We start from the raw sequence: 57,671 nt of genomic DNA, 5'->3' as shown, positions 1-57,671 counted from the left end.
TATTGAAAGATTCTATTCCCTTATTATTTGACACTTATCATACGCAGGGACTTACAAAAATAGGCGATTATTTTTTTTTGACGGGGGTGGATGTTCATCGTTGGCCAAAAGCCTATAAAAAGTTAATGGGTAAATTTGATCGTGATGTTGGCGTTGGAAATGGATATATTATGAAGTTTAACCTGAAAGGGGAATTGATTTCTAAAGTCAGTCTTGGTCATGGGAGCATGTATCATCCAGGGGGGATAGATTTTGACGGTGAAAATATCTGGGTTCCGGTATGTGAGTATCGTCCTTTTGGTCGGTCTTTGATCTATAGACTAAACCCGATTACGATGGCTGCACAAGAAGTATTCATAGTCGATGATGCTATTGGTGCGATCATCTATAATCGTGACGAAAATGAACTCATTGGTATGAATTGGGATGCTGTTCAGTTTTATAAGTGGAAAAAGGTATATGGAGAAGATAAATGGGATTTAACGTCAGTGTCTAGAAATGATCAACATTTCATTCATTATCAGGATGGCCAGTATATTGGACAAGGTTTGATGTTATGTTCAGGTTTAAATAGCTTTCAGGCAGTACCAAATACAAAAGATAAGATCATCATCGGAGGACTTCAACTATTGGACGTCAAGACCTATTCGAGTAGATATTCAATACCCATAGAACTCTGGAGTAAAAAGGGGCGGGTAATGACTGGAAATCCTTTTTGTGCAGAAGTGATTGATGGAGAAATCAACTGCTATTTTGTGCCTGATGATAACCATTCTATACTTTACACCTATCGGATAAAGAACTTATAGCAATAAAGGAAGAAACGTGAATTTCGTTTCTTCCTTTCCTTAGGAAAGAAAAATAAAAACATGAAAAATTATATCTTATTATTAATCGTCATATTTTTAATAGGGAATGTCCATGGACAATCTAAAAAAGCGATCGAAGACCATTCTTCAGAAATATTAGTAGTGGCGCACAGAGGGGCACATAATCGATTTCCTGAAAATTCAATATCATCCATAAAAGAAGCAATTGAGCTAGGGGTTGATATGGTTGAAATTGATGTGCGGCATACTAAAGATAATATGATGATACTGATGCATGATGAGACATTAGATCGCACTACAAATGGAAAGGGATTAGTTTCCGAACATACTTGGGAAGAGATAAAAGGTTTACAGCTGAAAAATAATGATGGAACTGTTTCTGCGTATAATATCCCACTGTTGAAGGATATTTTAATGAAATTCAAAGATAGAATTCTATTTGATCTCGATATAAAAACCCCTTACTTTGTTTCAGTAATTGAGTTGGTCGAACTTACCAAATCTTCATCGGCCTGTTTTTTTTTGTTGGATGATGAAGATAAGGCTATGTTTTTAAGACGGCGAAATAATGACTTAAAAATCCTTTTTGCACCGAAAGATGAAACCTCCCTCTTGAAGGTTATGGAGCAAATAAAACCTGAAATAATCCATCTCAATGATAAGATAAATACCAAATTGGTCAATTCTATTGTAAAAAAAGCAGGGAGTAGAACATTCATTAATAGTCTTTGGAACATTGATAGGATAATACTTGAGAATTCAGAGAATTTCCACAAATTATATCAACATGGGGCGAATATGATTCAGACAGATTATCCTGAGATTCTATTAAGGCATCTTCGTATAAATAAACTTCATAAGTAATATAAATTTCCTACAGCAAAAAGCTTTGCGTCAGCATCTAACAATAAAATTAACGGTGGACAGATTTGGAGTAGTAGAGTTTGGAGCTAACAATACTAATACCAAGGACTTGCGGCTAAAACCTCTGTTGAACCAGTGAGCCATTGATCGATTTTTGAAATCTTCTTAAACTTTGGATATTTATTAGCTGGAAGAACACAGAAAGAGCTTGCAACATCCCATCATTGCTTCCAAAAGTGCGGAAACTACTCGTCTCTATTTATAAAGGGGCTCATAATGGGTTTTGGTTTACCACTTTAGAAGATACGAAAGATATAACGATATCGTAACTTTCGTTTAATAAATAGGTAAACTTAAGACCCTTACTTTAGAATTTTAAAAATAGACCATTTTGCTACTATGAAAATTGAAGACATCATATGGACTTCTGATGATTTTGATAGATTTCAGGCGGGTGACTGTGCTATTTTCAAAAAGGTCTATAATCATTATCAAGAGGCAATTTTAAGGAAAGTTCTCCGATTCTGCAATCAGTTTGAAGATGCCGAAGAGATCGTGCAGGAGACATTTATCCGATTGTACCAGCACCGTACTGCAATTGGTGAACCAGCGGCAATATTCCCTTTTCTTTTCACTGTATCCAAACGCCTTTCAGTCACCTTTTTTCGAAAACGGGTAGTAAAAGCGAAATATCTCGAAAGCCTTGGAAAGGATTGGACAGAAATATCTACCAGTTTTCAGGAACAAATGGAAAATCATGATATACAACAGCTTATTATGGATGTACTGGAAGAACTCCCCACGCAGCAAAAATTGATTTTCATCAAAAATAAAATTGAAAATCAATCCTATCAGGAAATTTCAGACCATTATGGTCTCAAAAGAAATACAGTGCGCAATCACATCGCTTTGGCCAGTAAATTTGTTCGTTTTAAGCTCCAGAAACTGCTATTTATATTTTTTTTAATAAAAATGTTATTTTGATTGGTACTATATCTCCGATCGAGCGTGTATTGAATTAGAAGCGCTTAATTATGGAAGATAAAGCTAAATTAAAACGGCTAATAGAACGGTTTAACCAAGGTCATTGCAGTAAAGAGGAATTGGAATTTCTCACTAAACTGTTAGACTCTCCTGCAGGAAAATCTGAACTGGACGCTTACTGGAATGAACCTGAAGATAGCGATCCCCATCTTTTAGCGCGCACATCAAAAAGTCGTTTTGATCAATTTATCAGGGATCAGGGCGATAAAAAAGAAGAAAAAGTACGTGTACTTTGGTCCGGGCCTGTTATTAGAACTGCAGCATCTATCGTTGTTCTCATAACCTTGGCTAGTTTATATTTTTTCATCGCACAGGACAAAAAATCTTCGAACAACAAAACAATAGCCTCAAAAACAATATCGACGCCAATTCAACCCGGTCAGGAAAAAGCTAAAATTTTCTTTGAAGATGGTCATACCATCGATCTTGAATCGCTTCAGGTTGGACAGATTGTCCATGTCGGAAAAATTAGAATCATGAAAGGAAAAGACGGTGCTATATCCTATATCAATGCAAACGCAGCGAAAACTTCCGGCGATCCAATCTACAATAAAATCGTAACACCTCGGGCGGGAGAATATCACCTCATACTGCCTGATGGGACACAGGTCTGGTTAAATGCCATGACGACACTCAGATATCCCATATCTTTTGGTACGAAAGCAAGAACAGTAGAACTTGATGGCGAGGCCTACTTCAAAGTCAGTAAGCAACAGTTGGAAGGAAAACGAATTCCGTTCATTGTCCATACCGGTAATCAGCAGCTTGAGGTACTGGGGACTGAGTTTAATGTCAATAGCTATACAAAACGTATTCAAACCACGTTAGTCGAAGGTAGCATCAGCTTAAAGAGCAAAAAGAATAGCAAGGCTCCGTTATTGCTGAAACCAAATCAGATGGCGCAAATGAATGCCGAGGGTAGTACATTGGACATCAGCGAAGTTGATCCATTTTATATCATCGCCTGGAAGCAAGGACAATTTGCATTTGATAACACACCATTACATGAGGTCATGGAATCAATTGGAAGATGGTACAACGTAGATATTACCTATCAAACGGATCTGAACGGTATTCGTTTTTCAGGAACAGTCTCCCGATTTGAACGCCTGGATAAACTGCTGAAATTTCTGGAGCTTTCGGGTGATGTACATTTCAACGTTAAGGAAAGGAGGGTGATAGTGATGAAGTAGTTTTATTCTCTATCGCTTTACATGAAATCAGGAGCGTTGGTCCCGCCCCTGATCCAATGTCTTGCGACAAACGATTGCAGTTAAACCCATTGTAAAATTTAAACAACCGATTACAAATGTATAAAAAATTTCGGCTCAATCCCCTATTTGATAAGGGATCTGCCTATGCTGTTAAATCAATTTCCATGAAATTGTCACTAGCCTTACCACTTTTATTTGTGGCTTCATTGCAAGCTAGGTCCAATTCGTTTGGACAGAGTATCACCTTAAACAGAAAGAATGTAAAAATTCAGGTGATACTAAAAGAGATCCAGAAACAGAGCGGCTATAGTATCCTCTATAATTCAGCGTTGATTCCCTCAAAAAAAATTGATATCCATATCGCCAACGAAAAAGTAGACTTAGCTCTTTACAAAATACTGGCTGATTTTAATATCGGTTTCAATGTGGTGGATAAAAATATCATTCTTGTTCCACTTAAATCCCAAACATCTACTATTTTATCCCGTAATGAAGACATCCGACAGGAAAAACTGATATCCGGAACTATTGTTGATGATAAGAATATGCCGCTCTCACGAGTATCAGTTACTGAAAAAGCTACCGGTCACCAAACGGTCTCAGATGAAAATGGACATTTTGAGATTAAAGTAAACAACAGCAAAGTAACCCTTCTATTTTCTGCTTTGGGATTTCAACGGAAAGAAATGTATATAGATGGAGAAAAACCTATAAAAGTCCAGCTCATACCAGCATTAACTGCCATAGATGAAGTTGTGGTGGTTGGTTATGGCCAACAGAAAAAAGCGAATCTCACAGGTGCGGTAGATAAGATATCCTCTGATAGACTTGAACGATTTAAAGCGACCAATCTTGGGGAGTCTTTAGCGGGTCAAGTACCTAGTCTCAATATCAATTTCAGTGATGGGAAACCTGGCCGCGGTGCATCATTCAATATTAGAGGAACAACTTCCATCAACGGTGGATCTCCATTGGTATTACTGGATGGGGTTCCCATTTCATCTTTCGAGCTCAATAACATTAGCCCACAAACCATAGATAATATTTCCTTTCTGAAAGACGCCTCTTCGGCGGCCATCTATGGTGCTCGCGCGGCCTATGGCGTCATCCTTGTGACCACAAAGGAAGGTAAGGAAGGTAAAACGGAAGTAAATTACAACAATAACTTCAAGTGGGGGAAAGCCACCAAAATACCAAAAGTATATACGGGTATCGACTATCTCGAAATTCAGGAGAAAGAGTTCAACGGAAATATTGGGCAGACCTATTATACATCACCTCAAGTCCAGTATCCCTATGACGTGGCAAATGATCCTTCATTGCCAAAGTATGATCTGAAAACAATCGGTGGTAAAGCTACTTTATTGCTGGGCGGCCCTGTAATCAATTATTACGATGAGTGGTTTAAAGATTACAGCCCTAGTCAGAACCATAATCTCAGTGTTCGGGGCGGCGGCAACAAATTGAAATTTTACCTTTCCGGGGACTACAATAGACAAGAGGGAAGCTTAAAATTTAAGCCGGACCAGATCAATCGGTATAACCTACGGAACAACAATACATTTGCGGTATCGGACAAAGTGAGCATTTTCACAAAATCTTCACTGACGATTCGAAACGATAATGTGCCGAACACTTACTTGTATGGTTTTAGTTCTAACCCTTGGCGCTTTATTGACAATACAAATCCACTGATGCCTGAAACAGTGATGGTGGATGGTAAGGCTGTACCTACTGATATTGGATTTTATCGGCAATTTATCGAAAAACAGTCAGACGACCGTCTGAATACCAAAAGTTTTCTGAATTCAATAGGCACTGATGCAAACCTCCTGAACGATGAATTAAAACTGCACGCGGACTTCTCTTATCTTTATTACCAATGGTACAGAAACAGATGGTGGGACAATACAGGTCCTTATTTATCTCATTCATTTAACAATAGAAATGTCGTTCTGGCTTCATATGCCGACGCCGGCCCACCAAAAGTCTATAAAAGTAATACACAGAGTGATCTCTATAATGTCAACGCTTATGCCAATTACCGGAAAGCATTTGGGAAACATAAGATTGATCTTACTTCAGGTATGACTTTCGAATCATACCGTTATCACTATGAAACGGTTGAACATCAAAATCCCATTGTTGGTCTGGATGAACATGCGATCAACCTTGCAACAGGACTATTTCAGGGAAGTGATGATGACGACAAATATGCAAATAGAAGCTTTTTTCTACGGGCGAATTACAATTTTAATGAAAAATATCTCCTAGAGATCAACGGCATGCACAACACAACTTCTAAATTTAGAAAGGAAAACCGCGGTGCATTCTTTGGCTCAATATCCGGAGGCTGGCGTATTTCCGAAGAGGATTTCTTTGCGCCTCTGAAAAATACAATAAACAACCTGAAGTTGCGTGGGTCATTTGGTTCACTGGGCAACCAGAACATCGGCTCATTTGACTACCTCTCTATTATGAGCATGACGAGATCTCCCTATCTACTCGATGGTGAACAATATACCTATACATCAGTACCTGCGCCAAAGTCGGAGAATTTTACCTGGGAGACGAGTAAAAGTGTAGACGTAGGTTTAGATGCCAATTTCTTTAACAATAAGCTAGAGCTTGTTGCGGACTGGTATCAACGCAATACCAATAATATGCTTGCCCCTTATCATTCGCTTCCATCGGTATTCGGAGCTACGGTCCCAAAAGAAAATATTGCTTCCCTACGCAATCGGGGCTGGGAATTAAGTCTGGCCTGGAACGATAGAATCGGATCGGTAAATCCTTTCGAATATGGTATACGGTTTAACATCTCAGATTACAGGGCTTTTATCACAGACTATTATAATCCGACAAATTACTTAGGAGACCTTTATATTGGCAAGGAAATGGGAGAAATATGGGGATTGAACACACTTGGATTCTTTCAGAGCGATGAGGAAGCAAAAAACTCGGCACTGTTAAAGACAAGCAGCTACAAACAATTTGCGTCCAAAGGAACCATCAAATTTGAAGACAGTAACCAAGATGGTGAAATCAGCAAAGGTTCCTGGACGCTGAATGACTCTGGTGATTATCGAATAATCGGTAATTCAACACCCCGGTATCAATATGGAATCAACCTTAATATGCGATACCAAGGTTTTGATATGGCAGCATTTTTCAAGGGCATTGGAAAAAGAGACATTTATCCCAGTGCAGAAACAGCAAATTTCTGGAGTTCCTATAACCGTAAATACCAGGTGCTACTGGAGCATGTCGTCAAAGACCGATGGACAGAAGATAATCCCAATGCATATTTTCCAAAACCACAGGGTTACATCGCACTGGGAGAAAATGACCTGGGTGTAGCACAGACCCGCTATCTCCAAAATGCCTCTTTCTTAAGATTGAGTAATCTGATCATCGGTTATACTTTCCCCAAGAAAACCTTCAACAATAAAATAAACAATCTACGTGTCTATCTAGCCGCAACCAATCTAATGGAATGGACTAAGCTCCACAATACTTTGGATCCTGAAGGTCTGGATAAAGATCCTGATGCAAATGCAGCCAGTGTAGGGATGGGTACTGCCTATCCTATTCAGCGAACATTCTCCTTTGGTCTTGAACTCGGCTTTTAATTCGTAAATAACCATGAAAAAGATTACCCACTATTCGATATACGCAACACTACTTTTGGTCACTATGGCCTGTAGTAAACAATTTGACCTTCGTCCTGATACACAGGTTGCCGAGTCCCTTTCATTATACAAAACAGATGCTGGGCTGGCAACATTCGCCAATGGCTTTTACAATAACCTTGATCCCAATGTCATCAAAGATGATAAGTATAGCGACAACATGGAACATATCACTACTCCTCCTGCCATGCGGTCATCTAATTATACAGTGCCAACCGCACTGGGAAGTGGTGGATGGAGCTGGTCACAATTGAGAAACATCAATTATTTTATCCAGAACGTCAATACTTACACAGAGGATCAGGAACTGAAAAGAAAGTATCTAGCTATCGCACGCCTATTTAGAGCGCAGTTTTATTTTCAAAAAGTCAAAACCTTTGGCGATGTTCCCTGGTATTCGACCCCTCTAAAAACAAGCGACACAGAGGAACTATATAAAGGCAGAGATTCAAGACAAGTCGTCATGGACAGTGTCTTAAGCGACCTCAATTTTGCAATTGAATACTTGCCGAAAGAAAAAAGTAAAAATAGAATGACAAAATGGACTGCCCTTGCTTTAAAATCAAGGATAGCTCTGTTTGAAGGTACCTACCGGAAATATCACACGGATACAAAATTGCCTAACGCAAATGTTTGGCTAGAAGAATCTATTAAAGCCTCAAAAATACTAATAGAAAGTAAATTATACAGTCTATATTCGTCGGGGGCAGTAGATAAAGATTATGCAGCACTCTTTCAAGCGGCCGCAGCCAATACCACTGAAGTTATCCTAGCCCGTTCATCGACGCAGAATTTTATCTACTATACCCCTGAGTTCACCTCCACCTCGAATGGAAACTTTGGGGCGACCTTCTCACTGATAGCTGATTATGCAAAAATTGATGGCAGTTCTTATTTTCAAAGCAACAATGGGGAAATATTCAAGAAGACCTATGCTGAAGAATTTCAGGATAGGGACCTCCGGTTGCGACAAAGTATCGTGTATCCGGGTTATATCCGAATCGGTACAACAACAGTTGCTGTCAATGACTTTGCGGAAAACAGAACAGGCTATCAGGTGACAAAACGTGTAGGTGCACCAATTGAAGATCAAGGAAGTGATAGCAGAGATGTCATTCTGATCCGCTATCCGGAAATTCTTTTAAACTATGCCGAAGCACGTGCCATATTGCAACAACTAACGCAGGAGGACCTCGATGTAACGATCAATGCCTTACGCCGACGGGCAGGAATAGAAAGCAAGTTGTCACTCCCGTTAAAGACTGATCAGAACCAGCTGACACGCTATAAACGAACTCAAGATCCCAATACACTGGAAATATGTCGTGAACGACGCGTTGAATTGGCATTTGAAGGTTTTAGAAGAGACGATCTAATCCGATGGAACGAAGGTCATCTCTTTCGATCAGATTATCAAGGTATTTATATCAAAGGATACAATGAATATATCGATCTTGACAACGATGGTAAATTCGATCTTTATGTCATGCGACCGAGCGACAATCCCCCTGCAAACAGAATTACTGGTGTACAATATTTTAAATTATCAAATATAAATGGCCTAAGTGATGTTAATTCAGGGCGTATCATGCCTTATAATCTCGCGCGCAAGCCATTTGAGCAATGGGAATATTTAAATCCTATCCCATTGGAAGAATTGACCTTAAATACGAATTTAAAACAGAATGAAGGATGGAACTTAGTAAAATAATTCACGCTTTGGTGTTATGGCTCATTATAACACTACCTTATGCCGTCAAGGGCCAACAATTAACTCAGATCCCGGAGGGACACTGGGTCGCTTGTGGAGATGATAAAGTGCTTATCATTAACCCTGCAATTAGCTCCGATAGCACAGCCGTGATCTGGAAATGGCAATTCAAGGAAAGTGCCAATCAGATACCGAAGGAATATGCTAACTATTTTAAATCAATAGATGAATGCAAGCCAGTTTTTGCGAACAAGAAAATTTTAATTACCTCATCGACTGGAGCAACTTGCTTACTAAATATTGCTGATAAAAAAATTGAGTTCTATGCGAGGACACCTATGGCTCACTCAGCGGATCTACTGCCCGGGAATTTGGTGGCTGTGGCAAATTCCACCCACCCAAAGGGAAATTCGCTGGAACTCTATCGCCTGAACCGTATGGAGGAGCCCATTTACAAGGACTCCCTTTATTCAGGACATGGTGTGGTATGGAATAACAAATTGCAACAATTATTTGTGTTGGGTTATGACGACCTGCGAACGTATGAGTTAACCAGTTCCAACAATTTGGCCCCCGTCAATAAGATAAAAATCCCAGGAAAAGGTGGACATGATCTCTCATTGGTTGATGACGATCGTCTACTGATTTCCTTTACAGATGGTGTAGTTATTTTTTCTGTAAAGGATCAGAAATTTGATCCCTTCTCGCCCTTAGCAGATCTACATCATATAAAATCAGTAAATTGGAATCCGAAGACAAACCGTCTGATATATACCAAAGCAGAAGAAAGTTGGTGGACATTTAATATTTATTCAACCAATCCTGATCAGAAAGTATATATACCGACATTAAAACTCTATAAAGTCCGTGTTTGCAATTGAATATAACGGATAAGCGGGACGGTTTATATGTTAATAAAGATATAAATCGTCTCGTTTTTAATATTGTTTTAAAGTCGAAAACAAACCTGTTGTATCAAAAACAGATATATTGAGTTGATCAATATAATGTTTGGTTTGAGATTAATAGTAAAAAAAATCTTTTTTTTTTAAAAATAGTAAGCAAAATACTATCTTATATTCATAAAAAGATAATATTTTGTAAACATAGGATCATTTTTATTTTTTTATTTTGGTGATAATGAGTAATATGATTTTATATCGCCTTGTTTTTATAATCCTATTTGGTCTTAATATCATTTTTCTGTCTTGCGATAATACCGACCACACCATCAAAATGAAAGGTTCAGATACGGAGGTCAATCTCGCCGTTAATTTAGCCGAAGCATATAACCAAACGGACCCTACATTCAGTATGGCCATTTCAGGCGGAGGCTCGGGACTCGGTATTACTTCGCTATTAAATGGACAAGCAGATATCGCCAACTCATCACGTCCCCTGACAGAAGAAGAACTGGCGCTCTTCAAAAAGAACAATATGCCTTTAAAGACTGTTGTTTTTGCCGAAGATGCCACTGCATTTGTCGTTCACAGCGATAACCCAATCACGGAGCTGGACGTGAATACACTGTCAAAAATCATGAGTGGTGAAGTCGAAAACTGGGAATCAGTAAGCGGACAGCATGTTCCAATAAACATATACGGCAGGCAGAGCAGCTCCGGCACTTACTCATTTATTCGCAAAAAGCTAAAAATAGCCTATAGTCAAAAGGCGAAGGAAATGACCGGAAACGCACAAATTCTGGAAGCCATCAAAATTGACAAGTCTGGTATCGGTTATGTCGGGGCTGGTTATATTTCGAAGAAGATTCAAGACAACAATGGAATCAAGGTATTGAAAATCAAAAACAACGTGGATTCCATTGCCATATCCCCATTAGACCCAACAGCTATAAAAAACAGGTTATACTTCTTTCAACGCCCCCTCTATCAGTTTATTCCCGAAAAATCATGGAGCAAAGTGCTTTCATTTATTCAATTTGAGACAAAGGGTGAAGGGACTAAGATCATCGAAAACTCAGGTTATTACCTTATTCACTAAAATAACATGCAGTACAAACAACGAATAACTATCGATAAGATCGCCAAAATCGTATTCAAGTCCACAGGATATTTGGTACTTGCGCTTCTGGGCGGTATTTTCTTTATGTTGCTATACAATGCTATTGCTTTCTTTCTGGAGGTTTCACCGCTGGATTTTATCACAGGAAGCCAATGGGACCCCACAGCGACAGAACCCGCTTACGGTATTCTACCTTTAATTGTGAGTACGTCGATTGTCTCTTTGGGTGCCATGTTGATTGCCATTCCACTTGGTGTGGGGACCGCTGCTTTTATTTCTGAATATGCAAGTCCCAAGCTCAAGGCAATTTTAAAACCAACGATAGAAATGTTAGCAGCCATCCCTTCGGTCGTGATCGGTTTTTTGGGCATTGTACTCGTCGGTCCTGGCATAGCGGACCTAAACAATCTGCCCAACGGACTCAATGCTTTAAATGGGGCAATATTACTTGCGGTCATGGCTCTTCCAACCATCATCACCATCTCTGAAGATGCCATACACGCTGTACCGCAAACCTACCGTGAAGCAAGTTATGGCCTTGGAGCATCCCGTTGGCAGACATTACGCAAAATTACGATTCCAGCAGCAGCACCAGGAATTATTGCCGCAATCATGCTCGGACTCGGTAGAGCAATCGGCGAAACAATGACCGTATTGATGGCTACTGGCAATGCAGCAATCTTTCCAAAAGGATTTTTTGATTCGGTTAAAACTATTACCGCAACCATTGCTATTGAAATGGGAGAAGTACCTTATCAGACTACGCATTACTACGCCCTGTTTGCCATAGCGATTGTCTTGTTCTTTATGACATTGGTGGCCAATCTGATTGGTGAATATTTTATCAACCGCTTTAGAAAATACCATGCTGCATAAATTCAAAAAACTGACACCGATCATCGAATGGGGGACATTACTCCTGTCCACAGGGCTTGTCTGCTTTTTTTTATTCGTGATCCTATACGATATCTTTACGAAAGGTTCCCATGTATTATCCTGGGAATTTGTATCCAAACTGCCGATCAACGGCATGACACAAGGTGGTATTCTGACACCCATTATCGGCACGGTATTCCTGACATTGATTACAGCACTATTCTCTATTCCCTTTGGAATCTGTTGTGCCATTTACCTCAACGAATATGCCGAAAACACCTGGTTGACCCGAACCATCCGTGCATCCATCCGTAATTTATCCGGCGTGCCCTCTATCATCTACGGCCTGTTTGGGTTAGCATTATTTGTGCAGACCCTAAATTTTGGCACATCAATTTTATCTGCCGGACTCACCTTGGGCCTGCTCTCTCTGCCTTATATTATTACAACAACCGAAGAGGCTCTGCTGCGTATCCCAAGGAGTATGCGGGAGGCAGCATTGGCAGTAGGCGCCACTAAATTTGAGTCGATCAAAGATGTCGTACTTCCTGCGTCTTTGCCCGGAATACTTACAGGCATCGTTCTGACACTTTCCAGGGCTGCCGGAGAAACAGCTCCAATACTATTCACAGGTGCAGCATTTTATATCACCAATTCCTTTGGCAATCTCAATCAAGAATTTATGGCACTGCCCTATCATCTGTACATGCTGTCTACGCAGCATCAATCCATCGAAGAGGTCAGACCAATTGCCTATGGAACAGCATTGGTACTGATCATTGTGGTCTTCCTCATGAATTTAACAGCTTTCTATATTCGGTATAAGTTTAGAAATAATGAAAAGTAAATTGGTTGCTGAGCATCTCAACCTATGGTTCGGGAGCAAACAGGTGTTGAAGAATATCAATATCGAATTCGAAGAAAATAAGGTTACAGCCCTGATCGGACCATCAGGTTGTGGCAAGAGTACCCTTTTGCGGAGCTTTAACCGTATGCACGATCTCTATCCAGAGGCTAAAATCGAAGGACATATCAAGCTTGACGGTCACGAAATCTATCAAAAAGACGTTGAGGTAACTGATCTACGCAAACGCGTTGGCATGGTCTTCCAAAAAGCCAATCCTTTCCCAAAAAGTATCTACGATAATATCAGTTATGGTCTCAAAATCAACAACCTGATTGCTGACAAAGCAACTGTACAAAAAGCGTTGGAAGAAGCCTATATCTGGGAGGAGGTAAAAGATGATCTGAAGAAACCCGCCACACGGCTTTCTGGAGGGCAGCAACAACGGCTCTGCATCGCCAGAGCGGTAGCCTTACGTCCCGAAATTATTTTGATGGACGAACCTTGCTCGGCATTGGATCCCGTGAGTACCCTGAAGATAGAGGAACTTATTCACCATCTGAAAAAAAAATATACCATTGTTATCGTCACACACAATATGCAGCAAGCACAACGTGTCGCCGACAAAACGGTCTTTATGTATCTCGGAGAGATTATTGAACAAGGAGATACGCATCAGATTTTCAACAATCCGCAACACGAAACCACTCGTAATTATATCAGCGGGCATTTTGGTTAGTTTAATCCGGCGATCTAAACTTATTATTAGAGATTTTGAAACCATTGGCCATCCCGATTGGAAAATCGATGACCATTCAATTCGGATAATTTTGACTAATTGAATATTACGCTGAGAAGTCAAAAATTCAATTTTCTTAGTTTTTATGCTTTCATTCAAAATGGTCAATTCCCCCAGGAATCACATAGTCTCAATGATCGTAATCTCCAGATAAGATTTTGAATCTAGATCAGATTGAAAAAAATGCGCATGAGAAAAGGTATATAATAGGATATGCTAATGATAGACTCAAAAAAATCATTGAATATTCACATTTATCATTATCTCAATCAATCATAAATGTCTTTTGACCAAAATTGACGTTTTACTAACTGTTTTTGATAAATCTTCGATTAAAAAATAGAATTTAAAATCTAGATTGAATTGATTTTTTTGTAGTTTAATTTATTTGTTTTCAGTGGTTTATATTTTTTTTATTCTTGATTTTTTGATTTTAAAATCCATATGATATACCCGGAAATATCTCTTTAGTTAGCTTTGGAAAGCTAAAATTTTATGAAAAAGTTTATGAAAAAGTTATCGAATCATTTAGTAAATGGATGCAAAGCTCTTGAGCCAAATCGCTCACAAGCCAAGCTTAATTTTTTTAAGTATGCAGCTAAAACTGATCCTCCTTTTTACATTAACCATGTATTCGAAAATGTGCCTTTAAATCCATTTATTTATGATAATGTAAGCTGTTATTCTTACGGTTATGATATTAATAGCGATTATGGAGGTGGCTTGTGCACTCATCTTTTACCTATTTTCCGTTGGTTTTATAAGGGTAAAGTACTTGAAAGTAATTCTACGATAGCAGGAAATATAGGCAGAACTGTCGAACAACAAGGTCCCGTTTTTAAAACGAAATAACACTATCAATATAATTAAATTAATGAAACCATGAATTTATTAAAACGTTTTGCAGTTTTATTTCTCTGCTTAACTACATTTTACAGCTGTAAGACAGAGGACGTAGATACAGGAGTTTTTGACTCAGGTAAACAGGTAGAATTTTCAGACTATTCGCCCAAAACTGGAGCAATGAGAACCCGTTTGTTCATTTATGGGCAAAATTTTGGTACTGATCTTTCTAAGATCCACGTTTCGATTGGCGAAAATCCCCTCACGGTAATTGGCAGTGATGGTAAGCAGATTTATTGTATGTTGCCGTCACAGGTCGGTTCGGGACAGGTTAAAGTACGCATTGATAATGGTGCGGGTACAGATCATACATTTAGTGATCCCTTTGTCTACAAAGCTACGCAAACAGTGGGTACTCTTGTTGGGGGAGTAGATGAAAAAGGAAATTCGTCCATTGTAAATGGCTCATTTGATATAGCACGTTTTGGAAATCCGAGCTATATACTTTATGAACCTAAAGAAAATAACTTGTTTGTTGTCGAAGCAGCAGCTGCAGTTCGTAAAGTTGATTTGAACGAACGTATGGTTTCGACGTTGATTACCAATGGTCAGGCTTATTTCAGTAAAATACAGACTATCTCCTTAAGCTTTAACAATGATACTTTGTATTTGGTAGATGATAATGGTAAATCCGATAAAAGTCGGGTCGCTATTGCCTATACATTGCGTTCGGAAAATTACCGTCGTGTACACCCATATATTTACGATCGTACGAGTTACAACTGTGCACAGCATCCGGTTGATAACGTCATGTTTTTTAATACATATTGGGGCGGTGGTATACAAAAGGCTTATCAAGATCCCGTAACAAAAGAGTTAACCTCGAAAGAACTGTTTCTGGTAACCGGAAGTGGAAATAATGTGGGACCTAATATTTTTTTCCATCCATCGGGCAATTATTGCTATTTCATGATACAACGAGCCATTTGGAAGAGCAGGTATAATTGGGTGACTAAAGAACTTGAAACCCCTATTCTTTTTGCAGGGCAGTATACGAGTACGAATGATGATGTGGATGCGGTAGGTACTTCGGCCCGATTTGGCTATCTGCGTCAAGGTGTTTTTGTGAGAAATCCGGATTATGCTGGTCAGGAAGATGAATACGATTTTTATGTTTGCGATATCAATAATCATAGCATTCGAAAAGTGACCCCACGCGGTGAAGTGACGACTTTTGCAGGTAAGGGAAGTCCTACTCCGGATGGTAGTAAGAATGGTTATATCGACGGTGATTTACTAAAAGAAGCTCGTTTCAATAAACCGAATGGTATTGCATATGATGAAGAGCGCAAGATCTTTTACATTACCGAAGAAGATAATAAGCGTGTCAGAACAATTAAGACAGAATAAGAGATATAGTTAAAATTATAGGATCAATTTATTAACAGGCAATCTATTTAGATGCTGTTGAACAAGAGCTGTTCTAGCGCCTATTATATTGCTGAATCAAAAGGTTATATGAAAAGTGTAATATTAACCATGTTGTGGCTATGGGTATATATAGTCCCGCTATTTGCCCAACAGGAAAAAATAGAAGTGATGGGAAAGGTCACGGATATAAAAAGCGCTCCATTATTGGGTGTTTCTATTACAGTAAAAGATCAGGCGGGTCTGGGTGTTACTACGGATGCTGAAGGAAATTATAAGATGAAAGTGAATCGGTACCAAACGTTGGTCTTTTCATCGGTCGGATACGAGAAAAAAGAGGTCTTGGTAAAAGATAAATTGACTATCAATGTTATGTTACAGGAATCTGAATCCAACGCACTGGAAGAAGTAACCATCACTGCTCTCGGTCCCCAGAAAAAAGTAACGGTAACGGGTGCAGTGACAACCGTAGATGTAAGTACTTTGAAAACACCGTCTTCGAGTATCACCAATGCACTGGCGGGTAATGTAGCGGGAATTATGGCGATGCAGTCTTCTGGACAGCCTGGTAGCAATGCGTCTAAGTTTTGGATCCGGGGGATTTCCACCTTTGGTGCCGGTACAAGTGCTTTGGTACTTGTGGATGGTTTTGAACGTTCATTGAATGAAATCAATGTCGAGGATATCGAATCATTCTCTGTATTGAAAGATGCATCAACTACAGCAATTTATGGTTCACGAGGCGCAAATGGTGTGGTCTTGATCACAACCAAACGCGGAAAGAGCGGAAAAGTTTCGATTAATGGCAAGGTGGAAGGTACATATAATACTCGCACTTATACACCGAAATTTGCGGATGGATTGACCTATGCTTCGCTAATGAATGAAGCGCGTACCACACGCAACCAAGCACCTTTTTATACGGAAAGTGATCTTAGTTTAATCCGTGAGGGATTGGATCAGGATATCTATCCGAATATCGATTGGATGAAATTATTGTTAAAAGACGGCGCATATACCAAGCGGGCAAGCCTCAATTTGGATGGTGGTGGTACGACTGCACGCTATTTTGTGTCCGGAAGTTATATTGACGAAGGGGGAATGTATTCGACAAAAGATGCGTGGGAAGGTTACGATACAAATGCAAATTATAAGCGCTGGAATTATCGTACAAACGTGGATATGGACATCACCAAGTCTACATTGTTACGTATAGGGGTGAGCGGTTCCTTGGATAAACAAAATCTTCCGGGTGCTACCTATAATGAGATTTGGAATTCATTAATGGGTCAGAACCCGATCTCTGTCCCATTGCGGTATTCAAATGGCAATATGTCGTCGCGTGGGTCAGGAGGCAAAAATAACCCGTGGGTATTAATGACCCAAATGGGCTATATCGAAAACTGGAACAACAAGATCCAGACGAATGTGACGTTGGAACAGAATTTTGATTTTCTTACCAAGGGGATGAAATTTATCGGACGTTTTGGGTTCGATACCAATAACAAGAATTACATCCGTCGGGTGAAATGGCCTACAGGTTATCAGGCGGAGCGCAATCGTGGTAATGCAGGCGAGGTTATATTTAAGGAAGTCGTTGCGGAGCAATTATTAAAACAGGAGTCTAGTGCCAATGGCGACCGATCGGAATTTTTGCAGGCCGAACTGCATTATAACCGGGACTTTAAAGATCATAAACTTGGTGCCGTTATCCAATATAGTCAGGATAAACAGGTCAATACTTCCAGTTACGGTACAGATATTATGCAAGGTATCGAACGCCGCAACCAACGGTTGGCAGGTCGCTTTACCTATGGCTACCAATACCGCTATTTTGTGGATTTCAATTTTGGATACAATGGTTCCGAGAATTTTGCCAAAGGGCACCAGTTTGATTTGTTTCCGGCAGTATCGGGTGCATGGAACGTGGCAGAAGAAACTTTTATCAAAAAGAATCTGAAGTGGGTAAATATTTTCAAGATCCGTTATTCGTATGGTAAGGTCGGAAATGACTATATGGAGAAGAATGGAAAACGTATTCGTTTTCCATATTTAGCAACTTTTACTAATGACGAAAATACTACCAATGGATTTAATTGGGGAGATATTGAAAGTAATAACAGTTATAAGGGGTTGACATATAATCAGGTATCGTCAAATAGTGTAACCTGGGAGGTCGCAACAAAACATGATTTGGGATTAGACTTTTCGTTTCTGAACGATAAGATCGGCGGTACCTTTGACTTATTTCATGAACAACGTGATGGTATTTATTTGCAGCGTGACTATGTACCTGGTATTATCGGTATCAGTGGTTCTGCACCGAGCGCTAACGTAGGGTCGTCCGTCTCCAAAGGTTTTGACGGGTCTATGAAGTTTACCCAGCGATTTGGTGAAGCAAGTATTACTTTACGTGGTAACCTCACTTATAGTAAAAACAAAGTGCTGGAGGCAGATGAGCAATATAGCAATTATCCTTATACGACAAAGGCAGGTTTTCGGGTTAGGCAAAACCGTGGTTTAATGGCGCTGGGATTGTTTAAAGATTACGAAGATATCCGCAATAGTCCCACGCAAATGTATGGTCAGGTCATGCCGGGCGATGTAAAGTATAGAGATATCAATGGTGATGGTAAGATCGACGATAATGATATCGTACCGATAGGTTCAACACCATATCCGAATTTAATTTACGGATTTGGTTTGTCCGCAATGTGGAAAAATTTTGATTTCAGTGTGCTGTTTCAAGGTGCTGGAAATTCCTCTTTCTTTATCAATGGATTTACCATATATCCCTTCAGTCAGGGTGACTGGGGTAATATCTTGTCGGATGTACCAGAGTCTAACCGTTGGATATTGGGCGAGAATGAGGACGTAAATGCCGTATATCCGAGATTAAGCTATGGTAGTGATGTAGGTGCATCCAATAATTTTCGGGCTTCATCGTATTGGTTGCGCAATAGCACCTATCTAAGGATCAAGAATATGGATGTTGGGTACACCTTGCCAAAAACTTTTGTAAACCGTTATCATATCAATAATTGTCGGTTTTATTTTATGGGCACCAACTTGTTGACATTTACAAATTTTAAATTATGGGATCCGGAAATGAATAGTTCAAACGGACAGCAATATCCTTTGTCAAAGACATTTACCGTTGGTATGACACTTACTTTATAATGAGAATATCATGAAAAGAAAATATTTTTTATATGCGCTATTGGCAGGTTCAGCATTTGTTACGAGTTCCTGTAAGGATTACCTGAGTGTGGATCGTTTTTTTAGTGATACGCAAAGTGAAGAACGTATTTTTAACAACAAAGATTATACAGAGCAGTGGTTGGCAAATTGTTATAAACAATTATTGGATTTTAACCTGGAGATCGGACATAGAAACTATACCGTAAGTAACTTTTCGGACGATATGATCTTCAATGAAGGGAGTAACGGACAGGTATATCGGGCGTTTAAATTCGGAGAATATGATTATACGTGGCTAAAAGATTCTTGGTACCAGTCTTATGCCGGTATTCGCCAAGCTTCGATCATGATTTATGCCGTTGATAACAGCGGAAAGTTTAGTGTTGAGCAGGTCCGCGACTATAAAGCACAGGCTCGCTTTATCCGAGCGTATTTGTACTGGCTATTGTTGCGTAAATATGGTCCAGTGCCAATTATGCCAGATAAGAGCGTAGATTATGATGTTGAATATGATAAGCTTTCCTATCCACGGAATACCTATGATGAAGTGGTGGATTTTATATCATCTGAAATGGCCTTGGCAGCAAAAGATCTACCGATGAAGCGCGACAACCGGAATATTGCACGTCCTACAAAAGGAGCTGCACTAGCTACACGGGCGAAAGCTTTACTTTTCGCAGCAAGTCCGCTGGCTAATGGGAATTCAGAAATGTCGGACTTTGTAGATGATAAAGGTAATCCGTTAATTTCACAACATTATAATGAGGCAAAATGGGCAAAAGCTGCGGCGGCGGCAAAAGATGTGATGAATTTAAATGTCTATCGATTGTATACATCTAGTCGGCAATCAAAGGGTACTTCTGCTTATCCTGCTACAATCGCACCGCCGTATCACGCAGAATATTCCACCCGTAATTTTCCGGAGGGTTGGGCAGATATCGATCCGTTTGAATCCTACAGGGCATTGTTTAACGGGGATTTGTACGCCTATGAAAATCCCGAAATGATCTTCACCCGTGGAGAAAACCAAACGGATGCATCTCATGGTATAATGGCACTTTCGCGCCACGAAATGCCGATATCCATCGGTGGATATAACTGCCACGGCTTGACGTTAAAACAGGCAGACGCTTATGAGATGAATGATGGAACGCCATTTGACCGGACGGCAATTCTTGCAAAATATGGTCAGGCGAATATGTTTGTGAAGAAAGACGAAGTCAGCAAATTTCAACCGTTATTGGAAGGAGTGTGGAAAGAGTTCGCTAATCGTGAGCCTCGTTTTTATGCTTCGGTAGCATTTAATGGTTCGTTTTTTGCAGGTGCCAGCGCTACACAAAATATTTCTTACCAGAATAAACAGGTCTTTTTATATCGTAGTCAGACTGATGGACGCATAAACGATAACAACTGGCAACCCACAGGAATCGGGATGCGTAAATACGTCAATCCAAACGATAATCTGACCGGTAGTGGTAAAATATTGCCAAAAGTAGAAATAGCTATCCGCTATGCGGATATCCTCTTGATGTATGCCGAAGCGGTCAACGAATTGAATGGATCTTACTCAATTCCTACATGGGATGGTTTGGGTACACATACCCTCAGTCGGAATGTTTCTGAAATCAAGTCAGCGATAGCACCTGTTCGTATCCGTGCCGGCGTACCTGATTATGATATGAGTATTTACAATGAGCAAGGCTCCCTTCGTCAGAAGATCAAACATGAAAGACAGATAGAGCTGTTGGGTGAAAACCAGCGGTACTATGACTTGCGTCGTTGGAAAGATGCTTTGGTGGAAGAGGGGCAGCAAATATACGGCTATAATACGTTGATGACGAAAGATAATGCGGAGCGCTTTTATGAAATTGTGCAGGTTCCTTTGTTGCAAACTTCGTTTTCAAAGAAAATGTACTTCTGGCCAGTAGATTGGGACGAATTGCGGAAGAATAACCGTTTGACCCAAGCCCCGGGATGGCCATCATTTGACTAATTTAATACTGTATTTGACTATTATGAAAAATCTATTTATATCCATACTGATCGGCTTTAGCATTGTTGGCCTGAATTCATGTAATAAAGAATACAACGATGAACTATATAGCAACATGATTTCGCTTAAGGCTCCCGTTGACGGTACAGGCTTGTACCCGATCTATTTGCGTTACAATCCAAATGGGATCATTAAATATGACTTGCCGGTTCTTCTTAGTGGTTCCCTAGATAGCGATAAGGATATCGACGTTAAGATAGGAGTCGATATGGATACATTAGCGATCTTCAACTATCAGAAGTTTCAATACCGTAAGGATCTTTATTATAAACAATTGACGGAGCAGTTTTATGAACTACCACAGCAATCAGTCCGTATTGCCAAAGGAACGCATACCGCAAATTTTCCGATTACATTTAAGTTTGATAACCTGGATTTGGTGGAGCAATGGGTCTTGCCTATAACCATTCAGGACGATGCAGCGTACAAGCAAAACTATAGAAAAGGGTGGCGTAAGGCCTTGTTGTACATAAAGCCATTTAATAACTATTCAGGACTATATTCTGCGACAGCGATGAACATCTATTACGACAAAGAGACGAAAGATCAGATGGTCGTCAGTAATCGTACAAATTGGGTCGTAGATGAAAATTCGGTTTTTTTCTATGCGGGCATTACCGACGAACGGGATATTAACCGTTCAAAATACAAGGTTATTGTCGACTTTGGCGAAGCGACTGAAGATGGTTTCGGTACAAAAAAAGGACTGCTGACTGTAAAAGCTGTTAACAACGATATTGGATTTTCTGTGATCGGACAGCCCACGTATGATATCCGGGATACTCCAGATAAGACACAGCCTTATGTCTTACACCGATATATTACCATGAAAATGGAATATAAATATAGTGATATCACGTCGGTGCCCGGTAAAGTATTAAACTATCGGGCTACAGGTACGATGACTATGGAACGTAAGCTCAATACCTTAATGCCCGATGAGGATCAGGCTATTCAGTGGTAAAAATAAGTATTTAAGCTTTATTTCAATACCAATCAGAAGATGGACAACTATCGTATGATGGCAAAATCGGGTATCGTAAAAGATAGTTATGTGATTGCAAAATGAAACTTGATACCCGCGGAAATTACATTCAATTGTTATGTCGCAAAAGTATAGGGATCATACAGTCGCGACCATATTATGTCGCTTTTACGGCAGCTATGGATCAATATGAGATTATTACAACTAAATATCAAAGTTTTTATCTGTCAGATCATCTTTCTGGTATGGATAAAGGCTTTTATGACCGGTATAATTTTTCATGATATAGAATGTTCTGTGGGATGTACTGCTGAACTCATTTTCAATTTAATGGGTCAGACTAGAGATTCGGCAATTGCTGAATTCATCGACGGTTCGAAAGCATATGCTATTATTGAGCAATTGAACGATCAAGAAATCAAAATATGTATTGGAGAGTATTCAACCTTAAAAGGTCTGGTAGTACCTAAAGGAAGTTGGCGTTTGAATTATGAGTGTAAACATAAGTTATGGAAAGTCATCTCTGAAGTTTAACTTATCTCTACTAATAATTTTAATGATATTTGCTTCCATTCACACTGCCTTCTTATATTTTGAGAAGTAGGATTATATTGGGATGATGACAGCTTTACCATCCATTTTTCTAATGCTATATACCAAATGGCTCTCCAAATATTAAAGACAAAATCTTTGACTGATTCGGAATATACATGAAAATAACTCAGACTTTGATGAGCTCGCAATAAAAGCCGAAAAAGATGGAAGTTGCTTTTCTCTTTTCGCAAAAAGGTAATGGAGATTTGTATTTATGACCCTTCATTTCTCTTCTTTAGGCTGTATTGCATTTTTACATGCTGCAATCCAAAAGAGAGGGAAGCATATTTTATAAAATGTACTTCAAAAGTCAGGAAGGAATTGAGTAGGTTGAAAAGTCTACTTCGAATATCCTCAATTGGAGGCTCCAATTTAGTTTTTAAAAGCTTTTTGAGACTATTTTGATCGAGTAAAAAACTCATTTGGTATAGGTCAATTATGAGTTCGTCGAGAATATTTGAGATTGTGTCTAATAAAATATATACTTACTGTGAGAATTGAACCATTATAAATAAACATGAAAGCAAATCGAATCCTAACAATCTTTTTTTTAGCAACCACGTTATTATTATTTAATTTTTGTTCCCAGTCAAGAGAAGATAAATATATCGGTTATTGGATAGAAGATGGTAAGGAACATTCGGAAATCCTAGAAATAAAGAAGGAAGGTGATAAACTATATCTGAATAGCAAGGATATAGATGCGCCAGCCACATATAATAAAAATGAAAAAACTCTTAGCGCTCAAATAACCAATGGTTTTGCGTCGGTTACAATATTAATGAATCTCCTTGAAGATACTGATAAAATGAAAATGAGTATCGGAAACAAAGGAGCCGATTTTTCAAGAGCATCTAAAGAAAAAGCAGAGGAATACAAGAAAGCTCTTGACACCTATTACGATCCTGACTTTTTTGTAGGTGAATGGAGAAGTGAAATAGAACAGGAGAAGCCATTAAAACTTATAAAAGAGGGCAATTCGTATTGTTATATCAGTGATTTCCTTGGAAAAAAGAAGCTTACTTACGATAGCAAAAAGCATCTCCTGATCGGAAATATAGGAATTACAACAATAACTATCTGGAGAAGTGGTGATCAAGAAATTACTGCTTACGGTAAAAAATACAGGAAAATAAAGTAAAAGCATTTTGCAAAGAGCTCCATTTTTTACAGCTCTTTTTGGGGGGCTAAATAAGAAATTTTACAGAAATATACTTTAAAAGGAGGACTATTTTACTTTTTCAAAGAATATATTACATTTGATCAATCAAACTTGATAAACCAAAAATCACTTTCTTGTATTCAGCACACTCATGGTAATAGGTTGGATAACTTTTCCATCTTTTTTAGTCTTGCAATTGCTAATCAGTATTATGATCTTAACACTCCTCGCTTCTTGGCTCCTACAGGTACCTTGGTAACGGCTGAGGGCAACAGACCATTGAGCTGGCCTTTATAGAACTAATAATAGGATTGCTTATGGTTTGTTTCACAAAGTATCCTGATGAAGATGAACTGATCCCCAAGTTGAGATTAGAATTTTGGCAATGAGCTGTACTAATAAATTATGTAGTGCTATCGGTATTGAACATGGCATACTATGGCCTTGACTTTTTAATGAGGGGTATCTAGAAGGTCATAAGTATCTTGATTGTTTTTTTGAGCTTCTATTTTGGAATGTTTCAATTGGAAAAGAACCTGAATCATGATGATAAATAATTCGCTATGAAAAACTCATTAAGAATAAAACGAGCAATAAAAAATATTCCCAGGCTGAACTTGCAGATCTAGTAAAAGTTTCCAGGCAGAAGATCAATACTGTCGGACCCTGAAAACATGTCTCTTCTTTAATATTAGCATTGAAAATTACAGTGGTATTTGAGGTTCTGGCGGAGAAAGTGTTTGAACTGGAAGATTCTTAATATTTAGCGTCCCGGTTCTTCCCGGCTTTTATGGCGTATCTGCATCTTTAAAGGAATGCCGAAAGGTTTTTATCATAGATTTTGTTTTTTGCTATATATTCAATAGCGAGATCTTAACTGTCCTTTTTATTTTAACGCTGATCTTCAATCTTGTATAAATTCAAAATTCGCAGATATTAGTTTTAGGAATTTTTCTGAATTCGTTCTGCTAAGTATAATACATGAAAAAAGGATATCAAAAATTATTTATATATAATCAGCTTTTTATTAATCGCTGGCTGATCTCCATAATTCGCTTTCTTCAAGCTAAAGATCAATTTCAATCGGCTAAGGGAAGGTCTTTTTTATAAAAGAGATTAGAAGTATTTGAATAGTTTTATTTTTTATGCCATAGTATGTAGGCGCAGGAGCAAACAACGGCCTATAGTTTTAATCAAAAGATAATATTAAGATAATCATCATTGAAAGGAAATTGATTTTTTTTTATATACTTTCGTGCAATTGTTTTATTCTGAGCATACAAAAGAGCTAGGCTTTATTTCATGTTCAGAGAAGGGAACTGCATAATATTTTAAGCAGGCATGGTATGAACGATAAATCAAAAGAAGATGAACCGTTACCTATCTCGACTTCGTGAGGGGGATGAACAGGCATTGTCTGAGCTGATGGACGAATATTTTATATCACTATGTGATTTCTGCAACTGGTTTATCGATGATATGGCTGTTTCGGAGGAGCTTGTAGCGGATGTATTTTATACAATTTGGAACAAACGTCTAACATTGGAAATACATACAAGTTTGAAATCATACCTTTATACATCTGTCAAAAACAAGGCCTTAAAGAAAAAGAAAAACCTTTCAGTTTCTAGGTCGGTGCAGCTGGATGGCATTACTTATGAGGCGGTGGAGCCTAACAATGCCCTAACAAAAATCATATTAAAGGAGCTTAATAGCGATATTGTAAACCTGGTCCAGACACTTCCGGAGAAACGACGAATTATTTTTGAACTTAATCGATTCGAATCTCTTACCTATAAAGAGATTGCAGCATTATTGCAGATATCGGAGAAAACAGTGCACAACCAAATGAGCCTTGCTATAAAATTCTTGAGGTCACAGGTAAACTTACTCCTGAATGATATATACTAAAAATCCTATACTTTTTAAATTGTTGTTTTTTTAATGATTTGTTAACCTTTCCAGACGGGAAGAAATTGTCAAAAAGGGATCCTATTCGTAAAAACGAGTAGAATGGATGACAGCGAAATTTGGGAACTTATTGCCAAGCAGCTTTCACAGGATTGTAGTGCTGAGGAAGAGGCAGAGCTGGTATTATGGCTAAGTAGCTCTGAAGAAAATCAGCGGCAATATGATGACGTAATGCTTCGATGGGTCGAAAGTAAGCGCGAAGTAGACCCCGAACGTTTAGCACGTGGTAAGGCACTTGTTTTTCAACGGATCGAGCAAGATAACAATCAAAGAAACATCGGTCAGGTTCTGCCCAGCGGCCGGTGGAAAACGTTGTTTGTCTTTAGCGGAGTTGCTGCGGCCTTATTACTTATTGTACTAAGCTGGTTTTTCTCAACAGAGAATAAGATCCAAGGGCAATCAGCTGACCTAAAAAGGGTGGAAAATAGCGGTGAACCCATACAGATCATACTCCCGGACGGCAGCAAAATCTGGCTCAATAGAGGAGCTGAGGTTCGGTACTCGGAGGCATTTTCAGGGAAAACACGTGAAATATTTTTAGATGGGGAGGCTTTTTTTCAGGTAAAAAGAGATGAGTCCAAACCATTTATCGTCCATGCCGGATCCTTGACGACACGTGTACTGGGAACCTCTTTTAATGTTAAAGCATACTCTGAGCGATCGGGAGCAGAAGTAACGGTGTCCTCCGGTAAGGTATTGGTTTCCGATTCCACCGGTGTCATTGGAAATTTGGTGAAGGATGAGCAATTGTCCTATGAAAAGGCTACAAAAAAGTTTACCCGTCAATCTGTTAACTCGGTTAATACAGCCCTGTGGAAAGAGGGAGAACTCATTTTTGATGCTGAAAACTTTGGTGAGGTAGCGCAAATTCTTGAGCGGAGATACCATGTGCATATACAATTCGACGATAATACGATCAAAAACTATCCGATTTCTGCGCGATTCAGCAAGGAGGAATCCTTGCAACAAATATTCTATATGCTGGGGCTTGTAACCAATACAGAGTCCATATTCGATGGGAGGATCAGCATACGGATACGCAGAAAGAACACTAAAAATAATGTGCCTATGTAAAAATGCCTATGTAAAACAAGTGAAATCACTGTAAAAAGAGAGCCAGATTGAAAATCTGGCCCCTGATGTCTTTCGTTACTGTCAATAACGAAATAAATAATCTATATGATTTATCAAATCACTTCAAATTTAATGAAAAAAAATTATTATTTAAGCCTTACGCACTTCTGTAAGGTTCATTCATGGCGTCCAACGCGAACTTTTCCGCTACTGGCACTGGCATTAGCACTGAATATCCAGAATGGCCAAGCCAATACTGAATATAGTTTCCAGAATGACGGAAGAAAAATAACGCTTAGTCTGCAAGTTGGATCTTTAACACAAGCGCTTAAGCAATTGGAAAAAGCTTCAGGTCAGAAGTTTGTCTATAACCATGCTCAAACAGAGCCTTTCAAAATTAAGAAACAGGAAATTTTAGATATGGATCTTAATGCAGTATTGGGCAAACTGATTGAGGGAACAAATTTGACCTTCAAATATGTTGGAGAAAATATTGTGATTTTACCAAAAGAAACCAGACAGGACAGGGTGATTTCTGGGAAAGTTCTGGATGCCCAAGAACGGCCTGTTTCTGGTGCGAGCATTGTTGTAGATGGATCTGGAGCGGGAACTGTATCCGATTTGCAAGGGAGATTTAGTATTCCGGTTCCTCAGGGGAAAAACACGTTGAAAGTGCGATTTATGGGGTATATAACCAAAACGGAACAAATTTCCGCTTCTCAAAACAGTCTGACCGTTTACCTGCAGAAAGAAGCTATTGATCTCGAAACGGTCGTAGTAGTGGGCTATGGTACCCAAAAGCGTGTTAATTTAACAGGAGCTGTTTCTGTTGTGACAGGTAAGGATCTTGCAGATCGTGTGGCTCCCAATGTTGGAAGTATGTTACAGGGTGCTGTAGCTGGCCTTAACGTGACCACAACTGCGGGTAAACCTAGTTCTACACCGGAACTCAATATACGAGGAATTACATCGATCAACAAAACGGAGCCATTGGTATTGATTGACGGAGCCGTCGGTGATCTGAACCGTATCAACCCTGGGGATGTTGAATCGATCTCCGTTATTAAAGATGCTTCGGCGGCAGCCATTTATGGTGCGCGTGCCGCATTCGGGGTGATTTTGGTGACGACTAAGAGCGGTAGCAGTAAGGAAGGTAAGGCCGTTGTACGCTACAGTTCACGGATGGGTTGGGAAGCACCCACTACTTCGACTGATTATGAATATAGGGGATACTGGTCGGTATTTCTTGTTAACAAGTTTTGGCAAGCCGATTCTGGAAACAAATACATCCAGTACACTGACGATGATATGGCAGAGTTGTGGGCACGGGTGAACGACAAAACAGAAAACCCAGAAAGGCCGTGGGTGGTTGAGCAGGTACGCGATGGCAAAAATCGATGGCTCTATTATGCCAATCAGGACTGGTGGAACGGGCTATTTAATCAGAAGCGTCCCAACCAGCAGCATAGTATCTCGGTCAGCGGAGGTTCGGGTGACATAAAATACCTAGTTTCGGGATCCTATCTTCGGGAGCAAGGTATCCAGAAACATCATCCCGATGTGTTTAATCGCTATAATATGCGCTCTAAAACAGATTTCAAAATCAACAAATGGGCAACCTTGTCGAGCAATATTTCACTGTACAACTCCAGGTATAATAACCAGAACGGTATAGATGGAGTTATTAGTAATGCTGCCAACCACGCTTTGGCAAATTTCCCTTTTTTCAATCCTGATGGATCGGGTATCTACGATACAGACGGTTTAATAGGTACTTACAAGGTGGGAAACGGGCGACAGATTATGCTAATCAATGGTGAACATCCCACGATTAATACCGATAACGATTTATCTGCCACCACACGTTTGGTCATCACTCCACTAAAGAGCCTATCTATTACGGGTGACTTCACCTATCGTTTTTTTCAGGGCCGTAGCACAGCACGGGGTAACAATCTGGAATATCGTGTATTTCCCGATGGTCCCATGGAAAGTTACACCACGGGAGCAGGTCAAAATCAGTTAACCGAAAATTTCAGTACCAACAATTATAAGTCGTTTAACGTTTTTGCTAACTACAGTGAGGTATTCAGCGATGTGCATCACGTGTCTTTAGTTGGGGGGGGGAACTACGAAACCCGTCACACCAAAAACGTTCGCGCGAGCGGCCAAAACCTTGTGACAACCGGAATAGACGATCTTGCTCTTGTAGGTACCGATGACAATGGTGCTGTGATCACAAGCGTAGGAGGCGGACAGAGTGAGTATGCGCTGATGGGTATCTTTGGTCGTGCCAATTACGACTATAAAGGCCGCTATTTAGCTGAAGTAAGTGGTCGTTACGACGGTACTTCTCGCTTTGCTCCCCAAAGCCGCTGGGGATTTTTTCCTTCGGCTTCCGTTGGATGGAGAATTTCGGAGGAGCCATTCTTCAAGCAAGCAATTTCAGGTAACTTGATAGACAACCTTAAGTTGAGAGGTTCTTTCGGAAGTTTGGGCAACCAGAACGTATCAAGTTATTATGCCTATGTTCGAACGATATCGATCAGTAGTCTGAATAACCTCTTTGGGGGAACCACACTATCCAGGCAATCCTCATTGGGTGCACCTCTGGCCGATGATCTTTCCTGGGAGACAGCTCAGCAATGGGACCTTGGGCTGGACCTGAATATGTTGAAAAGCAGGTTAAGCATAACCAGTGACGTTTACATACGAGACACAAAAGATATGCTTACTGCCGGTGTTGCGCTGCCGGCAGTCTATGGAGCCTCCCCTCCCCAGATGAACGCAGCCGACCTACGTACCAAGGGGTATGAACTGACTTTTAACTGGAGGGATCAGTTCAATCTAGGTGGTAAACCGTTTGAATATAATTTGGGTTTTAACATAAGTGATTATAAAACCATCGTTACCAAGTATGATAATCCCGAAAGGTCATTTGCAAAGGAACATTATGTAGGTGAAGAATGGGGGGAAGTATGGGGCTATAAGACTGATGGTTTCTTTAAAACGGACGAGGAAGCAAGACAATACGCTCAGGAGGTAAATCTGAGTCTTCAATCTTCACGTCTTACAGGAGGCTGGATGGCGGGAGATCTTAAGTTTTTAGATCTAGACGGCAATCATATCTGGGGAGTAGGAGCCAATACAGTAGATGATCCCGGTGACCTTGTGAAATTGGGTAATTCCCTTCCATCACTTTCCTTTGGTATTAATATGGGCATGCGCTGGCGCGGCTTCGATGTATCAACGATGTTCCAGGGTACCGGTTCTCATCAGGTTTATCTCAATGGCAATGCGAGAGATTTTTGGGGCCATTACTCCGCTTCCTATGGATCGTTTATGCCTTATAACTTTATTGATAAAGTTTGGTCCGAGGATAATCCCAATTCTTACTTTCCAAGAGCGCGGGCCTACTCAGCAACAGGTGGTTATCTATCCAAGACTAATGACCACTATCTACAGGACATCCGGTACTTACGTTTGAAGAATCTGACTGTAGGATATACGGTACCAGGCTCACTTTTCAAAAAGTTAGGTCTTGACCAGTTCAGGTTCTACTTCTCCGGTGAAAATCTGGCATACTGGTCGCCTTTGAAAAAGAATACCGTGTATCTAGATCCTGAAGCTGCGTATACTCTGCGCAACAAGCAGATGGCCGATCAAGGTGGCAATGCACAGGGTATTTACCCTTGGGCCAAAACTTTTATGTTCGGTCTGGATATCACTTTTTAATATTAAAATACGATAAAAATGAAAAAAATATTTAGGATACTTATTCTTTCTATGTCGCTGGCCATCATCACGGGTTGTGAGGGTTATCTTGACAAGGAGCCCCTGAGCGAGATTCCGGAGAGTGAGTACTTTAGAAACGCACAGGACCTAGAGTTCTTTACCAACCCACTGTACAATATGCTGAACATGAATGATCGACTTCAGAGCGATCATCTTGTTCAAATGACGCTCTCCGATATGATCATTGGCGGGGATCGCCGTACTGTTCCCAACTCAGGAGGGGGATGGGAATGGGCTGATTTGAGACGGATCAATACACTTCTCGCGCGTGTCAACCAGTGTAATGACCAGGCTGCGGTACTCAAATATTCCGCTGTTGCGCGCTTTTTTCGGGCGATGTTCTATTTCAATATGATCAAGCAGTTTGGTGATGTACCGTGGTACGACACCGAACTTGGACCATCGGACATAAGTCTTTATAAAAAACGGGATCCGCGTGAGTTGATAATGAGCAAGATAGTGGAGGATATCGACTATGCCATAGCCAATCTGCCAGTAGATGTGAGCACTTTCCGTGTTAATAAGTGGGCGGCTTTGGCGCTTAAAGCACGGTTCTGTCTCTATGAAGGTACCTACCTTAAATATCGGGGAAGCAATGAAGGTAACAAATATCTGGAATTATCGGCTGCTGCTTCCAGGACCCTGATTGATGGTAACAGATATAAACTCTATACGAACGGTGGAAAAGATAGGGCTTATTTTAGCCTTTTTAGTCAGGACAATGCAGACCAGGGCGAATTTATTCTGGCGATCGACTATAGTTCCAGCCCCCGTGTGAACCACAACGCTTCGTCTTTTACGATGTCTGCGGCGCAAGGTCGTCCTTCGTACACCAAGAAATTGGTGAATACTTATCTTATGACAGATGGAACACGCTTCACCGACCTGCCAGGTTGGCAAACCATGACTTTTATTGACGAGGTCAAAAACCGTGATCCTCGTCTTTCACAGAGCATACGTAATCCGGAATTCACATTGTCCGACAACAAGCCGTTTCCTAATAAATTCGCAATATCGGTCGATGGCTATCATCCGATCAAATTCTTGCAGGACCAAACCAAAGGGTATGATGTACGTGTAGGGTACTCGTCCAATGATCTTCCAGTTTTCCGTTATGCAGAGGTGCTGCTAAATTACGCCGAAGCAAAGGCTGAACTGGGGATTTTAACACAGGAGGACATAAACATTTCGATTAAACTGCTCCGTGATAGGGTAGGGATGCCCAATCTTAATATGGTTGCAGCTAATACTAATCCCGACCCGTACCTTTTGTCTCCCCAGACGGGTTACACCAACTTAACCTCTGTCAATAGAGGAGTGATTCTGGAAATACGACGCGAACGGGCTATAGAGCTTGTTGAAGAAGGTTTTAGAGTAGATGATCTGATGAGATGGAAATCGGGTTATTGTCTCGATCAGCCTTTGGTGGGAATCTACTTTCCCGGCGCAGGAGAGTATGACTTGTCAGGCGATGGAAAAGCCGACCTGATTCTCTATAACAAGGGCAACAAACCGCCTAGTCAGGTGGGAGTGGAAATGTATGAGATCGGGACTCCTGTCAATAGTGGAGGGATTATATTAACCGAAGGCAACAAAGGAAATGTATTCTTCCATAGTAATATCAAATTAGCTGGATTCAATGAGCAGAGAGATTATCTTTATCCAATACCGATTAACGAACGCTCGCTTAATCATAATCTCAGCCAAAATCCAGGCTGGAATGATGGACTTAGTTTTTAAATAACAGTTGCTAAAGGGTGCCTGTTCTAGAAAAGGGTAGGCAGGCATTCTTAAATCTAAATCGAATAATCCACAATTTTAATTTTATCTTTTGCATGAAAAAGTCAATATATACTGTTTTATTTTGCTTGCTTATTAGCGCCTGTGCTCAAAAAGTAAGGCTTCCCGCGCAATCGAATCAACAGATAAATACGAGCGCTATTGTAAATCCAGTTGATTATTTTTATCCTCCGGACACTTCATTTAAAGTGCTTTCCTGGAATGTAGAACATTTTGTTGACCTCCAAGATGATCCTTATATCAAAAACAGCCGGGAAGATAATCCGCCGGCAAATACAAATCTGCGTATATCTCTTTTATTGAAAGCCCTGCGACTTGCCAATGCGGATGTTGTCGTGTTGCAGGAATTCGAGAGTGCTAAGTTTCTCAGACAGCTGGCTCAGGATTCGCTTTCCGACATGGAGTATCGGTATTTTGGGGATACACCGAGCCATAACTATTACATGAATGTGGTGGTGATGAGCAGGTTTCCTATGGGCCTTATGACGGGCTATGGACTGGTGACAACTCAGTTGCCGGGTTTCCTTAATAAGGATGGTAAACCCGAAACCCAGAACAATATCAATAACCGTATGTGGTCCGTTGATGTTTTTCCTTCTCCAGGATATTCGTTTTTGCTCACTGGGGTACACCTGAAAGCAGGCCGTACCGAAAGGGATGTCGCCATAAGAAAGGGTCAGATCAACTTGTTAACTGAAACATTTAATCGATATTTAGCTGAAAATAATCAAAAAAATATGTTATTGGCAGGAGATCATAATGCAACGCCAGAAAGTGAAGAAATAGGGATGCTGACCAGGAACAGTGTGCTAAAAAAACGATTTGTCGATACAATTGACCCGAACGTTTTCTCTCATCCTTCAAACGCACCAGGAAGACGGCTGGATTATATTCTCGTGAACGAAAACATGAATAGAGAAATATTGGATGATGGTGCAAAGGTTGTTAAATTCTTTTCTCCGGACACTATGAGGGTTATTAGTGACCATCTGCCTGTAATGGCAAGATTTTTAAAAAAAGATAAATAATAAGAATTTATAAAATAAGCTTGCTTAATCTGAAATTATAAGCGTATTAAGATTTACACAATGGACTCAAGAAGAGATTTTATAAAAAAAGCAGCTTTGCTCGCAGGGACTGGAGCGTTATCAAATGTATTGCCTCAGGTTATCCAGAGGGCTCTTGCGATTGACCCTGCACCGGGCAGCACGTTCTATGATGCAGAGCACATCGTGTTTCTTATGCAAGAGAACCGTTCGTTTGATCATCAGTTGGGTATGTTACAGGGGGTCAGGGGTTTCAACGACCCGCGTGCGATCCAGCTGGCAAATAAAAACAAAGTATGGTTCCAGACGAATAAGGCTGGCGAGACATATGGCCCTTTTCGCCTTCCTGTAAAAGATTCTAAAGTTGCCTGGATGGGCTCTACACCTCATGGTTGGACTGATCAAACTGATGCCATGAACAATGGTAGATATGATCGATGGATCGATGTAAAGGCATCACGGAATAAAAATTATGCGCATATTCCGCTCACAATGGGTTACTGTGATCGTTCGGATTATCCGTTCTACTATTCTTTAGCTGATGCATTTACGGTTTGTGACCACAATTTCTGTTCAAGCATTACAGGTACGCACCCAAACCGCCATTATTGGATGACGGGGACAATTCGTGAAAAAAATGAACCGGCGGGTGTTGCACATTTATGGAATATCAGTAATTATGAATATCCTGAACTTACTTGGAAGACCTATCCTGAACGTCTGGAAGAGCATAATATCGATTGGAAGGTTTATCAGAATGAACTGACCATGGGTTATGGACTTAAGGGGGAAGAAAGCGCATGGCTTAGTAACTTCGGGACCAATGTACTAGAATATTTCACAGCTTACAATGTACGCTTTCATGAAGGAGGAATAGCCAATCTTGAAAGTAAGAGGAAGTCGATTTTTCAAACCATTGCCGAACTTGAAAAGGAAGCCGGTGCTGATCCTCGCTCTGCAACCCGGCTCGCCGCAGCAAAAAAGCTATTGAAAAATATTGAAATAGCCCAGACAAAGTTTAATAAAGAGAGCTATTTTAAGCTTTCAGATCGAGATAAAAGATTGAATGAAAGGGCATTTTCGACCAATATTCAGGATCCTAATTTTCATGAACTGACAGAAATTGAATATTCCGACAATGGATATAAAAGAACATTGAGTGTTCCCAAAGGTGACGTTTTTCATCAGTTCAGGAAAGATGTTAAAAACGGGACATTGCCAACTGTTTCCTGGTTGATGCCTCCAGCTCATTTTTCAGACCATCCTGGACAACCTTGGTTCGGGCCGTGGTACGTCAGTGAGGCAATGGAGATTCTTTTGGAGAACCCCGAAGTTTGGAAGAAGACCATCTTCATTCTAACTTATGACGAAAACGATGGGTATTTCGACCACGTACCACCTTTTACGGTTCCAAATCCCTATAAGGAAAACACGGGCAAAGTTTCTTCGGGTATTGATCCAAAAATGGATTTCGCATTGGCAGATCAGCAAACCAATCCCTCAGCAAGCCCGTCGAGTATTAGAGAAAGTTCTATCGGACTGGGGTATCGTGTGCCGATGATCATTGCGTCTCCTTGGTCGAGAGGGGGGTATGTGAATTCGGAAGTGTTCGATCATACTTCTTCTTTGCAGTTTCTTGAAAACTTTTTAGAAAGAAAATTCAATAAGAAGATCAAAGAAGAAAATATCACGCAATGGCGTCGTACCATTTGTGGGGATCTCAGCTCTGCTTTCCGACCGTACCATGGTGAAAAAATCGAAAAACCCGTTTTTCTTGAACAAAAAGAGTTCATAGAAGGCATTCACCAAGCGCAGTTCAGGAATGTGCCAGACTTCCAAAAGCTTAGTGAAGTAGAACTAGCTGAACTCAATAAAGGGACAGGAAAATCGTCTTTGTTTCCGCAACAAGAAAAAGGGGTTCGCCCAGCCTGTGCATTACCATACGAACCATATGTTAATGCAGAACTGAATAAAGCGGGTGATGCTATCCGGCTATCATTCAAGGCAGGAAACCAGACCTTCGGCGCTAAATCTAAGGGAATGCCTTTTCGCGTGTATGCGATGAGCCGATTCCGCAATGAAGAGCTACGCTCCTGGGATTATAGTGTGGCTGCAGGTGATGAGCTTATGGATGACTGGCGAATGGCTGATTTTGACAGCAAGTCATATCACCTACGTGTGTATGGTCCTAATGGCTTTTACAGGGAGTTCAAAGGCAATTTATTCAATCCAAAACTTAAGTTTACTTGCCACTATGAACTGAACGGTTTAAAACCTACAGGTAACGTAGTGGTCTCGATCGAAAATATGGATTCAAAAGTGCATCATATCAGTATAGTAGACAATAACTACAAAGGTAAGGGCAAAGACAGAAAGATAGCTATGGGCGAAAAAACGTCAATTGTCATGGAGCTTGGTAAGTCCTTCCATTGGTACGATTTCAGTATCCATGCAAAAGATTTCCCAGAATATGAAGAACGGTTTGCAGGACACGTAGAAACACATATGCCAACAAAAACCGACCCGCTAATGGGTGGAATTCTCTAATTGAACACTGATAAAAAGGTGTCCGGGATGTCTATCTTTGGACACCCTTTTTATTGGGGAGAATAATTTTTCTCTGGAGGTCCTTTTGTTTTCTATAATAAGTCGATGTTCCCTTGATGAATAATAATAGTAAACCTTTTTCGGGGAAAAAGCGATCAGCTGCCTATGACATCAAAGCTGAATTCGAAGACAAAAACAACCGCAGTCACTAAAGAACGGTGTTCAAAGCAGTTTTCAAATGTAGATGATCTGTAAATCATGGACCAATAAACTCTCCCTTATACTCAATTCTATCAGTAAAATTTAGATTTATGGGATGATTAATATTGTGGTTAGAATTAGCAGCCCAATTACATGATTTTGAGGGAAGATTATACTTTTTCTATCTGATCCCTAGGTTTATTTTGATTTCGTCGCAGAAATAATACAATCACACCCAGCAAAGTCTGAATTTATGGGACGATTTAAAGATTTCAAAATATTATCTTTATCGTATAAATATAGTGTACAATGAAACATACGATAAGACTTTTTTGTTTATTTCTGATGCTATTTCAGCAGGTAGCCTATGGTGAAAGTTTACTTAAGGTGGTAGTGGCAGGTCTGAACCACGATCATGTCTATCTTTTGCTCAATCTATATAAGGAAAAAAAGGTTGATATTATTGGAATAGCAGAAGAGAACAGTACATTAGCCGATAAAATACAGGCGCAGTACAATCTTCCGAAGTCTATTTTTTATTCGGATCTAGGTTCATTGTTAAAAAAGGTGAAACCCGACGTGGTTCTCGCTTATAATCCGACCAATGAGCATCTCCATATAGCAGAAATCTGTCTTCCGTTAAGAATACCTGTCATGGTGGAAAAGCCGCTCGCCACAACAGTAGCGGATGCCAAGCGCATTGCAGCCCTTTCCAAGAAAAATAAAACGGCCTTTTTGGTGAATTATGAGACAACATGGTACAAGAGTAATCAACAAATCAAGCAATTGGTCGATAAAAATGAGGTGGGCAGAATCACACGGATGGTTGTGAAGGATGGCCACGAAGGTCCAAAAGAGATTGGATGCAGCAATTATTTCCTAGCTTGGTTGACTGATCCGCAACAAAATGGTGGTGGTGCATTAATGGATTTCGGTTGTTATGGTGCCAACCTGATGACTTGGATCAAAAATGGGGAAAGGCCTATTTCTGTTACAGCAATTACTCAACATCTTAAACCAGAAATCTACCCAAAGGTAGAGGATGATGCAACCATTATTTTAAACTACAAAGATGGCAGTACCGGTATTATTCAGGCATCTTGGGCATGGCCCTATAGCGTAAAAGACCTGCAGGTATTTGGGACAAAGGCTCAGCTTTATGCACAAAATGATAAAAGGCTACTAAAATATATCCAGCACAATGATCAGCCAATTGTTATTCCTACTGATCTGCCTTATTTCGAGCACCACATCCAATACCTCGCACATATATTGAAAGAACAACAACCTCCTGAGAATGATCTGGGTTCCATAAATAATAATGTAACTGTGGTCGAGATTCTGGAAGCGGCTAAAAGATCAGCAAAGGAAGGAAAGGCAATCTTATTGAACTAATGCCAAATTAGCAATTAGAATAAAAATTTCATTTGGCTGGACAGCATACATGGATTTTGTATGCCGTCCTTTTTTAAACAGTTACCTAGACTATTTAAGAAATTGGAGCAAAAGTACAAAGGAAACTGGCAGTGCGGTAGAGGAATTATATCTCCATTTATGGTAATCTTCCAACTGTATTTTATCACGAGATATTTGTTCCCATATCTCCACAAATTTTGGTGTGAGCTTATGTTGTCTATAAAAGTTCAGAACCCGATTGATGGCCATTCCGTGTAGATAAGGGTATATAGCGCCACGGACTTGATAGTTTTCTCTTTTTTCCCATAGGCTCAAGAAAATATCCTGAATTAGATCCTCAACAGTATTTTCATCAAAAATACGACAACTGACTTCTTTCAATAACTTGTTTGCATATCTATAATAGAGTTCTTCAAAGGCTGACACATTTCCTTTTTTGATCTCATCCCAGATTTCTTTGTCCCCTATAGTTTTCAAATGGTATTGGCTTTTAGGTAGAATTTCAGTTTGTGTTGGAACAAATTTATTATGTTAAATTTTTAGTTTTTATTAATTTTTGGTGAAGAAACTATTAATTTATCTGCTGCTGCCTCAAATAATAAAGGCTCTTGATATAAATTGAATTTATTATGATAGCCTAGTTTATTTAGTCTTGTGCAATGAAACAAATGTTTAACATAGAATTAATCCTTCTTTCACAGGTGATATTCAGCGTATCTTTTCATGTTCTATGGATAGATATACTTAGATGGTGGTTCAATATGTTTCAACACGATTTGACTCGTTGTAAACTGTGTGAAAGTTTTGTAATATCCATGTCAAAATACTGTTGTACAATAATATAAGTGTTTATTGAAAAAGGAAGAGCTTTGGATAATATCTCAATTTAATGCCAGTCATATCCGGTTTGGCTTTTTCCTTTTCACATAGAAGAGATAAAAAGGGAAAAATGATCAAAACAATTAATTTACTTCTAATCAAAAGTAGTTGAGATTGTCAATTTTTTTTTATAAGGATGACATAAAACAATAGCTATTCAATGCGCTGTTGCTGATCGGCGAGGAATATAGAAAATCGATCATTGTAAAAACAGAGAATTACCTAGATGCTTTTTTTGTTTCATAGACCCTGTTTTCGCTTCATACGCTAAGAATAGGTGAATATGCTTATGCGCGATATCTCAGGTGCCTTTTACCAGATGGCCGAAATAGTTTGAAGCAAAGGCTATCATATCGGCAAAATAATTAACACAGGGAGAATCAATCATGTTATTGTAACAGGATATGATTTTTTTCTGTGCATACCATGAATTGTTCATCGGTCTACGCCGCAAAATATCCATATGTAAAAAAGGGTTTGATTTCTATAGGCTACGCAGCTAAACGTTAATACACATAAAAGATAGCAAATCGGCTGGCGGTTATAGAGTTAAAAGCTAAGGCCATCCAAAAGTAAAGGTTACTGATAGATGGCCCTGTTTTTCATTCCGAGGATAGTCGGCAACTAATTTAAAGGAATGATTGATTGTTATCTATCACGTATCCTTGTGCCAGAGACTTAGAAAGACAACAAAGCCGTGACCGGCAAATGATCCGAGGGGTGATGATTTCCATTATAAACATCTGTCAGGATTTTACAGTCTTTTACCTCAAAATGTTTTGTATGGAATATATAGTCAATTCGTTGATGAGGAACGGTCACAAAATCACCACCAGCTGCAGCCGTTCCCTTTACGTCTTGGCTCGCCATGTCAACCGGATCATAGCTGTCAAACAGCGATTCTTTCATGGCTTTAATCTGTGGTGAATTTACCACAGAATTAAAATCACCCATACATAATACCGGAAGATTTCCAGCGATTTCCCGAATCTTTTTTATTAATAAGGGGCCTGACTCTGCTTTTGCAGTTTTCAACCTCCAATAGAAATGGACATTAAACACATAGAATATCTTCCCCGTTTTTTTGACCTTGAATTTTGTCCACTGGCAAATACGTTGATCGTCGGCATCCCATCCAATACTCGGGATATCAGGGGTCTGGCTTAACCAAAAAACACCGTCATCAAGCACATCAAACAGATCCGTTTTATAATATGTCGCGCATTGTCCGATTGTAGCCCTACCGTCCTGTACTCATATACAATGTGGCTTGCATTCCGGCAGATTGAACAGTTAATATAAATCTAATAAACTGTAGTATGGTTCTTTGATTAGTTTTGTGGGATGAAATAGATATCAGACCAATAATTATTCTTCCTTCTTCAGAAAGATAACCATAGTGTTATTTATTGTCTGATGGATAGATATTCAGATATATTGATTCGATACGTTTCAAAGAGATTAAACTTTTACAGTTATTGCGGGATTTGTACAAAGATATTTTTTAAGATAGTTCTGGGAAAGATTATCTGTATTATTTAATATTAAAATAAATTTATGTTTATATTTATTTTAATAAGCACTTGCAGCTAAAACGTATATCAAACCAGTGAGTTATTCGGTGAGTAGGAATAGGGCAGGTTTGTAAATTACTGATAAATAGATTGATGCCAGTAGGGTTCGATTCCCCTACGGGCTACAAACAAAAAAACCTGCAAATATTTTGCAGGTTTTTTTGTTTGTATTCGAGAGAACAATATATGATACCGTTTGATTCATAAGATCCTAATCGGATATTTCACCTCACAATCGACAATTCTTGAAGACCGGATAATTCCAAAATTAGCCAAAGAGAAGAGTTTTTCACATAACAATACTTTTTTCGAGATAATAGCCAGAGAAAGGTGTATGCGAAAATATGCGTATCCTCTTTATTTTGTGTGATACAAATAAGCATATTATTGAGAAAATTCTATAGTATCAGCATCTTTACAATCCCTAAATTTGAGTAATCAATTATAGAAAGAAAACCTTAGAGAAGCATTTAGAAAATCAAATCAGAAATCATTCGTCCATTTTCTTCGTGAAGAAAAATAATGTAGAACGTTGGAACGTGAACGGATAAGGTCAATAATCTATTGTGTGTATAAAATAGAAAATTAGTAGAAAAGTAATTTTAAAAACCGGAAGACTTTGAAGCGATTGTCCTAGAGTCTTTTTTTTAGCTTAAGAAAGCTAATACCATTTAGCTTTATATAAAAGTAACCAATTATGTGGAAATTAAAACTAATCGTTCGCTCGATGATGAGGCGGGCCTCAATCCGTTCGTCCTAAAAATACCCCCTGAAATAGCTTTTATGCTGACGAAATTTTAATGGATGTATCAGAAGATCAATGACTCTGGGATTCATTGGCGGTTATATGTAATGTTTATAGAATAAATTCTAACCAATAATAATATCTTATGAAAACTAAACAAGCAGCAAGCGGCTGCTGGCTATTGTATCGATTAATCTGGGCTATTGTCTGGCTAAGCTTAAGCGTTGTAGGTTGTAAAGAGGATAAGCCTGCCGCTGTAAATGAAGGAATTCCTTTTGATCCTTCTCAGCCTGTAGTTGTGTCTGATTTTGCACCGACATCCGGAGGTGTTGGCCAGCGCCTTGTTATCTATGGCAAAAACTTTGGGAACGATCCAAAGAATGTTTCGGTCCTTATTGGCGGAAAGAAAGCAGTCGTTGTCAATGTATTGGGTGAGTCTCTGTACTGCCTTGTGCCTAAACAGGCTTTTAGAGGGGATATTGAGGTTCGCGTGGGTAATCAGGACAAACAGATTGTTGGTAAAGCAGAAAGGCTGTTCGATTATCAACGTAAGATGGTTGTCTCAACGCTTGCAGGCTATAGAAATGCGCGTGGTGATGAACCCTGGCGGGATGGAAAATTTAAGCATGCTGATGAAAATAAAATGGCCAGCGGTTTTTGGGAACCTTCTTTTATGAAGTTTGATCCTGCCAACCCCAAACATCTCTGGATGACCTTTGATAACAATAATGGCTTATACCTCGTCAATTTCGAGGATAGTACCATCACCAAAAAACGTTCGGATTTTGACCGCCCCCGTAGTGTTGATTTTACGCTCGATAAAAAGTATATGATTATTGCAGAGGATCGTGGCGGAGAAAATGATCGGGCGACTTATCGCTTATCTCGTGACAGAAACTGGCAGGATAGAGAAGTTCTAACGACTTATAAACAGTGTAATGGTGCCTCAATCCATCCTGTGAATGGAGAAATGTATTTCAATAGTTATGAAAAGGGACAATTTTTTCGATTCGACCTCAATAAATATTTTAGCGAAGGGCTGGGTGTTAAAGATTATGAGACATTATTTGTGGTGCATGATCCACAGTGGGAGTACAAGATTTTCATCCATCCGACGGGCAACTATGCCTATATCGTTGTCATTAATCAAGGCTATATTCTCCGGGTAAACTACAACTGGGAAAAGAAACGATTTACACAGCCCTACCTCGTGTGTGGTCAAATTAGAGCTTTTGGTTATCAAGATGGCGTCGGCTCTTCAGCGCGCTTAAATAATCCCTATCAAGGTGTATTTGTAAAAAATCAAGCCTATGTTGATGCGGGTAAGAATGATGCGTATGATTTCTATTTCACGGATCAGATGAACCATGCGATACGGATTTTAACCCCTGAAGCAAGCGTTACAACCTTTGCAGGTAGGGGAAGTTCTAGCCTCAATAGTAATCCTTACGGTTATGTAAACGGGGACCTGCGACTAGAAGCGCGTTTTGATCGCCCTTCAGGTATTGCTTATAATGAAGCGGAAGGAGCGTTTTATATTGGAGATCAAGCCAATCGTCGTATTCGTAAGATTGCGCTAGAAGAGATGGACCAAGCTAGCCAAAACCAATAAACTAAAAAGAATTATGAAAAGATTATTACTGCTATGTACGCTACTGCTCACGGTAATTGGCTTAACCATGGCCCAAGAAAGCGTGGAGGTTATTGGGCTAGTCTCCGACGCTCAAAAGACACCTATGATCGGTGTGAGCGTGTCGGTAAAAGATGCTCCGGGATGGGGTGTGGTAACCGATAATAATGGACGATATAAAATTAAAGTCGATCGCTATAAAACACTTATTTTTTCCTCTGTTGGCTATCAAAAAAAGGAGGTTTTGGTAAAAGATAACTTGACTATCAACGTAACCTTGCTGGAGGCGGAAACGAGTGTGTTAGATGAGGTTGTTGTAACGGGTACTGGTACACAAAAAAGGTTGACATTAACAGGGGCTGTCAGTACAGTGGATGTCGAGACCATGAAATCAAATCCTACATCCAGCATTACAAATGCGCTCGCCGGAAATGTACCCGGCGTGATGGCGATGATGCAATCTGGCCAACCCGGTAAAAACATTTCTGAATTTTGGATACGTGGGATCTCAACTTTTGGCGGTGGGACCGCTGCCTTGGTCCTCGTTGACAATATTGAACGGGATATCAATGATATCAACATCGAAGATATTGCTACCATTACAGTGCTCAAAGATGCCGCTGTAACGGCGATTTATGGATCTAAGGGGGCTAATGGTGTTATTTTAATTACAACCAAACATGGTAAAGAGGGAAAAATCAGCATTAACGTAAAAGATGAAAATATTTACAACACGCGGACCATTACGCCCGAGTTTGAGGACGGTGTAACTTATGCAAACCTATTGAATGAAGCGCGTATTACGCGAAACAATGCTCCGGTCTATCAACCGGAAGAACTCGAAATCTTGCGATTGGGCCTAGACCCCGATCTTTATCCGAATGTAAACTGGAAAGATATGTTGCTCAAAAAAGGAGCGATGACCTATCGTGCGAATTTAAATTTAAGTGGCGGCGGACCAACTGCCCGTTATTTTGTGTCAGGAAGTTACGTTGATGAGGGCGGGATGTACAAAACAGATGAAGCCCTGCGTAAAGACTATAATACAAATGCGAATTTTAGACGTTGGAACTATCGCTTAAATACCGATATCGATATAACAAAATCGACTTTGCTTAAGGTTGGTGTGGCTGGAGATCTCAGTAAAAGGAATAGCCCCGGATTAGGTGATGATTTCTTTTGGGGAGTATTATTTGGATATTCACCCATAAGAACCCCGATAATGTACTCTGATGGCCGAGTTCCGGCGATCGGTGGAGGCAATATGACAAATCCATGGGTCGTGGCAACACAAACAGGTTTCAATGAGAATTGGACCAATAAAGTGCAGACCAATATTACCCTCGAACAAAATTTTGATTTTATTACTAAAGGCCTTCGCTTCCGGGGAATTGTCGGCTACGACACTTTTAACGAAAATAATATACAGCGACGAAAATGGCCTGAGCAATGGCTTGCCGAACGTGCAAGAGATGAAAATGGTCAAATAGTTTATCGGCATATATCAGATCCGAGAGAAATGTATCAATACAGTTTCTCCAAGGGAGATCGACGTGAATTCTATGATCTGATGTTTAATTATGATCGAAATATTAGTGATCATAATATCGGAGCGGTTGCTCGATTTACACGCGATGCTCTTGTAAAAACGGTAGATCTCGGCGATGATATAAAAAATGGTATAGCAAGACGTAATCAGGGGATGGCCGGTCGAGTCACCTACAATTGGAAATCACGTTATTTTGTTGATTTTAACTTCGGTTATAATGGATCAGAGAACTTTGCCATCGGTCAGCAGTATGGATTTTTTCCGGCATTTTCAGGGGCTTGGAATGTTTCAGAAGAAACATTTGTCAAAGAAAATATGCCTTGGATGAATATGTTCAAGATCCGCTATTCTTGGGGTAAAGTGGGGAACGATCAGCTAAAAATTGGAAACGATCAAGAGCGTTTCCCTTATTTATACACAATTTCTGGAATTTCTAGTGCTTACAAGTGGGGAGACTATGGCGTTGATCGGAATTATACGGGCTTAAGATATAGCCAAGTTGCTTCGCCATATGTGACCTGGGAGATGGCTGTTAAGAAAAATCTGGGATTTGATCTAGCTCTCTTTAAGGACAAGGTTATTGCCAACTTGGATTTCTTTGATGAAAAACGGACCGGAATTTATATGGAGCGTAGGTATTTGCCAAGCTTGGTGGGCTTGGAAAGTACACCAAGGGCAAATGTGGGGGCGGTTAAATCACGTGGTTTCGATGGACGGTTGGAGTATAAGGGAAAATTGGGCGAGGTGAATCTGACAGGGCGAAGTAATATTACCTACAGTAAAAATGAAATTACGACAATCGATGAAGAAAATAATGTGTATGGTTATCAAAATCGAAAAGGCTACCGTGTAGATCAAGCTGTTGGATTGATCGCTTTAGGGCTTTTTAAAGATTACGATGATATCCGCAATAGTCCAAAACAAACATTTGGGACCTACCAACCAGGTGATATCAAATACAAAGATGTAAATGGCGACGGCGTTATCGATGATGGCGATCGGGTCGCTGTCGGAGCAACCAGAAGACCCAATCTAATCTATGGTGTGGGCGCGTCGGCAAGCTGGAAAAATTTGGATATCAGTGTGCATTTTCAGGGAGCAGGTAAATCTACTTTCTTTACCTATGGAAAGACTGTATATGCCTTTAGCGAAGGCGAGTGGGGACAAGTAATGAAAGGAAGTATGGGCGATAATCGGTGGATTTCAGCCGATATTTCTGGAAATCCAGCGACGGAAGATCCGAATGCTTCGTACCCGCGCCTGAGTTATGGCCCTAATCCGAATAACTTCCGGGAGTCTACCTTTTGGCTGCGTAATGGTCAATATCTCCGACTTAAAACTGTAGATATTGGTTATAGCTTGCCCAAACATCTAGCCAATCGTATCCGGGCAAATAGCATTCGGTTTTTTGTCATTGGTAGCAACCTCCTGACTTGGTCAACATTTAAATTATGGGATCCCGAATTAGCAAGCCCAAGGGGAGAAGATTATCCATTGCCAAAGTCGTTCACTTTTGGTGTCAATGTTAACCTTTAAAATTTAGAGAAATGAAAAATAAGAAATTATATGTTGTATTCATGCTTCTACTTGGCACAGGCGTCATTTCTTCCTGTACAAAAGATTATTTAAAGTCTGATCAATATTTCAAAGACCGCCTCACAACCGAGAAAGTCTTTAAGAGCAAGCTCTATTCGGAAGAGTGGCTTGCCAATGTATTTTTAGAATTCAAGGGTGAAAATGCAGATGTAGCAAGTAAAGGGCTTACTCCGCATTGTTTTGCAGATGATATGTACTATGGTGATCGCGATAAAGATTATGATCCATCAAAAAATGAATTGTCTTACAACATGTTTAAGATGGGCCTTTATACGGAGAATGATAAACAGGGGACATGGGCGCAATGTTACCGTGGGATTCGGAATGCAACCACCTTTATTCAGCATATTTATATGAATACTGAAATGTCTACTGCTGAAATTGCGGATTACCGCGGGCAAGCGCGTTTTGCACGGGCCTATTTATACTGGCTTTTGCTTCGTAAATATGGACCGATTCCATTGTTGCCAGATGAGGGCTTAGACTATACGGATAGCTATGATAATTTGGCGGTTCCACGTAATACGTATGAAGAGTGCGCTAACTATATTAGTGATGAAATGTTGTTGGCGGCAAAAGAAATGGAAGCTTTAGGTATGAAAAGGAGCCAAGACGGTTCTGCCCGTCCGAGTGTAGGTGCAGCTTTGGCAACGCGAGCCAAAGCCTTACTGTATGCTGCAAGTCCGCTGGCCAATGGTAATAATGCAAGTATTGGGGCAAGGTTGGTTGACAATCAGGGAAAACGTCTCCTTTCCGCAGAATATAAAGAAGAGAAGTGGGCTAAGGCTGCGGCAGCAGCGCGAGATGTTATGGAACTAGGCGTGTATCAACTGTATTGGACCGGATTACAAACAACAGGAAATGATGCCACCGTAATACCGCCTAAAGACAATAATTTCTCGGAAAAGAGCTGGCCCGATGGCTGGGCAAATATCGACCCGGCTAAATCTTATGCCCAGGTATTTGACGGTACGTTGCCAGCCTCTGGAAACCCTGAGCTAATCTTCACACGTGGTACCAATCAGGAGAACGAAGGGATTGATGCTATGGTTGCCCATCAGCTTCCACGTTCGGCAACGGGATGGAACACACACGGGCTGACGCAAAAACTTGTAGACGCTTACTACATGGATAATGGTTTGGATGTACCGGGAATGGATAAAGAAATCGGTCGTGGAAATGGTTCAAATCGCTTGAGCGGCTATGTTTCACAAGAAGATTATGACAAGGGAAAATACAAGCCCCTGCGCCCGGGAGTCTCTTTGCAGTATGCGAATCGCGAACCTCGCTTTTATGCTTCTGTTGCTTTCAATGGTAGTTTCTGGACATTGTTAAACGAAACACAAGAACGCAATCGGAACCAACAGGTGTTCTATTACCGCGATAATGACAAGGGGAATGGGTTTAACTCGTCCAATGCCTATTGGCTCCGCACAGGTTTCGGTGTTAAAAAGTTTGTTCATCAAAATGATACTTATGAAGGGGGAAGTATGGCTCGTATCGTGCCAAAAGCGGAGCCAGCAATTCGATATGCGGATATTTTACTCATGTACGCTGAAGCATTAAATGAGCTGGGCGGATCCTATAGTATTCCATCTTGGCGAGGTGGTGTTTACACCATTAGCCGAGATATTGCAGAGATGAAAAAAGGAATACAGCCTGTACGGATTCGCGGTGGCGTACCAGATTACGGTGTAAGTGTATATAGCAATAAAGTCGAGCTGAGAAAAACATTAAAACGCGAACGTTTTATCGAGCTTATGGGAGAGGGGCAACGTTACTATGATTTACGCCGTTGGATGGATGCTCCCGTCGAAGAGGCTTTGCCTATTTATGGTTGTAATATCCTCATGAACCAAAAAGATCGGGATCTCTTTCATCAGCCGGTTGCGGTATGGGCTTTGAAAACAACTTTTGCAGATAAAATGTGGTTTTGGCCGATTAGTCATAGTGAACTAAAACGCAATAAGAACTTAACACAAAATCCAGGATGGACTTATAACGATTAATCAAATAGATATCTTATGAACAAGTTATATATACAATTCTTTCTATTGCTCATACTCTTCATTTTTGGAGCATGCAATGATGAATGGAAGGAAGAACAATATGAACATTATATTTCCTTTAAAGCTCCTTTAGATAACAACGGAGTTTCCAATATTTATGTTCGCTATAAAGATGCTGCGAAAAGTACCTTTTTACAGCCTTTGATTGTGAGTGGATCAACCAATAACGAATCAAATTTTGCGGTTCGGGTCGGAATTGATGCGGATACCTTAAATGTGGTGAATTTTGAACGGTTCCAAAATCGGAAAGACTTTTATTACCAACAAATAAGCAGCAATTATTTTTCGTTTCCCGCGACAGTCAATATCAATTCGGGCGAAAACACGGGCTTACTGGCAATAGATTTCTCTTTAAAGGGCATTGACATGACTGAAAAATGGGTGTTGCCGCTGACGATTATGGATGACCCCTCTGCAAACTATAAAGGACATCCTCGAAAGTATTACAAGAAAGCAATACTTCGGGTTAATCCATTCAACGATTATTCCGGCAATTATTCGGGAGCAGCTCTCTTAACTAGAATGGAGGGACAAGAAAATGAGACACCAGTCGTAAAAAGCGAAATCCGAAGTTATGTGGTCGATGAAAATACTGTTTTTTTCTATGCGGGGAATATTGACGAGGAAAGACAAGATCGACGGAATTATAAGATATACGCAACCTTTACGAAGACGGGGACAGTAACTTTCCGCTCGGACAACCCCAATATCAAGTTTGTTGTGAATAAAGATGCGAGTTATACAGTCTCGGAAGCAATGGATAAAGTTCGCCCGTATCTGAAGTGGCGTTGGCTGACGATTAATAATATTGATTATGAATTTACGGATTATACCATGATTCCGAATGTACCGATTCGCTATAAGGTTGCTGGCTCACTTACGTTGGAACGAAAATTAAACACACAGATTCCTGATGAGGACCAAGCGATAGAATGGTAATTTCTACAAACCATTTTTAGGACTATTGGTTATATCTATGATATAAAAATAGTTTTTATGATTGGAATAGTAGGCGGACTAGGCCCTTATGGAGGCTTAGATATTACGAAGAAAATTATAGATGAGACGGCGGCAAGGTCCGATCAGGAACACTTGCCGCTTTTGTTATTCTCATGTCCAAATTTGATCCCTGACCGAACGGCTTATTTATTTGATAAATCCAATGTTAATCCCGGTAAGGCTATTGCTGCAATTTTAAGACAACTTGAAACTGCTGGAGCGACGATAGCCGCGATTCCATCCAATACAGCACATGCAGAGCCTATTTTTTCCGTCGTTCAAGATGAAATGGCGCGTGTGGGAAGTGGGTTGAAACTCTTGCATATCGTTCATGAAACGGTTCGGTTTGTAGTGGAAAACTATCCCGACACAACAGTAGGCATTTTATCTACCGCTGGAGAGCAGATCTGCAGTTTATATCGGGAAGCTTTTATTCGAAAAGGTTTCGTTTTTGTTGAGCCAGAAGGAACACAACAAGAGAAGGTAAATAATGCAATCTATGATGAAGACTATGGAATAAAGGCCCAGCCGGTACCGATCGCGAATAAAGCGAGAGAAGATCTATTGTTGGTTATGGACGACCTGAAAAAGAAAGGCGCACAGGTCATTATTTTGGGTTGTGCAGAGTTGCCTTTTGCTATTCCCGAACGGGATCACAATGGGATGATTCTCATAGACCCGAATAGAATTCTCGCTCGTGCACTTGTTCATTCGTTTGCTCCGGATAAGCTAAAACCATTGTAGTGATCTCTTTTTACAAATTGTCATATTGTCAACGTAAATTACTGTTGGTGTGGGTTTTGCCTCTTTGTAAGTAGAAGCTTATGCAGTAAGGAGGACAAGATGCAACAGATGATATACCGTGAAAATGATCGGGGCCATGTTGATTTCGGCTGGCTGAAAAGTGCACATTCATTCAGTTTTGGACAGTATCTTGATCCCGAAAGAATGAATTTTGGTGCATTGCGGGTATTGAATGACGATCAGGTAGAGGGCGGACAAGGTTTTGATCGGCATGGTCACCACAATATGGAAATTGTTAGTATACCACTCGAAGGGACACTTATACACCAGGATAGTCTAGGCAATGGCCGTACGATTCAAACAGGAGAAGTGCAGATCATGTCTGCAGGTACAGGTGTGCAGCATGCCGAGTTTAATAGCAATCAGAAGGATCTTGTTAAATTTTTACAAATTTGGGTAATCCCCAACGAAATAGGGTTGGAGCCCAGATACGATCAGAAATCCTACCTTCAACTGGGTCGGAACAATAAATTTGCAACCATTGTTTCACCGGATAAAATGGATCACCATGCTGTACATATACATCAGGATGCCTATTTTAACTTGGGAGACCTAGAGGCGGGTAAAAAGATAGACTATACTGTTCATTCGGAGCAAAATGGACTTTATCTTTTTGTTTTGGAAGGAAAGATCGCTGTAGCAAATGAAATGCTTTCAAGAAGGGATGCCATTGGTTTATACGAAACAGAAAAAATAAGCATTGAGGCTTACTATGATGCATCATTGCTGCTAATTGAAGTGCCGATGTATTAGGTCGATGAAAATGAAGCTTACTATGATATATCGTTATTGCTGATTAAAGCTCCGATGTATTGGATCGATAAAGAGTTATTCTTGAATAGGGAGGTCATTTGATAGATCTCCCTATTTTTCTTAAATTGGATGAAGAAGATATAAACTCATGGATAACCTATTTCAACCTTTCGAAACGCGAGACATTTTGCTTATTATGTTATCAGTCTTAATAGGCCTGCTGATCGGGATTGAACGTGAATATCGCAATAAGTCTGCGGGTTTGAGGACGTTTATATTGGTGAGCTTTGGATCTTGTCTTTTTACGATTCTTTCGTTAAAAATTGGCTTGGCAAATCCAGATCGATTAGCCGCAAATATTATTACGGGTATCGGTTTCCTAGGTGCAGGCGTGATTTTCAAAGAAGACAATAAAGTAAGTGGTATAACGACCGCTACGACAATTTGGGCTACAGCTTCTTTAGGTATGTGTGTTGGTGCCGGATATATATTTTTAGCTTTTATTGGTGTGGGCTTGGTTCTGATGATATTAGCGCTGCTAACTTATCTACAAACCTATATTGACAATTATCACAAGATAAAAGACTATGAACTGCAGACCTTATCTGAGGCAGATTTTGAACATACGGAACAGTTAATCCGAAGTATGGGCTTTAAAGCTGTCGTCATAAGTCAACGGTATAACAAAGAAAGTTTGAATACCGTATGGCGATTGACGGGGAATGTTAACCAGCATAGAGCGCTTGTAGAAACCCTGCGGCGTGATAGGCAGGTGGTGGCCTATCAATATTAAGGAATTACGATATTGTTTGCTTTATTTATTCATCATCATCCGTTTCCTGAGTCGGGGTTATCTGCTGTAATAAACTGTTTACTTCGTCCTCCGTCGCTGTTAACTTGGCTTTGCAGACTTGAATGAGGTCGGAAGCCCTCTTGATTTTTCCCGCGAGCTCATCAATGTTTGTTGTGCCATTTTCTATTTCCCTCACGATAGTTTGTAACTCGTTAAAGGCATCTGTGTAGGTATAATTCTGTCCCATTATGCTATGCTTGATATGCTTTCTTTAAATTTTGTATGGCGATGCCAAATTAAGTATTGTTCTCATCTAGGTCTTCCTTCGGAGATTTATCTGTCACAGTACTGGTAAGCTCTCCATATTCGAGTATCGTCTGTATTACATCGCCTTGAGATACTTGTGTCACCGACTGCAGTAATTTTCCGTTAACCTTAGTAATTGAAAACCCTTGTTTTAATAGTCTAATTGGATCAGATAGCTGAATAATTCGTTCGGTATGAGCCAGTGCCGTTTTGTGCTCATAAAAGCGCAATTTTAACAAGGCGTTAAGATCATGTTGAAATTGCTGGATGGCCGCCCTCGAGGTCTGAATTTCTCTCTTTCCGATCCATTGTATATGCGTTGCCAGTTGAGATAAGATATTGTGCTCTTCTTTAAATCGGGTAAGAATGAGCTGCTGTATACGCTCTGCAGCCCGATCGACTGGAATAGCAAAATTATGAAACTTCTGAATCAGAAAATCGGCCAGCTCACTGGGCGTAATCGCGTTTTTATAGGCTACCATTTCGCTAACTGTATAATTCGTCGAATGCCCAATACCCGTCAATACGGGGATGGGAAATATAGCGATAGCACGAGCTAGCAAGTAGTTATTATAACTGGAAAGACCAACCTCACCGCCTCCACCACGGATGATGGCGACCACATCGTACCTGTCTATTTTTTCAGCAATAATGGCAAGCTGATTTATAATAGAAGGTACTGACTTGTCTCCTTGTAACAATGCAGGGAAGAGGGTGGATTCGATGCGGTAACCCCAAGGGTTTTGATTAATAATCTTGTAAAAATCAGAAAGCCCCTTACTTGTTTCTACTGAAATAATTGCCAATCTTTTGGGAACGACAGGAAAGTCCAATAATTTATTAGACTCATATATGCCCTCTGCTTTCAGCTTTCGAATACTGTCTAACTTCTCCTTTTCAAGTTCACCTAAGGTAAAAGTCGGATCAATATCAACAATGCGCAAGCTTAACCCGTACATGGGGTCATAGGAAATACTTGCCTGAAATAACATCGTGATCCCTTCTCGTAAAGGTTCTTGGGCAGCTTTAAGAAAATTGTTGTTGATACGATTGTAATCAGCTTTCCATAGGATCGACCGAATTTCAGCGACAATTTTACCATCCTGTTTTTCTACCAGTTCAGGATAACAGTGGCCAGAATGCGTATAATGATTGAGCTTGTTCATTTCAGCCTTGATCCAGTACAAACTCTTATACCGCTCTGCAAGTGTCTTTTGGATACTGCGGCTGACTTCCAGTAAGGAAAATATCGTTTTATCTTGAATCAATTCTGGCATTAGTCAAACTTACAGAAAAAACCTTCATGATGCAATTGGGGGCAATGCCAATTCAGGTTTCAGGAACGTCGCTGCGTTTAGCCTGAAGAGGATGGCAAATAATAATACATCAATTTGGAAATGCGCAATAGGTATAAGTAACAAAATTGATTTTTTTTCGTACGAACCTATTCCTTCGTTATATAATTCGTATTTTTATTTGATAGAACCTAAAAAACGATAAAAGCAGAATGAAAAAACGATTTTTTGGGGCATTATTTGCAGGTTTGTTCTGTATTAGCCCCCTGTTTGCTCAATATAAGTCTACAATTAAAAACGAAACGATACTGTTTAATAACCTTGATCAGTTGCTGCCTTTAAAAAATCTGGATCAACTTCGTATCGCAGTTGTTGTTCCTAACGCGGCAAAATATAGGATGTTTACGGACCAACTGGCTCGTTATGCAAACACCAAAGTTTTCGATTTTAATAAATTTGATGAGGACATCAAATATTATAATACCATTATTGTGGCGGGAAAGGAAGATGATTTAGATGCCGATTGTCTAACACAGTTGAAGCAGGCTGTATTAAACAATAAAAAAGTTATCCTTTGCCATTTTTTTGAAAATGACAAAAACAAAAAGAGCCTATCTGAGCATCCACAATCTGATTTGATCGAATTGCTTGCTCCTTTTTCAGAAATTGGACAGCAGCAGATGGCAATGTCTATTTTTGGTGGGATTTCTATTACCGCCGGTAACGTCAAAACCACACAGACAAGAATACAATATGGCGCTGCCTCAAGTTCTAATCTGAACCTGACCAAATTGACGAAGAAAATTGATGCCATTGCACAAGAAGCCATCGATAAGCAGGCAACTCCAGGAGCTGTAGTCATGATCGTGAAGGACGGACAAGTACTCTTGGAGAAATCTTACGGTTTTCACACGTATTCCAAAGATATACCCACAAAAACAACTGATATTTTTGATCTCGCATCTGTCAGTAAGATTGCGGGTACTACTCCTGTCATTATGCGTCTTACCGAGCGGAATATTATTAATTTGGATAGTACTATGGGGCACTACCTGTGGCAGGCAAAGTATACCAATAAAAAGGATATCAAACTTCGTTCCGTCATGTTACATGAAGCGGGATTTACACCTTTTATTCCCTTTTATAAATATCTGAAGGGGGGCGATGTTGTGTCGGCAGCCGACGATAACCATCAGGTGAAAATGGCCGATAACAGCTATATCCTCAACAATTATTACCGTGATGTCATGTGGCCCGAAATGCTAAAATCACCGGTAAAACCCACGGGAAATTATGTGTATAGTGATATCAGCATGTATGTGATGAAAGAAGTTGCAGAACATCAGACTGCTGAGCCTATGCAAGATTATGTGCAGGAAAACTTTTATAGACCATTGGGGATGACCCGTGCGGGTTACCTTCCACGCGAGCGTTTTGCAAAGGATGAAATCGTTCCTACCGAGCAGGATACCTCCTTTCGAAAAACATTGTTAGAAGGCTATGTACACGATCAGGGTGCGGCAATGGCTGGCGGTATTGCTGGGCATGCTGGATTATTTGCTACCGCAAATGATTTGGCAATCTATGGTCAGTTGCTATTGAATAGAGGCGAGTATGGAGGTGAGCGTTACTTTAAAACAGAAACCATCGATTTATTTACCTCTAGGCAATCGGCAAGCAGTCGGCGGGGATTAGGTTTTGACCGCTGGGATCCGAATCCGAAAAATGAATATCCATCTAAGTTAGCGAATAGCACTGTATTCGGACATACGGGCTATACAGGAACATGTATTTGGATCGATCCGCAAAATCAGTTAATTTATATCTTTTTATCCAATCGGGTACATCCTCAGGTGAGTACCAGACTTTTGGATCTGAATATCAGGAGCAGGATTCAGGACGCTATTTATGAAACGATCAATGAAATTCAAAAATGATAAAAGGCCTCTTATTACTTGGACTAGCAATGACAACACTCAGCAATGTTGGATATAGTCAAGACTATAAACAGATACACCAAGATTTGGTGGTCGTCGACGGACACAATGATGTGATTTATGAGTCCATTTTCCAGGGAAAAGATATCGGCCAGCGAATAAGTACGGGAGCGACAGATTTGCCTCGACTGCGGGAAGGCGGTGTAGATGTGCAGGTCTTTGCTGTGTGGTCCGATGACGCGAAGTGGAAATCCGGAGCATTTAAGCATGCCAATGACCAGATCGATGCATTGGAAAAGATGATTGCAGCAAATGCCGATAAAATAAGTTTGGCAAAATCTTCAGGTGACATCGATGCGATCTTAAAAACAGGTAAAATAGTTGCGTTGATCGGTGTGGAAGGTGGAAATATGATTGAAGGAAGTGTTGACCATCTGGTCCGGCTTCATGAGCGCGGCGCCAAATACCTCACTTTGACCTGGAACTACAATTTGCCTTGGGCAAGCTGTGCCGCGATGGAATCGGGAGATATGCGTTCCAAAGATAAGGGGTTGACAGCGCAAGGGCGAGCAATTATCCGCAAAATGAACGAATTGGGAATGATGATTGATCTGTCTCATGGAGGAGAGCAGACTTTCTATGACGTGCTGTCGATAACGACCAAACCGATCTTGGTTTCGCATAGCAACGCCTATGGATTATGTCCACATTTCCGTAATCTGAAAGATGAACAATTAGAGGCGCTGAAAAAAAATGGCGGCGTTGTTGGTGTGAATTTTTATTCAGGTTTTTTGGATCCTGCCTATGAAACAAGGCTTAAGGGTTTGTATGCAAGTAAATTTGGCGATACCGGAGATACAAAATTGAGTACCTGGGCCATGTATGAAAAGTTGCCAAAGGAACTTCAACGGCAAGCCGATGCTCCACTGTCGAAATTATTGGATCATATTGACTATTTGGTCAAAAAAGTGGGTATAGACCATGTTGCTGTAGGCTCGGACTTCGATGGTATAGAATCCTCACCCCAAGGTCTAGAAGATGTTTCTAAATTTCCGTTATTAACCAAAGCGCTGTTGGATAGAGGATATACAAAGACGGATGTTGCGAAGATTATGGGACAAAATTTCTTGCGGATCTTAAAAGAAAATGAAGGATAAGGCTAACCAGTCCTTGCGTATGGTCTTGGTGAATATATAATACGTACGACGATGATATTGCGCTTTTAACAGCTATAAATTTGTAATTTCGTAGTATGGCAAAATCAAAATCTGCATACTTCTGTCAAAACTGTGGCTACGAGTCTCCCAAATGGATGGGGCAATGCCCTTCTTGTAAACAATGGAATAGTTTTGTTGAGGAAGTCGTTGAAAAGGCGAGTTCAAAAGTTCCTGAATGGCGTAGTTCTACCACAGGAGGAAGCACAAAGAGAGCGAATAAAGCTGCGATCATCCACGAAATTGTCTATCAGGATGAATTACGGATATTGACTCCTGATCAGGAGTTTAACCGGGTTCTTGGCGGCGGTATTGTTCCAGGGTCATTGGTCCTTATCGGAGGCGAACCGGGTATTGGGAAGTCGACGTTGATGTTACAGCTCGCTTTATCGATTCCACAAGTGAAGACCCTTTATATTTCTGGGGAAGAAAGCGAACAGCAAATTAAGATGCGGGCAGAACGATTGTCACAATCATCCAAAGCCAATTGCTATATCCTTACCGAGACATCTACTCAAAATATTTTCAAGCAGATCGAGAGGGTACAGCCCAATGTCATTGTCATCGATTCCATACAGACTCTGCACTCTTCCCAAATTGAATCTGCTCCAGGGTCGGTTTCTCAGGTACGCGAATGTACCGCAGAGTTGCTGCGGTTTGCAAAGGAAACGAGTACACCAGTTTTTATTGTAGGGCATATTACCAAGGATGGGTCTATTGCAGGTCCCAAGGTTTTAGAACATATGGTGGATACGGTGCTTCAATTCGAAGGTGATCGCCACCATGTCTACCGAATTTTACGGGCCGTAAAGAATCGCTTTGGGTCTGCTTCAGAACTCGGGATTTATGAAATGCAGGGGTCGGGACTGCGGGAAGTGTCGAATCCTTCGGAGATTATGATTTCCCAACGCGATGAACCTGTCAGTGGGGTTTCCATTGCGGCGATGCTCGAAGGAATGCGCCCTATGATGATTGAAGTGCAGGCGCTGGTGAGTAATACGGCATTTGGAAATGCACAGCGCTCTTCCACAGGTTACGACACGAAGCGATTAAATATGCTGTTGGCTGTTTTAGAGAAACGCTTTGGTTTTAGGTTAAGCGCACAGGATGTATTTTTGAATATTGCCGGTGGGTTGCGTGTTGAAGATCCTGCGATCGATTTGGCTGTCGTTGTTGCAATTATTTCTTCACAACAGGATATCGCGATTCGCTCCAATCTGACTTTCGCAGGTGAGATTGGTTTATCGGGCGAGATCAGAGCTGTAAACCGTATAGAACAGCGGATACAGGAGGCTGAGAAGCTGGGCTTTGATGGTATTTTTATTTCTAAATTCAATACCAAAGGATTGGACGCTAAAAAATATAATATTGCCATCCGTCCGGTTGCCAAATTGGAGGACATCTTCAGTGCCTTGTTTGGCTAAGCGACAAAAAGGGGTAATCAATCGTTTAATATCCTAATTTACTGGGATCATCTTAAAATAGATTTTTTCAGAAAAATGGCCTTCTTCAAAGA

General features: G+C 40.2%; 39 protein-coding genes (1 of these 39 cut by a window edge). 35 read left to right on the top strand and 4 right to left on the bottom strand.

Annotated features, from left to right (window positions below):
• From B4Z90_RS24440 to B4Z90_RS24320, 25 genes are all read left to right on the top strand, one after another.
• Positions 1–809, top strand: partial view of a DUF6454 family protein gene (locus B4Z90_RS24440; RefSeq protein ID WP_286774744.1) — the 3' portion only. The gene continues 130 nt to the left of window position 1, outside the view; only the last 809 of its 939 coding nucleotides appear in the window; its start codon lies off the left edge, out of view; the stop codon is at positions 807–809.
• Positions 810–869: 60 nt separating this feature from the next.
• Positions 870–1,694 (top strand): glycerophosphodiester phosphodiesterase family protein, encoded by an 825-nt coding sequence (locus B4Z90_RS24435; protein ID WP_286774745.1) that lies wholly within the window; start codon positions 870–872, stop codon positions 1,692–1,694.
• Positions 1,695–2,093: 399 nt separating this feature from the next.
• A complete protein-coding gene (locus tag B4Z90_RS24430) occupies positions 2,094–2,678 on the top strand; it encodes an RNA polymerase sigma factor (protein WP_286774746.1) in 585 nt (194 codons plus the stop codon).
• A 50-nt stretch (positions 2,679–2,728) separates the two neighbouring features.
• Positions 2,729–3,931, top strand: a complete 1,203-nt coding sequence (locus tag B4Z90_RS24425) for a FecR family protein (protein ID WP_286774747.1) — start codon at positions 2,729–2,731, stop codon at positions 3,929–3,931.
• 116 nt (positions 3,932–4,047) lie between these two features.
• Positions 4,048–7,584 carry a SusC/RagA family TonB-linked outer membrane protein gene (locus tag B4Z90_RS24420; protein ID WP_286774748.1) on the top strand — a complete coding sequence of 1,179 codons (3,537 nt, stop codon included), beginning with the start codon at positions 4,048–4,050 and terminating at the stop codon, positions 7,582–7,584.
• Positions 7,585–7,597: 13 nt separating this feature from the next.
• The gene (locus tag B4Z90_RS24415) at positions 7,598–9,355 is read left to right on the top strand and encodes a RagB/SusD family nutrient uptake outer membrane protein (protein ID WP_286774749.1); all 1,758 of its coding nucleotides are present in this window, start codon (positions 7,598–7,600) and stop codon (positions 9,353–9,355) included.
• On the top strand, positions 9,337–10,236 hold the full coding sequence (locus B4Z90_RS24410; protein ID WP_286774750.1) for a DUF6528 family protein: 900 nt from the start codon (positions 9,337–9,339) through the stop codon (positions 10,234–10,236). The genes B4Z90_RS24415 and B4Z90_RS24410 overlap by 19 nt, the downstream gene beginning before the upstream one ends.
• A gap of 259 nt (positions 10,237–10,495) precedes the next feature.
• Entirely contained in the window at positions 10,496–11,356 is an 861-nt protein-coding gene (locus B4Z90_RS24405) for a substrate-binding domain-containing protein (RefSeq protein ID WP_236590824.1), read from the top strand.
• A gap of 6 nt (positions 11,357–11,362) precedes the next feature.
• A complete protein-coding gene (gene pstC, locus B4Z90_RS24400; RefSeq protein WP_286774751.1) occupies positions 11,363–12,253 on the top strand; it encodes a phosphate ABC transporter permease subunit PstC in 891 nt (296 codons plus the stop codon).
• Complete coding sequence (gene pstA / locus B4Z90_RS24395; RefSeq protein ID WP_286774752.1) at positions 12,243–13,100, top strand: phosphate ABC transporter permease PstA; 858 nt, start codon at positions 12,243–12,245, stop codon at positions 13,098–13,100. The genes pstC and pstA overlap by 11 nt, the downstream gene beginning before the upstream one ends.
• Positions 13,090–13,836 (top strand): phosphate ABC transporter ATP-binding protein PstB, encoded by a 747-nt coding sequence (gene pstB, locus B4Z90_RS24390; RefSeq protein WP_286774753.1) that lies wholly within the window; start codon positions 13,090–13,092, stop codon positions 13,834–13,836. Before pstA ends, pstB begins: the two co-directional genes overlap by 11 nt.
• 555 nt (positions 13,837–14,391) lie before the next feature.
• On the top strand, positions 14,392–14,748 hold the full coding sequence (locus B4Z90_RS24385; protein ID WP_286774754.1) for a hypothetical protein: 357 nt from the start codon (positions 14,392–14,394) through the stop codon (positions 14,746–14,748).
• Between the two features lie 30 nt (positions 14,749–14,778).
• Entirely contained in the window at positions 14,779–16,149 is a 1,371-nt protein-coding gene (locus B4Z90_RS24380) for an IPT/TIG domain-containing protein (RefSeq protein WP_182982993.1), read from the top strand.
• Positions 16,150–16,257: 108 nt separating this feature from the next.
• Positions 16,258–19,347, top strand: a complete 3,090-nt coding sequence (locus B4Z90_RS24375) for a SusC/RagA family TonB-linked outer membrane protein (RefSeq protein ID WP_286774755.1) — start codon at positions 16,258–16,260, stop codon at positions 19,345–19,347.
• A gap of 10 nt (positions 19,348–19,357) precedes the next feature.
• A complete protein-coding gene (locus B4Z90_RS24370) occupies positions 19,358–21,361 on the top strand; it encodes a RagB/SusD family nutrient uptake outer membrane protein (RefSeq protein WP_182982995.1) in 2,004 nt (667 codons plus the stop codon).
• A gap of 22 nt (positions 21,362–21,383) precedes the next feature.
• On the top strand, positions 21,384–22,385 hold the full coding sequence (locus tag B4Z90_RS24365) for a DUF4973 domain-containing protein (protein WP_286774756.1): 1,002 nt from the start codon (positions 21,384–21,386) through the stop codon (positions 22,383–22,385).
• A 210-nt stretch (positions 22,386–22,595) separates the two neighbouring features.
• A complete protein-coding gene (locus B4Z90_RS24360) occupies positions 22,596–22,940 on the top strand; it encodes a hypothetical protein (protein WP_286774757.1) in 345 nt (114 codons plus the stop codon).
• A 577-nt stretch (positions 22,941–23,517) separates the two neighbouring features.
• A complete protein-coding gene (locus tag B4Z90_RS24355; protein ID WP_286774758.1) occupies positions 23,518–24,141 on the top strand; it encodes a hypothetical protein in 624 nt (207 codons plus the stop codon).
• 1,389 nt (positions 24,142–25,530) lie between these two features.
• Positions 25,531–26,073: an RNA polymerase sigma-70 factor gene (locus B4Z90_RS24350; protein ID WP_286774759.1), complete on the top strand. Its 543-nt coding sequence runs from the start codon at positions 25,531–25,533 to the stop codon at positions 26,071–26,073.
• A gap of 102 nt (positions 26,074–26,175) precedes the next feature.
• Positions 26,176–27,207, top strand: coding sequence for a FecR family protein (locus B4Z90_RS24345; protein WP_286774760.1), 1,032 nt, complete (start codon positions 26,176–26,178; stop codon positions 27,205–27,207).
• 132 nt (positions 27,208–27,339) lie between these two features.
• A complete protein-coding gene (locus tag B4Z90_RS24340) occupies positions 27,340–30,942 on the top strand; it encodes a SusC/RagA family TonB-linked outer membrane protein (protein WP_286774761.1) in 3,603 nt (1,200 codons plus the stop codon).
• Positions 30,943–30,960: 18 nt separating this feature from the next.
• Positions 30,961–32,742: a RagB/SusD family nutrient uptake outer membrane protein gene (locus tag B4Z90_RS24335; RefSeq protein WP_286774762.1), complete on the top strand. Its 1,782-nt coding sequence runs from the start codon at positions 30,961–30,963 to the stop codon at positions 32,740–32,742.
• A gap of 95 nt (positions 32,743–32,837) precedes the next feature.
• On the top strand, positions 32,838–33,830 hold the full coding sequence (locus B4Z90_RS24330) for an endonuclease/exonuclease/phosphatase family protein (RefSeq protein WP_286774763.1): 993 nt from the start codon (positions 32,838–32,840) through the stop codon (positions 33,828–33,830).
• 60 nt (positions 33,831–33,890) lie between these two features.
• Positions 33,891–36,395, top strand: coding sequence for a phosphocholine-specific phospholipase C (locus tag B4Z90_RS24325; protein WP_286774764.1), 2,505 nt, complete (start codon positions 33,891–33,893; stop codon positions 36,393–36,395).
• A 510-nt stretch (positions 36,396–36,905) separates the two neighbouring features.
• Entirely contained in the window at positions 36,906–37,991 is a 1,086-nt protein-coding gene (locus B4Z90_RS24320) for a Gfo/Idh/MocA family protein (RefSeq protein ID WP_286774765.1), read from the top strand.
• A 90-nt stretch (positions 37,992–38,081) separates the two neighbouring features.
• On the opposite strand, the gene B4Z90_RS24315 is transcribed toward B4Z90_RS24320, so the two are convergent.
• The gene (locus B4Z90_RS24315; protein WP_286774766.1) at positions 38,082–38,489 is read right to left on the bottom strand and encodes an RNA polymerase sigma factor; all 408 of its coding nucleotides are present in this window, start codon (positions 38,487–38,489) and stop codon (positions 38,082–38,084) included.
• 1,080 nt (positions 38,490–39,569) lie between these two features.
• Complete coding sequence (locus B4Z90_RS24310; protein ID WP_182983011.1) at positions 39,570–40,082, bottom strand: endonuclease/exonuclease/phosphatase family protein; 513 nt, start codon at positions 40,080–40,082, stop codon at positions 39,570–39,572.
• Between the two features lie 1,273 nt (positions 40,083–41,355).
• Between B4Z90_RS24310 and B4Z90_RS24305 the strand changes: the two genes are divergently transcribed.
• From B4Z90_RS24305 to B4Z90_RS24275, 7 genes are all read left to right on the top strand, one after another.
• The gene (locus B4Z90_RS24305; protein ID WP_286803574.1) at positions 41,356–42,822 is read left to right on the top strand and encodes an IPT/TIG domain-containing protein; all 1,467 of its coding nucleotides are present in this window, start codon (positions 41,356–41,358) and stop codon (positions 42,820–42,822) included.
• 13 nt (positions 42,823–42,835) lie between these two features.
• A complete protein-coding gene (locus B4Z90_RS24300) occupies positions 42,836–45,925 on the top strand; it encodes a SusC/RagA family TonB-linked outer membrane protein (protein WP_115045999.1) in 3,090 nt (1,029 codons plus the stop codon).
• Between the two features lie 11 nt (positions 45,926–45,936).
• Positions 45,937–47,994 (top strand): RagB/SusD family nutrient uptake outer membrane protein, encoded by a 2,058-nt coding sequence (locus B4Z90_RS24295; protein ID WP_115045998.1) that lies wholly within the window; start codon positions 45,937–45,939, stop codon positions 47,992–47,994.
• Between the two features lie 15 nt (positions 47,995–48,009).
• Positions 48,010–48,993, top strand: a complete 984-nt coding sequence (locus tag B4Z90_RS24290; RefSeq protein WP_115045996.1) for a DUF4973 domain-containing protein — start codon at positions 48,010–48,012, stop codon at positions 48,991–48,993.
• Between the two features lie 57 nt (positions 48,994–49,050).
• Entirely contained in the window at positions 49,051–49,797 is a 747-nt protein-coding gene (locus B4Z90_RS24285; protein WP_115045994.1) for an aspartate/glutamate racemase family protein, read from the top strand.
• 99 nt (positions 49,798–49,896) lie between these two features.
• Positions 49,897–50,610 (top strand): pirin family protein, encoded by a 714-nt coding sequence (locus tag B4Z90_RS24280; protein WP_070562400.1) that lies wholly within the window; start codon positions 49,897–49,899, stop codon positions 50,608–50,610.
• 148 nt (positions 50,611–50,758) lie between these two features.
• Entirely contained in the window at positions 50,759–51,403 is a 645-nt protein-coding gene (locus B4Z90_RS24275; RefSeq protein WP_070562397.1) for an MgtC/SapB family protein, read from the top strand.
• 25 nt (positions 51,404–51,428) lie between these two features.
• Here B4Z90_RS24275 and xseB read toward each other — a convergent pair whose 3' ends face one another.
• Positions 51,429–51,650 (bottom strand): exodeoxyribonuclease VII small subunit, encoded by a 222-nt coding sequence (xseB, locus tag B4Z90_RS24270; RefSeq protein ID WP_070562394.1) that lies wholly within the window; start codon positions 51,648–51,650, stop codon positions 51,429–51,431.
• Positions 51,651–51,699: 49 nt separating this feature from the next.
• Positions 51,700–52,986 carry an exodeoxyribonuclease VII large subunit gene (xseA, locus tag B4Z90_RS24265; protein ID WP_115045992.1) on the bottom strand — a complete coding sequence of 429 codons (1,287 nt, stop codon included), beginning with the start codon at positions 52,984–52,986 and terminating at the stop codon, positions 51,700–51,702.
• Between the two features lie 230 nt (positions 52,987–53,216).
• Here xseA and B4Z90_RS24260 point away from each other — a divergent pair, with 230 nt between their 5' ends.
• The 3 genes from B4Z90_RS24260 (at position 53,217) to radA (ending at position 57,579) form a co-directional block, all read left to right on the top strand.
• A complete protein-coding gene (locus B4Z90_RS24260; protein ID WP_145328227.1) occupies positions 53,217–54,941 on the top strand; it encodes a serine hydrolase domain-containing protein in 1,725 nt (574 codons plus the stop codon).
• Entirely contained in the window at positions 54,938–56,098 is a 1,161-nt protein-coding gene (locus tag B4Z90_RS24255) for a dipeptidase (RefSeq protein WP_115045989.1), read from the top strand. Before B4Z90_RS24260 ends, B4Z90_RS24255 begins: the two co-directional genes overlap by 4 nt.
• Before the next feature lie 95 nt (positions 56,099–56,193).
• Positions 56,194–57,579, top strand: a complete 1,386-nt coding sequence (radA, locus tag B4Z90_RS24250) for a DNA repair protein RadA (RefSeq protein WP_115045987.1) — start codon at positions 56,194–56,196, stop codon at positions 57,577–57,579.
• The last annotated feature ends 92 nt before the right edge of the window (positions 57,580–57,671 follow it).

Source organism: Sphingobacterium sp. UBA5639 (genome assembly GCF_002421245.1).
GTDB lineage: Bacteria > Bacteroidota > Bacteroidia > Sphingobacteriales > Sphingobacteriaceae > Sphingobacterium > Sphingobacterium multivorum.
Note: the sequence above shows the minus strand (reverse complement) of the source record. Positions and strands in the feature narration are given on the sequence as shown.

Excerpts from the sequence above, each read along its gene's own strand:
- B4Z90_RS24325 (WP_286774764.1), top strand. The coding sequence starts at position 33,891 with ATGGACTCAAGAAGAGATTTTATAAAAAAAGCAGCTTTGCTCGCAGGG.
- B4Z90_RS24320 (WP_286774765.1), top strand. The coding sequence starts at position 36,906 with ATGAAACATACGATAAGACTTTTTTGTTTATTTCTGATGCTATTTCAG.
- B4Z90_RS24345 (WP_286774760.1), top strand. The coding sequence starts at position 26,176 with ATGGATGACAGCGAAATTTGGGAACTTATTGCCAAGCAGCTTTCACAG.
- B4Z90_RS24340 (WP_286774761.1), top strand. The coding sequence starts at position 27,340 with ATGAAAAAAAATTATTATTTAAGCCTTACGCACTTCTGTAAGGTTCAT.
- B4Z90_RS24405 (WP_236590824.1), top strand. The coding sequence starts at position 10,496 with ATGAGTAATATGATTTTATATCGCCTTGTTTTTATAATCCTATTTGGT.
- B4Z90_RS24360 (WP_286774757.1), top strand. The coding sequence starts at position 22,596 with ATGAGATTATTACAACTAAATATCAAAGTTTTTATCTGTCAGATCATC.
- B4Z90_RS24365 (WP_286774756.1), top strand. The coding sequence starts at position 21,384 with ATGAAAAATCTATTTATATCCATACTGATCGGCTTTAGCATTGTTGGC.
- pstC (WP_286774751.1), top strand. The coding sequence starts at position 11,363 with ATGCAGTACAAACAACGAATAACTATCGATAAGATCGCCAAAATCGTA.
- B4Z90_RS24370 (WP_182982995.1), top strand. The coding sequence starts at position 19,358 with ATGAAAAGAAAATATTTTTTATATGCGCTATTGGCAGGTTCAGCATTT.
- B4Z90_RS24255 (WP_115045989.1), top strand. The coding sequence starts at position 54,938 with ATGATAAAAGGCCTCTTATTACTTGGACTAGCAATGACAACACTCAGC.
- pstB (WP_286774753.1), top strand. The coding sequence starts at position 13,090 with ATGAAAAGTAAATTGGTTGCTGAGCATCTCAACCTATGGTTCGGGAGC.
- B4Z90_RS24415 (WP_286774749.1), top strand. The coding sequence starts at position 7,598 with ATGAAAAAGATTACCCACTATTCGATATACGCAACACTACTTTTGGTC.
- B4Z90_RS24375 (WP_286774755.1), top strand. The coding sequence starts at position 16,258 with ATGAAAAGTGTAATATTAACCATGTTGTGGCTATGGGTATATATAGTC.
- xseA (WP_115045992.1), bottom strand. The coding sequence starts at position 52,986 with ATGCCAGAATTGATTCAAGATAAAACGATATTTTCCTTACTGGAAGTC.
- B4Z90_RS24420 (WP_286774748.1), top strand. The coding sequence starts at position 4,048 with ATGTATAAAAAATTTCGGCTCAATCCCCTATTTGATAAGGGATCTGCC.
- B4Z90_RS24410 (WP_286774750.1), top strand. The coding sequence starts at position 9,337 with ATGGAACTTAGTAAAATAATTCACGCTTTGGTGTTATGGCTCATTATA.
- B4Z90_RS24380 (WP_182982993.1), top strand. The coding sequence starts at position 14,779 with ATGAATTTATTAAAACGTTTTGCAGTTTTATTTCTCTGCTTAACTACA.
- B4Z90_RS24435 (WP_286774745.1), top strand. The coding sequence starts at position 870 with ATGAAAAATTATATCTTATTATTAATCGTCATATTTTTAATAGGGAAT.
- B4Z90_RS24275 (WP_070562397.1), top strand. The coding sequence starts at position 50,759 with ATGGATAACCTATTTCAACCTTTCGAAACGCGAGACATTTTGCTTATT.
- radA (WP_115045987.1), top strand. The coding sequence starts at position 56,194 with ATGGCAAAATCAAAATCTGCATACTTCTGTCAAAACTGTGGCTACGAG.
- B4Z90_RS24290 (WP_115045996.1), top strand. The coding sequence starts at position 48,010 with ATGAACAAGTTATATATACAATTCTTTCTATTGCTCATACTCTTCATT.
- B4Z90_RS24260 (WP_145328227.1), top strand. The coding sequence starts at position 53,217 with ATGAAAAAACGATTTTTTGGGGCATTATTTGCAGGTTTGTTCTGTATT.
- B4Z90_RS24280 (WP_070562400.1), top strand. The coding sequence starts at position 49,897 with ATGCAACAGATGATATACCGTGAAAATGATCGGGGCCATGTTGATTTC.
- B4Z90_RS24355 (WP_286774758.1), top strand. The coding sequence starts at position 23,518 with ATGAAAGCAAATCGAATCCTAACAATCTTTTTTTTAGCAACCACGTTA.
- xseB (WP_070562394.1), bottom strand. The coding sequence starts at position 51,650 with ATGGGACAGAATTATACCTACACAGATGCCTTTAACGAGTTACAAACT.
- B4Z90_RS24305 (WP_286803574.1), top strand. The coding sequence starts at position 41,356 with ATGAAAACTAAACAAGCAGCAAGCGGCTGCTGGCTATTGTATCGATTA.
- pstA (WP_286774752.1), top strand. The coding sequence starts at position 12,243 with ATGCTGCATAAATTCAAAAAACTGACACCGATCATCGAATGGGGGACA.
- B4Z90_RS24430 (WP_286774746.1), top strand. The coding sequence starts at position 2,094 with ATGAAAATTGAAGACATCATATGGACTTCTGATGATTTTGATAGATTT.
- B4Z90_RS24350 (WP_286774759.1), top strand. The coding sequence starts at position 25,531 with ATGAACCGTTACCTATCTCGACTTCGTGAGGGGGATGAACAGGCATTG.
- B4Z90_RS24425 (WP_286774747.1), top strand. The coding sequence starts at position 2,729 with ATGGAAGATAAAGCTAAATTAAAACGGCTAATAGAACGGTTTAACCAA.
- B4Z90_RS24285 (WP_115045994.1), top strand. The coding sequence starts at position 49,051 with ATGATTGGAATAGTAGGCGGACTAGGCCCTTATGGAGGCTTAGATATT.
- B4Z90_RS24335 (WP_286774762.1), top strand. The coding sequence starts at position 30,961 with ATGAAAAAAATATTTAGGATACTTATTCTTTCTATGTCGCTGGCCATC.
- B4Z90_RS24295 (WP_115045998.1), top strand. The coding sequence starts at position 45,937 with ATGAAAAATAAGAAATTATATGTTGTATTCATGCTTCTACTTGGCACA.
- B4Z90_RS24300 (WP_115045999.1), top strand. The coding sequence starts at position 42,836 with ATGAAAAGATTATTACTGCTATGTACGCTACTGCTCACGGTAATTGGC.
- B4Z90_RS24330 (WP_286774763.1), top strand. The coding sequence starts at position 32,838 with ATGAAAAAGTCAATATATACTGTTTTATTTTGCTTGCTTATTAGCGCC.
- B4Z90_RS24385 (WP_286774754.1), top strand. The coding sequence starts at position 14,392 with ATGAAAAAGTTTATGAAAAAGTTATCGAATCATTTAGTAAATGGATGC.